At 69.5% G+C, this 56686-nt stretch carries 50 protein-coding genes (1 of these 50 cut by a window edge); 34 read left to right on the top strand and 16 right to left on the bottom strand.

Annotated elements, in window-relative coordinates; all coding sequences use genetic code 11:
• Together CYFUS_RS40315 and CYFUS_RS40310 are read left to right on the top strand one after the other, a co-directional pair.
• Nucleotides 1-260, top strand: the end of a protein-coding gene (locus CYFUS_RS40315) for a phospho-sugar mutase (protein ID WP_095990042.1). 1483 nt of this gene lie to the left of the window's left edge; the window shows 260 of its 1743 coding nt (coding positions 1484-1743); the start codon falls outside the window, past its left edge; it ends in the stop codon at nucleotides 258-260.
• On the top strand, nucleotides 257-925 hold the full coding sequence (locus CYFUS_RS40310; protein ID WP_095990041.1) for a hypothetical protein: 669 nt from the start codon (nucleotides 257-259) through the stop codon (nucleotides 923-925). Before CYFUS_RS40315 ends, CYFUS_RS40310 begins: the two co-directional genes overlap by 4 nt.
• A gap of 63 nt (nucleotides 926-988) precedes the next feature.
• Here CYFUS_RS40310 and CYFUS_RS40305 read toward each other — a convergent pair whose 3' ends face one another.
• From CYFUS_RS40305 to CYFUS_RS40290, 4 genes are all read right to left on the bottom strand, one after another.
• The gene (locus CYFUS_RS40305) at nucleotides 989-1531 is read right to left on the bottom strand and encodes a sensor histidine kinase (protein WP_157758939.1); all 543 of its coding nucleotides are present in this window, start codon (nucleotides 1529-1531) and stop codon (nucleotides 989-991) included.
• A gap of 482 nt (nucleotides 1532-2013) precedes the next feature.
• Nucleotides 2014-2943, bottom strand: a complete 930-nt coding sequence (locus CYFUS_RS40300; protein WP_095990039.1) for an ABC transporter permease — start codon at nucleotides 2941-2943, stop codon at nucleotides 2014-2016.
• Nucleotides 2936-4075 (bottom strand): ABC transporter permease, encoded by a 1140-nt coding sequence (locus CYFUS_RS40295; RefSeq protein ID WP_095990038.1) that lies wholly within the window; start codon nucleotides 4073-4075, stop codon nucleotides 2936-2938. Before CYFUS_RS40295 ends, CYFUS_RS40300 begins: the two co-directional genes overlap by 8 nt.
• Nucleotides 4068-5531, bottom strand: coding sequence for an ABC transporter ATP-binding protein (locus CYFUS_RS40290; protein ID WP_198316985.1), 1464 nt, complete (start codon nucleotides 5529-5531; stop codon nucleotides 4068-4070). The genes CYFUS_RS40295 and CYFUS_RS40290 overlap by 8 nt, the downstream gene beginning before the upstream one ends.
• 169 nt (nucleotides 5532-5700) lie before the next feature.
• Between CYFUS_RS40290 and CYFUS_RS40285 the strand changes: the two genes are divergently transcribed.
• The 14 genes from CYFUS_RS40285 (at nucleotide 5701) to CYFUS_RS40220 (ending at nucleotide 23481) form a co-directional block, all read left to right on the top strand.
• Nucleotides 5701-7005 (top strand): thymidine phosphorylase, encoded by a 1305-nt coding sequence (locus CYFUS_RS40285; RefSeq protein WP_095992513.1) that lies wholly within the window; start codon nucleotides 5701-5703, stop codon nucleotides 7003-7005.
• Nucleotides 7002-7361, top strand: coding sequence for a PilZ domain-containing protein (locus tag CYFUS_RS40280; RefSeq protein ID WP_095990036.1), 360 nt, complete (start codon nucleotides 7002-7004; stop codon nucleotides 7359-7361). Before CYFUS_RS40285 ends, CYFUS_RS40280 begins: the two co-directional genes overlap by 4 nt.
• Nucleotides 7358-7762, top strand: coding sequence for a cytidine deaminase (locus tag CYFUS_RS40275; RefSeq protein ID WP_095990035.1), 405 nt, complete (start codon nucleotides 7358-7360; stop codon nucleotides 7760-7762). Before CYFUS_RS40280 ends, CYFUS_RS40275 begins: the two co-directional genes overlap by 4 nt.
• Complete coding sequence (locus CYFUS_RS40270; protein ID WP_157758938.1) at nucleotides 7762-10164, top strand: YfhO family protein; 2403 nt, start codon at nucleotides 7762-7764, stop codon at nucleotides 10162-10164. Before CYFUS_RS40275 ends, CYFUS_RS40270 begins: the two co-directional genes overlap by 1 nt.
• Nucleotides 10165-10213: 49 nt before the next feature.
• Entirely contained in the window at nucleotides 10214-11605 is a 1392-nt protein-coding gene (locus CYFUS_RS40265) for a 5'-deoxyadenosine deaminase (protein WP_232537086.1), read from the top strand.
• Between the two features lie 188 nt (nucleotides 11606-11793).
• Nucleotides 11794-12528: a PspA/IM30 family protein gene (locus tag CYFUS_RS40260; protein WP_095990032.1), complete on the top strand. Its 735-nt coding sequence runs from the start codon at nucleotides 11794-11796 to the stop codon at nucleotides 12526-12528.
• A gap of 25 nt (nucleotides 12529-12553) precedes the next feature.
• Entirely contained in the window at nucleotides 12554-13741 is a 1188-nt protein-coding gene (locus CYFUS_RS40255; protein WP_095990031.1) for an ABC transporter substrate-binding protein, read from the top strand.
• 39 nt (nucleotides 13742-13780) lie between these two features.
• Nucleotides 13781-14590: a hypothetical protein gene (locus tag CYFUS_RS40250; protein WP_095990030.1), complete on the top strand. Its 810-nt coding sequence runs from the start codon at nucleotides 13781-13783 to the stop codon at nucleotides 14588-14590.
• Nucleotides 14591-14707: 117 nt separating this feature from the next.
• Nucleotides 14708-16315 carry a hypothetical protein gene (locus CYFUS_RS40245; protein WP_095990029.1) on the top strand — a complete coding sequence of 536 codons (1608 nt, stop codon included), beginning with the start codon at nucleotides 14708-14710 and terminating at the stop codon, nucleotides 16313-16315.
• A complete protein-coding gene (locus CYFUS_RS40240) occupies nucleotides 16312-17007 on the top strand; it encodes an ABC transporter ATP-binding protein (protein ID WP_095990028.1) in 696 nt (231 codons plus the stop codon). The genes CYFUS_RS40245 and CYFUS_RS40240 overlap by 4 nt, the downstream gene beginning before the upstream one ends.
• Nucleotides 17004-18287 (top strand): ABC transporter permease, encoded by a 1284-nt coding sequence (locus CYFUS_RS40235; protein WP_095990027.1) that lies wholly within the window; start codon nucleotides 17004-17006, stop codon nucleotides 18285-18287. Before CYFUS_RS40240 ends, CYFUS_RS40235 begins: the two co-directional genes overlap by 4 nt.
• A complete protein-coding gene (locus CYFUS_RS40230) occupies nucleotides 18284-19084 on the top strand; it encodes a hypothetical protein (protein WP_095990026.1) in 801 nt (266 codons plus the stop codon). Before CYFUS_RS40235 ends, CYFUS_RS40230 begins: the two co-directional genes overlap by 4 nt.
• A gap of 99 nt (nucleotides 19085-19183) precedes the next feature.
• A complete protein-coding gene (locus CYFUS_RS40225; RefSeq protein ID WP_095990025.1) occupies nucleotides 19184-21646 on the top strand; it encodes a serine/threonine protein kinase in 2463 nt (820 codons plus the stop codon).
• A gap of 80 nt (nucleotides 21647-21726) precedes the next feature.
• Nucleotides 21727-23481 carry an ATP-binding protein gene (locus CYFUS_RS40220; protein WP_095990024.1) on the top strand — a complete coding sequence of 585 codons (1755 nt, stop codon included), beginning with the start codon at nucleotides 21727-21729 and terminating at the stop codon, nucleotides 23479-23481.
• Between the two features lie 43 nt (nucleotides 23482-23524).
• Here the strand turns inward: CYFUS_RS40220 and CYFUS_RS40215 are convergent, their stop codons facing one another.
• The 3 genes from CYFUS_RS40215 to CYFUS_RS40205 form a co-directional block, all read right to left on the bottom strand.
• Nucleotides 23525-25447 (bottom strand): LysM peptidoglycan-binding domain-containing protein, encoded by a 1923-nt coding sequence (locus CYFUS_RS40215; protein WP_095990023.1) that lies wholly within the window; start codon nucleotides 25445-25447, stop codon nucleotides 23525-23527.
• 157 nt (nucleotides 25448-25604) lie between these two features.
• Nucleotides 25605-27167: a multiheme c-type cytochrome gene (locus CYFUS_RS40210; RefSeq protein WP_095990022.1), complete on the bottom strand. Its 1563-nt coding sequence runs from the start codon at nucleotides 27165-27167 to the stop codon at nucleotides 25605-25607.
• Between the two features lie 4 nt (nucleotides 27168-27171).
• Nucleotides 27172-27555 (bottom strand): response regulator, encoded by a 384-nt coding sequence (locus CYFUS_RS40205; protein WP_002626817.1) that lies wholly within the window; start codon nucleotides 27553-27555, stop codon nucleotides 27172-27174.
• A 177-nt stretch (nucleotides 27556-27732) separates the two neighbouring features.
• Here CYFUS_RS40205 and CYFUS_RS40200 point away from each other — a divergent pair, with 177 nt between their 5' ends.
• The 3 genes from CYFUS_RS40200 (at nucleotide 27733) to CYFUS_RS40190 (ending at nucleotide 31028) form a co-directional block, all read left to right on the top strand.
• Entirely contained in the window at nucleotides 27733-29367 is a 1635-nt protein-coding gene (locus CYFUS_RS40200; RefSeq protein ID WP_232537084.1) for a mechanosensitive ion channel family protein, read from the top strand.
• Between the two features lie 92 nt (nucleotides 29368-29459).
• Nucleotides 29460-30215, top strand: a complete 756-nt coding sequence (locus CYFUS_RS40195; protein WP_095990021.1) for a ZIP family metal transporter — start codon at nucleotides 29460-29462, stop codon at nucleotides 30213-30215.
• A 3-nt stretch (nucleotides 30216-30218) separates the two neighbouring features.
• Nucleotides 30219-31028 carry a class I SAM-dependent methyltransferase gene (locus CYFUS_RS40190; RefSeq protein ID WP_095990020.1) on the top strand — a complete coding sequence of 270 codons (810 nt, stop codon included), beginning with the start codon at nucleotides 30219-30221 and terminating at the stop codon, nucleotides 31026-31028.
• A gap of 1 nt (nucleotide 31029) precedes the next feature.
• On the opposite strand, the gene CYFUS_RS40185 is transcribed toward CYFUS_RS40190, so the two are convergent.
• From CYFUS_RS40185 to CYFUS_RS40160, 6 genes are all read right to left on the bottom strand, one after another.
• Nucleotides 31030-31545, bottom strand: coding sequence for a GDYXXLXY domain-containing protein (locus tag CYFUS_RS40185; protein ID WP_095990019.1), 516 nt, complete (start codon nucleotides 31543-31545; stop codon nucleotides 31030-31032).
• A complete protein-coding gene (locus tag CYFUS_RS40180; RefSeq protein ID WP_095990018.1) occupies nucleotides 31542-32615 on the bottom strand; it encodes a DUF4401 domain-containing protein in 1074 nt (357 codons plus the stop codon). The genes CYFUS_RS40185 and CYFUS_RS40180 overlap by 4 nt, the downstream gene beginning before the upstream one ends.
• 2 nt (nucleotides 32616-32617) lie before the next feature.
• Nucleotides 32618-33643: a DUF2157 domain-containing protein gene (locus CYFUS_RS40175; protein WP_095990017.1), complete on the bottom strand. Its 1026-nt coding sequence runs from the start codon at nucleotides 33641-33643 to the stop codon at nucleotides 32618-32620.
• A gap of 25 nt (nucleotides 33644-33668) precedes the next feature.
• Nucleotides 33669-34451: a DNA polymerase beta superfamily protein gene (locus CYFUS_RS40170; protein WP_095990016.1), complete on the bottom strand. Its 783-nt coding sequence runs from the start codon at nucleotides 34449-34451 to the stop codon at nucleotides 33669-33671.
• A complete protein-coding gene (locus CYFUS_RS40165) occupies nucleotides 34448-35737 on the bottom strand; it encodes a DNA polymerase beta superfamily protein (protein WP_095990015.1) in 1290 nt (429 codons plus the stop codon). The genes CYFUS_RS40170 and CYFUS_RS40165 overlap by 4 nt, the downstream gene beginning before the upstream one ends.
• Before the next feature lie 61 nt (nucleotides 35738-35798).
• Nucleotides 35799-36227 carry a hypothetical protein gene (locus CYFUS_RS40160; RefSeq protein ID WP_095990014.1) on the bottom strand — a complete coding sequence of 143 codons (429 nt, stop codon included), beginning with the start codon at nucleotides 36225-36227 and terminating at the stop codon, nucleotides 35799-35801.
• A gap of 86 nt (nucleotides 36228-36313) precedes the next feature.
• On the opposite strand from CYFUS_RS40160, the gene CYFUS_RS52030 reads away from it, so the two are divergent.
• A complete protein-coding gene (locus tag CYFUS_RS52030; RefSeq protein ID WP_198316308.1) occupies nucleotides 36314-36583 on the top strand; it encodes a hypothetical protein in 270 nt (89 codons plus the stop codon).
• Here the strand turns inward: CYFUS_RS52030 and CYFUS_RS40150 are convergent.
• Nucleotides 36552-38129 (bottom strand): hypothetical protein, encoded by a 1578-nt coding sequence (locus tag CYFUS_RS40150; protein ID WP_095990013.1) that lies wholly within the window; start codon nucleotides 38127-38129, stop codon nucleotides 36552-36554. The two genes, CYFUS_RS52030 and CYFUS_RS40150, sit on opposite strands and share 32 nt — an antisense overlap.
• 303 nt (nucleotides 38130-38432) lie before the next feature.
• Here CYFUS_RS40150 and CYFUS_RS40145 point away from each other — a divergent pair, with 303 nt between their 5' ends.
• The 5 genes from CYFUS_RS40145 to CYFUS_RS40125 all read left to right on the top strand — a co-directional run bounded on the left by CYFUS_RS40145 (nucleotide 38433) and on the right by CYFUS_RS40125 (nucleotide 43609).
• Nucleotides 38433-38969: an RNA polymerase sigma factor gene (locus CYFUS_RS40145; RefSeq protein ID WP_157758937.1), complete on the top strand. Its 537-nt coding sequence runs from the start codon at nucleotides 38433-38435 to the stop codon at nucleotides 38967-38969.
• Complete coding sequence (locus CYFUS_RS40140) at nucleotides 38956-39330, top strand: hypothetical protein (protein ID WP_095990011.1); 375 nt, start codon at nucleotides 38956-38958, stop codon at nucleotides 39328-39330. The genes CYFUS_RS40145 and CYFUS_RS40140 overlap by 14 nt, the downstream gene beginning before the upstream one ends.
• Nucleotides 39327-40058 (top strand): ImmA/IrrE family metallo-endopeptidase, encoded by a 732-nt coding sequence (locus tag CYFUS_RS40135; protein ID WP_095990010.1) that lies wholly within the window; start codon nucleotides 39327-39329, stop codon nucleotides 40056-40058. The genes CYFUS_RS40140 and CYFUS_RS40135 overlap by 4 nt, the downstream gene beginning before the upstream one ends.
• Nucleotides 40055-41239 carry a hypothetical protein gene (locus CYFUS_RS40130; protein ID WP_332468319.1) on the top strand — a complete coding sequence of 395 codons (1185 nt, stop codon included), beginning with the start codon at nucleotides 40055-40057 and terminating at the stop codon, nucleotides 41237-41239. Before CYFUS_RS40135 ends, CYFUS_RS40130 begins: the two co-directional genes overlap by 4 nt.
• A gap of 312 nt (nucleotides 41240-41551) precedes the next feature.
• Entirely contained in the window at nucleotides 41552-43609 is a 2058-nt protein-coding gene (locus tag CYFUS_RS40125; protein WP_095990008.1) for an ATP-binding protein, read from the top strand.
• Here the strand turns inward: CYFUS_RS40125 and CYFUS_RS40120 are convergent.
• A complete protein-coding gene (locus CYFUS_RS40120) occupies nucleotides 43606-44307 on the bottom strand; it encodes a hypothetical protein (RefSeq protein ID WP_095990007.1) in 702 nt (233 codons plus the stop codon). The two genes, CYFUS_RS40125 and CYFUS_RS40120, sit on opposite strands and share 4 nt — an antisense overlap.
• A gap of 414 nt (nucleotides 44308-44721) precedes the next feature.
• On the bottom strand, nucleotides 44722-45072 hold the full coding sequence (locus tag CYFUS_RS40110; RefSeq protein ID WP_095990005.1) for a hypothetical protein: 351 nt from the start codon (nucleotides 45070-45072) through the stop codon (nucleotides 44722-44724).
• Nucleotides 45073-45262: 190 nt separating this feature from the next.
• On the opposite strand from CYFUS_RS40110, the gene CYFUS_RS40105 reads away from it, so the two are divergent.
• The 9 genes from CYFUS_RS40105 (at nucleotide 45263) to CYFUS_RS40065 (ending at nucleotide 56507) form a co-directional block, all read left to right on the top strand.
• Nucleotides 45263-46429 (top strand): FAD-dependent monooxygenase, encoded by a 1167-nt coding sequence (locus tag CYFUS_RS40105; protein ID WP_157758936.1) that lies wholly within the window; start codon nucleotides 45263-45265, stop codon nucleotides 46427-46429.
• Between the two features lie 164 nt (nucleotides 46430-46593).
• On the top strand, nucleotides 46594-49674 hold the full coding sequence (locus tag CYFUS_RS40100; protein ID WP_095990003.1) for an ELWxxDGT repeat protein: 3081 nt from the start codon (nucleotides 46594-46596) through the stop codon (nucleotides 49672-49674).
• A 348-nt stretch (nucleotides 49675-50022) separates the two neighbouring features.
• Nucleotides 50023-51846, top strand: coding sequence for a fatty acyl-AMP ligase (locus CYFUS_RS40095; protein WP_157758935.1), 1824 nt, complete (start codon nucleotides 50023-50025; stop codon nucleotides 51844-51846).
• A 39-nt stretch (nucleotides 51847-51885) separates the two neighbouring features.
• Nucleotides 51886-52158: an acyl carrier protein gene (locus CYFUS_RS40090; RefSeq protein WP_095990001.1), complete on the top strand. Its 273-nt coding sequence runs from the start codon at nucleotides 51886-51888 to the stop codon at nucleotides 52156-52158.
• Complete coding sequence (locus CYFUS_RS40085; protein WP_095990000.1) at nucleotides 52155-53174, top strand: ABC transporter substrate-binding protein; 1020 nt, start codon at nucleotides 52155-52157, stop codon at nucleotides 53172-53174. The genes CYFUS_RS40090 and CYFUS_RS40085 overlap by 4 nt, the downstream gene beginning before the upstream one ends.
• A complete protein-coding gene (locus CYFUS_RS40080; protein ID WP_095989999.1) occupies nucleotides 53171-53680 on the top strand; it encodes an acyl-CoA thioesterase in 510 nt (169 codons plus the stop codon). Before CYFUS_RS40085 ends, CYFUS_RS40080 begins: the two co-directional genes overlap by 4 nt.
• A 19-nt stretch (nucleotides 53681-53699) precedes the next feature.
• Nucleotides 53700-54782 carry a diiron oxygenase gene (locus tag CYFUS_RS40075; RefSeq protein WP_095989998.1) on the top strand — a complete coding sequence of 361 codons (1083 nt, stop codon included), beginning with the start codon at nucleotides 53700-53702 and terminating at the stop codon, nucleotides 54780-54782.
• Nucleotides 54779-55081 carry a 2Fe-2S iron-sulfur cluster-binding protein gene (locus tag CYFUS_RS40070; protein WP_095989997.1) on the top strand — a complete coding sequence of 101 codons (303 nt, stop codon included), beginning with the start codon at nucleotides 54779-54781 and terminating at the stop codon, nucleotides 55079-55081. Before CYFUS_RS40075 ends, CYFUS_RS40070 begins: the two co-directional genes overlap by 4 nt.
• Before the next feature lie 52 nt (nucleotides 55082-55133).
• Entirely contained in the window at nucleotides 55134-56507 is a 1374-nt protein-coding gene (locus tag CYFUS_RS40065) for a cation:proton antiporter (RefSeq protein ID WP_095989996.1), read from the top strand.
• The last annotated feature ends 179 nt before the right edge of the window (nucleotides 56508-56686 follow it).

Below are 56686 nucleotides of genomic sequence, written 5' to 3'. Positions count from 1 at the left end.
CGGTGACGGACTACAAGAAGGGCGAGAAGCTGCCGCCCTCCAACGTGCTCGCCTTCGAGCTGGAGGGTGGGGGACGGGTGACGGCACGGCCCTCGGGGACGGAGCCGAAGATCAAGTACTACTTCGAGCTGAAGGAGACGCCCGGCCCGGGCGAGCCGGTGTCCGCCGCGCGCGTCCGGGCGGAGGCCCAGCTCCAGCAGTTCATCGACGCCTTCCTCGCGCTGGCGCGCGAGCGGGGGCAGCCGGAGGTCACAGCGTGAAACGCGGCATCGTGAGTGGTTTCGTGGTGGGCATGCTCCTCGTGTCGGGAGCCGCCATGGCGCAGGAGGGCTACGGCCGGGGCCAGGGCTGGTCCGTGCTCTCGGGTCAGACGGTGGGGCAGGGCGCCACCGTGTTGAATGGCCAGCTTGGCTGGCCGGGTATCTCGCTGGGCCTGTTGCACGGGGCCACGTCGCGCTTCGACATCGGCGGCAAGTTCAGCTTCAACTACGGCCGCGAGGGCATCGTCACCAGCGTGGTGCCGGGCATCAAGCTCCAGGCCTGGATGCGGTTGATGCTGTTGCAGACGTCGCAGGTGAACGTGGGGCTGAGCTTCTCGCCCGGGCCCCTCTTCTACTTCTACGACGACAACTACACCGACGTGGGCCTGACCCTGCCGTTGTCCCTCACGCTGGGATTGCCGGTGGGCAGCGCGCTGATGGTCAACATCGGCGTGGACGTGCCCTTCTACGTCATCTTCGGCCCGGGCGGCGGCCCCGTCTTCCCGCTGCTGGTGGGCGGCGGGCTGGAGTACTTCGTGGCTCGCAACCTCGCCGTCAACTTCAACGTGCGCATGGGGCCGTCCATCGGCACCTACTACGGCTACTACCGGGGTGGCGCGCGCTTCACGCTGGATGCCACGTTCGGCGTCTCCTTCCACCTGTAGTCCGGCGTCCGGAGTCCGGGGGCTCGCCCCCGGCTCACGGCGGACCCTCGGGGCCCCTCGCGGCTACCAGCTCGCGGTGCCCTGGTCCGGCAGCTCCACGGTGACGGTGACCGTGGTGCCCGTGTTCCCATGGTGCTGCACCGCGAGGTGTCCGCCCTGGGCCTCCACCAGCTCGCGCGCCGCCTCGAGTCCCTCCGGGCCGCTCGCCTCGTGCGAGGGCCGCGCCGGGCCGCCGCGCCCCATGTAGCGCATCTGGATGGTGGGGCCGTAGTCCCCGAAGTCGTCCTGCGGCTCCACGCTCAAGCGCACGGCCCGCGTGGCGCTCTGCGCGCCGCGGCGCGCGCCCACGGCGTCCGCGATGAGGTGGAGCAGCACCTGCGCCATGCGCCACGGGTTCACCCGCGCGAACACCGGCTCGTCCGGCAGCTCCAGCTGCACCTCGGTGGGCTCCACGTGTCCGGCGGTGCGCAGCAGCGAGACCGCCTCGCGTGCCAGCGTGCACAGGTCCAGGTGCTGCTCGTCGCCGTCCTCCCGGGCGTTCATGCTCGCCAGCCGGCCTCGGCCCTCCCCACCCGTCACGAGCATTTGTTGCGGCCAAAAGGCCATCGCCACCGCGCTCATCACGTCACCCCACCCATCATCTTCTTCTGTTCGTCGTTCACGTCGGCCCCCCCTCGAATGCCCCAGGACGCCGGCCCCCTTCCTTTCCCCATCCCGCCCGATACCGCCCCTACGTCTGGCACCTGCCTGCTCACCCTGGCTTTCGCGGCCCCCCCCCATTCCTCCGCGAACATGCCCGAGCGCGAGCGGTGCCTATTAGATGCGATCCCCGTGCCGCCGCCTTTTCGTCTTTTCCACTCTGTCTGGACAGAGACAGCGAATCACCGCATCCTGGAAAAACGGGACTTTGTCGCGTTCTCCAGAGGATGGCGGGTTCCGTTGCTGCCTGCCCTTAGTGTCAGATGGGCGGGTCCGGACTGATTCCTGGTTGGAAATGACCCAGGGTTGCCCGGACCCATATTGTAAAAAACCGCGTCCACGGTCCGGAACGGACTCCGGACCGGACGGGGAGCGCGACCCACCTGGATTCAGCGGGATTCCTGCTCGTAGGGGGTGCCCAGGGCGGCGGGGGCGTGGGTGCGGCGGCCCTGGAAGCCGAGCAGGGCGAGCGTCAGGAAGTAGGGCAGGGCGAGGAGGACGCCCTGGGGGATGACCTGGAGGAGGCCGGGGGCGCTGGAGGCCAGGCCGATGCGCAGCGCGTTGCCGGCGGAGAAGAAGAGCGCGGCGAGCAGGGCGCCCAGGGGGGTCCACCGGCCGAACACCATGGCGGCCAGGGCCATGAAGCCCATGCCCGCGGGGGTGTGCTGCTCGAAGCGGTCGAGCACGGCGGTGGACAGGGTGGCCCCGCCGAGGCCCGCGAGCAGCCCGCCGCCGAGCACGGCGAGCCAGCGCAGGCCGGGCACGGACAGGCCGAGCGTGGCCACGGCGTGGGGCTTGTCGCCCACGGCGCGCAGCCGCAGGCCGAAGGGGGTGCGGTAGAAGAGGGCGTGGAAGGCGAGGGGCAGCACCAGGGCGAGCCAGGTGAGCGCCGAGTGCCCGGAGAAGACGCGCAAGAGCGGCACCGCGTCCAGTCCCGGCACGTGCCAGCGCGAGAGCTGCTGGATGGGGGGCGTGCCATTGGGCCCGTAGAGGGACTCCAGCAGGTAGGTGCCGCCGGCGGTCGCCACGAGGTTGAGGGCCATGCCGGACACCACCTGGTCCGAGCGCCAGTGGATGCACAGGGCGCCGTGCACGGCCGCCATGCCCGCGCCCGCGAGCATGCCCATCATCACCCCCAGGGGGGTGGGCATGGAGATGGAGGCCACCGCGGCGCAGAAGGCCCCCGCGCGCATCATCCCCTCGATGCCCACGTTGACGACGCCCGAGCGCTCGCACAGCGTGGCCCCCAGGGTGGCGAAGACCAGCGCCGGGAAGTACTCCAGCGTGGAGGACAGGAGCGCTTCCAACACCTCAAGCACGTGGCACCTCCGGACCCGGAGCGGGCGCCGCCTGGGCGGACGCCTGGGGCGCGCGCCGCCGGTTGCGCAGCAGGGCGAGCCACACCTGCCGGCCCGCGACGAAGAGCAGGGCCAGGCCCTGGATGAGCTCGGGGTAGCTCTTGTGCACGCCGAGCAGCTGCATGCGCGTGCCGCCCGCGCGCAGCGCTCCGAAGAAGAGCGCCGAGAGCGTCACCCCGAGCGGGTGGCTGTTGCCGATGAGGGAGATGGCGATGCCGTCGAAGCCGTAGGGAGCGCCCAGCGTGCCGGGGTAGCGCAGCTCGGTGCCCAGCACCAGCACCGCGCCCGCCAGCCCCGCGAGCCCTCCGGCCAGCCCCATGGCCTCCGCGGTGCGCCGGGTGACGGGAATGCCCGCCGCCCGGGCCGCCTCGGCGCCCAGTCCCACCGCGCGCGTCTCGAAGCCCGTGCGCAGCCAGGACAGCCACACCCAGAGCGCCAGCGCCACCGCCAGCGCCAGGGGGAAGCCCAGGTTCAGCCGGGAGATGTCCCCGAGCAGCCGCGGCAGGTGTGCGCTGGGGAGGATCTCCGGGGTTCCGGTGGTGGACAGGGAGGTGCCCGCCCCGGCGCGCAACGGACCCACCACGAGCCAGTTGTCCACCAGGCTCACCGCGATCCAGTTGAGCATGATGGTGGAGATGACCTCGTGCACGCCCCGGGCGAGCTTGAGCCAGGCGGCGATGAGCGCCCACGCGCCCCCGGCGAGCCCCGCCATGAGCAGCGCCGCGAGCACGTGCAGCGGCCCGGGCAGCTCCCACCACGCGCCCACCAGCGCCGCCACCAGCGCGCCCATGAGCATCTGCCCCTGGGCACCGATGTTGAACAGGCCCACCTTGAAGGCCACCGCCACCGACAGGCCGGTGAGCAGCAGGATGGACGCCTTGATGGCGGCCTCGCCCAGGGGCCGGGTGAGCAGCGCCACGCGCCCCCCGTCGAGGAAGGCCGGCCAGTCGCCGAGCCCCCCGCGCAGCATCTGGAAGTAGGCCTCGGTGGCGGTCTGCGCGTCGCGCGTGAGGGCGATGAAGCACCAGCACACCGCGAGCGCGAGGAGCACGGAGAAGACCGAGGGCAGCACCGAGCGCAGCTTCTCACCCATGCGCCACCTCCTGTCCGGTGCCGAGCATCCGCCGGCCGATCTCCCGCTCGTCGAACTCGGGCCGGGTGAAGGTGCCGCTCACGCGGCCCTCGAAGAAGACGTAGACGCGATCCGCCAGGGCGAGCACCTCTTCCAGATCCAACGAGACGAGCACCACGCCGGCGCCTCTGTCCCTCGCCTCGCGCAACTTCGCCTGCACCTGCGCCACCGCGCCGATGTCCAGGCCACGCGTGGGCTGCACCACCACGAGCAGCCGGGGCGAGGCATCCAGCTCGCGCGCCACCACCACCTTCTGCTGGTTGCCGCCGGAGAGCACCTGCAGGGGCAGCCGCGGATCCGGCGGCCGCACGTCATAGGCCTTCAGCAGCGTCTGGGTGCGCTCCCGGCGGCCCTCGAAGTCCACCCGGGCCCCCTTCGCGAAGGGCACCTGGGCCTGCCGCCCCAGCGCCACGTTCTCCTCCACGCTCATGGCCTTCACCACCGCGCGCCACAGCCGATCCTCGGGCACGTGGCCCACGCCCCGGCGCCGCGCCTCCGCGGGTGTCAGGCCCTCGAGCGCTCCACCCAGGAGCGTGCCGCTCCCCGAGTCCAGCTTCCGCAGGCCCGTGAGCACCTCGGCGAACTCGCGCTGTCCGTTGCCGTCCACTCCGGCGATGCCGACGATCTCCCCCGCGTGGACCTCCAGCGACACGCCCCGGAGCACGGGCCGGTCGTCCTCGCCTCGGGCCGTCAGCCCGCGCGTCTCCAGCAGCCGCTCGCCCGTGGGCGGGTGGTATGCCTGCGCCTCGGAGGTGGGCATGCGCGCCTCGCCCACCATCAGCGCCGCCAGCTCCTCGGGGCGCGTCTCCGCGGCGCGCACCTCGGCCACGCGCCGGCCGCGCCGCATCACCACCACGCGCTCGGCCACGCTGAGCACCTCGCGCAGCTTGTGGCTGATGAAGACGACCGTGCGCCCTCCCGCCGCCAGCCCCCGCGCCACCCGGAACAGGTCATCCGACTCCTGGGGGGTGAGCACGGCGGTGGGCTCGTCGAGGATGAGCACCTGCGCGCCGCGGTGCAGCGCCTTGACGATCTCCACCTTCTGCTGCGAGCCCACGCTGAGCGTGTCCACGCGGGCGCGGGGATCCAACTTGAAGCCGAAGCGCTCGCACGTGGCGGCCACTTCCTGGCACGCGCGCTCCTGGTCCAGGCGCCCGAAGCGCGTGGGCTCGCGGCCGAGCACCACGTTCTCCGCCACCGTGAGGGTGGGCACGAGCATGAAGTGCTGGTGCACCATGCCGATGCCCCGGGCGATGGCGTCCCGAGGGCTCTTCAGGCGCACGGGCTGGCCCTCCATGAGCACCTCCCCCGCGTCCGCGTGGTAGAGCCCATAGAGGACGTTCATGAGGGTGGACTTGCCCGCGCCGTTCTCGCCCACCAGGGCGAGCACTTCCCCGGTGCCGATGTCCAGGGACACGTCGTCCAGGGCGGTCACGGCGCCAAAGCGCTTGTGGATGTGCCGGAGGGAGATCAAGACCTCCCTCCTTTATCATCAGATGGTGGAGAGGTCCCGGTTGGTGGATGGGGGACTGCGGGCTTTTCTTCCGGGTGCATGCCCGCGCTCCTTCCTGCTATGGCCTTTCCTCGTGAGACCCTACGAGCTCATCAAGGCCAAGCGGGATGGGAAGCGGTTGGAACCCGGCGACATCCGGGCGTTCATCGAGGCGTATACCTCGGGGGACGTCGCGGACTACCAGATGTCCGCCCTGTGCATGGCGGTCTTCTTCCGGGGACTGGACGCGGTGGAACTGGGCGCCTGGACGCGGGCGATGCTCGAGTCCGGTGAGGTGCTGGACCTCGGGGACGTGCCCGGAGTGAAGGTGGACAAGCACTCCACGGGAGGGGTGGGCGACAAGGTGTCGTTGAGCCTGGCGCCGCTGGCGGCCGCCTGCGGGGTGCCCGTGCCGATGATCTCCGGGCGGGGCCTGGGGCATACGGGAGGGACGCTGGACAAGCTGGAGTCCATCCCCGGCTTCAAGGTGGATCTGCCGGTGGGCGACTACCGCCGCCTGGTGCGCGAGGTGGGCTGCTGCCTCATCGGCCAGACGGCCTCGGTGGCCCCCGCGGACAAGAAGCTCTACGCGCTGCGTGATGTGACGGCCACGGTGGACTGCATCCCGCTCATCTGCAGCTCCATCATGAGCAAGAAGCTCGCGGAGGGCATCGACGCGCTGGTGCTGGACGTGAAGGTGGGCAGCGGCGCCTTCATGAAGACGGTGGAGGACGCGCGGCTGCTGGCCCGGACGATGATCGGCGTGGGCGCGGAGATGGGCCGCAAGGTGACGGCGCTGCTCACGGACATGAACCAGCCCCTGGGGCGCGCGGTGGGCAACGCGCTGGAGGTGGTGGAGGCCGTGGAGATGCTGCGCGGCCGCGCCCCGGCCGACTACACCGAGGTGACGCTGGCGCTCACCGCGGAGATGCTGGTGCTGGGCGGCCGGGCGGCCTCGCTCGCCGAGGCGCGTCAGAAGCTGGAGCGGGCGGTGCAGGACGGCAGCGCGGTGCGCAAGTTCCAGGAGATCGTCCAGGCGCAGGGGGGAGACCCGCGCGCCATCGACGATTATTCCCTCCTGCCCCAGGCGCGCTCGCAGGTGGACGTGCTGGCGACCGAGGAGGGCTTCGTCACCGGCATCCAGACGGAGGCGGTGGGCCTGGCGGCGGTGGCGCTGGGGGCCGGACGTCAGCGGGTGGACAGCCGCATCGATCCCGCCGTGGGCTTCACCCTGCTGCGCAAGGTGGGCGAGCCGGTGAAGAAGGGAGACCCGCTGGTGCGCATCCACTATAATGACCCGGCGCCGGTGGAGGATGTGCGGGCGCGACTGTTGGCGGCCTATACCTGTGGACCTCGGGCACCCGAGCCCCAGCCGTTGATCCTGGAGCGATTAGGATGAGTGCATCGTCCGGAGATGAGCGCCGGTCCTCGCTCCGGGTGTCGATGCGCTTTCGGATCCGGAAGGCGGGTAGCTCGGACTCGTTCGACTCCCGGGAGGGTAATATCTCGCTGGGGGGCTTCGCCTGGCACGGCGCGGCCCTGTCGGTGGGGACCGAGGTGGAGGCTCGCTTCAAGTTGCCCGGCACGAGCGAGGAGCTCCAGGTCCGGGGCCAGGTGCTCAACGTGAGCTACGGCGCGCGCGGCACCTCCGCGCACGTGCGCTTCCTGGACCTGTCGGACGAGGTGGAGCGGCGCATCTCCCAGTATCTGGAGGAAGTGGAGCAGGCGGAGTCCAACCAACGAGGTGGCTCATGAGCACGGACATTCCCTGGGACAATCTCTTCGCGGCGGCGGCGAAGGTGCGCGAGCGCGCGCATGCTCCCTATTCACGCTTCCCGGTGGGGGCGGCGGTGCTGTACCCGGATGGTGAGGTGGTGACGGGCTGCAACGTGGAGAACTCCTCCTACGGCCTGTCCGCCTGTGCCGAGCGCAACGCGCTGGCGGCGGGGGTGGCCCAGGGCCGCGGCCGTCCGGTGGCGGTGGCCATCGTGGTGGACACGCCCACGCCGTGTCCGCCGTGCGGCATGTGCCGGCAGGTGATGTTGGAGTTCGCTCCCAGGGAGCTGCCCGTGCGCAGCCGCAACCTCAAGGGAGACGAGGCGCGCTACTCACTCGGGGAACTGCTGCCCCACGCCTTCTCCAGCGACTTCCTCTGATGTCACGGAGTGCGTCCCGGCTGGCGATGGTGGCGGCCACCCTCGCCCTGCCGCTGCTCTACTTCCACCGGGCGACGTTCAGTTCGGACGTCTTCATCGCGCGCGACATCCTGCTCGTCTACTACCCGCTCAAGCAGTACTGGGCCGAGCGCGTGTCCCAGGGGGAGTTTCCGGCCTGGTATCCCTACAACGGGTTGGGTCAGCCCTTCGCGGGCATGCTCATCTCCGGGGTCTTCCACCCCACCAACGTGCTCTACCTGCTGTTGCCGCTCGGGGTGGCGCTCAAGGTCATCGCGCTCGGCTCCTATGTGTCGGCGCTGGGAGGCACCTACCGCTTCGCCCGGCAGTGGGGTCTGGAGCGCGGGTGCGCGTTGCTGTCGGGCATCACCTACGCGCTGGGCGGCTACCTGGTGGGCATCAGCAACAACCTGCTCTACCTCATGGCCGCCGCCACGTTCCCCTGGGCGCTGTGGGGTGCCGAGCGCTTCCTGCGCGAGCCGTCCGCCCGCCGCGCCGCCGCCGCCGCGCTCCCGCTGGGTCTGATCCTCCTGAGCGGCGAGCCTCAGAGCTTCGCGCTGTGCTGTGCCCTGGTGCTGGTGCTCGTGCCGCTGCGTGCGGAGCGTGCCTCCCTGCCGCGCGCGGTGTCCCGGGCCGTGCTGCTCATCGTGCTCGCCGCCCTGTTGGCGGCGGTGCAGATTGCTCCCGTGCTCGGCATCCACGAGGATACGAGGCCCACCGCGACGACGTTGGATCTGGCCACCTACTTCTCGTTCCATCCCCTCCGGATGCTCGAGTTCGTGCTCGGCCCCATCTTCCTCAATCCCGAGACGGACGCGGTGGCCTCGTTCGCGATGGCCGATGAGCTGTTCCAGACGGGGATGCATTCCTTCTGGGTCAACTCGGTGCACGTGGGCGCGCCCGCGCTGCTCCTGGTGGGCGCGGCGCTCTGGGTCCACCGCCGTCGGGCCCTGGCGTGGACGGTGGCGGCCCTGGCGCTGCTCGTGCTGGCGCTGTCGATGGGACGGCACCTGCCCCTGTATGGCTGGCTGTACCGGTGGGTGCCCGTCTGGAACGTCTTCCGCTATCCGGAGAAGTTGCTGCCCTACTTCATGTTCGCCTGTGCCCTGGGGGCGGGCGCGGGGCTGCGGGCCGTGCTGCGCGAGCCCGTCCTGTCGCGCAGGGTGGGCCAGGCCGCGTTCGTGCTCGCGTCGCTCTGTGGCCTGTTCGCGCTGGCCGAGTGGCGCGGGCGGGTGTTCTCCCACGGGGTGATCGGTGCCCTCTGGAAGACGCCGCGGCCCGACATCCAGGACATCCTCCACGACAACGTGCTGCTCGCGTCCGTGGTGGCGGGGGTGACGCTCGGGGTGATGGGGGTCGTGCTGCTCCGGGTGCGAGCGCCCGCCTTCCGGGCCTGGGCCCTCGTCTCGCTCCAGCTCGTCATCCTCTACCTGGCCAACGGGGACGTGTACCAGGTGTCCATCCCGGAGCTGCTGGAGAGTCCCTCCCACGTGGTGGGGACCCTCCTGGAGGCCGAGCAGGACAGCGGCGTCGTCCGGCCCCGCGTCTATGGCGTGGCGCCGGAACTCCAGGATCACGAGGCCATCGAGGGCATCGCCGCCATCGACATCCAGTCCATCAACATGCTCGACTCCCTCTGGCCGGACACCCCCGCGCTCTGGCACCTGGAGAGCGCCAGGCCCTATCTTCCCGTCGTGTCCTGGCGGGCCGTGAGCTTGCTGGGGATACAGCAGGCGCCCCTCGATCTTCCTCCGAGCCGGGTCCTGGACCTCTTCCACGTGAAATACGTCACGGTGATGGCGCGGGAGTACCAGCGGCTCAACGGCAAGCCCGACGTCATCCTCACCGAGATTCCACGCTTCAACGAGCTGCTGTTGCGCAATCCCCTGGCGCTGCCGCGCGCCTATCTGGCCACGCCGGTGTGCGTGCCGGATGAAGACGCGGCCAGGGCCCAGCTCTTCTCCCGCTCCTTCACGCCCGGCCAGCAAGTGGTCCTGGAGTGTCCTCCCGGCACGGAGCATGTCGAGGCCCCCCAGTCCGCGGGAGCGCTCGGCCAGGTGCGCTTCGTGCGCTACGCGCCAGAGGAGGTCGTGCTGGAGGTGGAGGCCACCCAGCCCGCCGCGCTGGTCCTCAACGACGCCTATTACTCGGGCTGGAGCGCGACGGTGGATGGGCAGCCCGCCTCCATCCTGCCGGCCAACGTGGCGGTGCGGGGCGTGCGGCTGACGGCGGGCACCCACCAGGTCACCTTCTCGTTCCGCGCTCCCGGCCAGCGGCTCGGGGCGACCATCACCCTGGTGACGCTGGGTCTGCTCGGACTCGCGATGCTCGTGCAGGCACGCCAGCGGGCCGCGGGGCACGCGTCTCCCGCCGTCCCGCGCTGACGTGTGTGATCAATCCTGCTGAGCACGAGTGTCTATGGCTGGAGCGGGCATGAACCGTGGTAATACCCCTCGGACCGTGGACCTCCTCCTCACCAACGGCACCGTCGTGACGATGAACCGCGAGCGCGAGGTGCTCGTGGAGGCCGACATCCTCATCCAGGAGGGGCGCATCGCCCGCGTGGGCCGCGGCCCGCGCCCGCGGGGCACCGGGCTCCGGGTGCTGGACGTGAAGGGCCAGGTGGTGCTGCCCGGCTTCGTCCACGGCCACCTGCATGCCTGTCAGACGCTTTTCCGCAACCGGGCGGATGGGCTGGAGCTGCTCGACTGGCTGCGCGAGCGCATCTGGCCCTTCGAGGCCGCGCACGATCCGGACTCCATGCGCGCCTCGGCGGATCTCACCTTCGCGGAGCTCATCCGCTCGGGCTCCACGGCCGCGCTCGACATGGGCTCGGTGCGCCACTACGACGCCGTCTTCGAGTCCGCCCGGGACTGCGGCTTCCGGCTCACCGGCGGCAAGGCGATGATGGACGCGCCCGACGTGCCCCCGGGCCTCGCCGAGTCCACCGAGGACTCGCTGGCCGAGAGCCTCGCGCTGCTGGAGCGCTGGCACGGCACCCACGGGGGACGGCTGCGCTATGCCCTCACCCCGCGCTTCGTCCTGTCCTGCACGGAGAAGCTCCTGCGCGAGGTGGGACGGCTGGCGCGCGAGAAGGGCGTGCGCATCCACACCCACGCGAGCGAGAACCGCACCGAGTGCGACGTGGTGCGCCAGCTCACCGGCCGGGACAACGTGGAGTGGTTCCACGAGGTGGGCCTCACCGGGCCCCACCTGACGCTCGCCCACTGTGTGTGGCTCTCCGAGGTCGAGCGCCGTCTGCTCCGGGACACGGGCACGGTGGTGTGCCACTGCCCGGGCTCCAACCTCAAGCTCGCCTCGGGCATCGCCCTGGTGCCGGAGCTGCTCGACGAGGGCGTGTCCGTCTGCCTCGGCGCGGACGGCGCCGCGTGCAACAACAACCTGGACATGTTCGTGGAGATGCGGCTGGCGGCGCTGCTGCACAATCCCCGGGTGGGCCCCCGGGGCATGCCCGCCGAGCGCGTCCTGGAGATGGCCACGCTCGGTGGTGCCCGGGCCCTGGGCCTGGAGGCCGAGCTGGGCTCGCTGGAGGTGGGCAAGCGCGCCGACGTCACCGTGGTGGACCTGTCCGGCCTGCACGCCCTGCCGTCCGACCCGGCCGACGTGCTCTCTCCGCTCGTCTACGCCGCGCGCGCTTCCGACGTGGTGCACGTGGTCATCGATGGGCGGCTCGTTCTCAAGGACCGGGCACTGCTCACCCTGGACGCCGCCGCCGTGGCCGCCAACGCCCGCCGCCACTCCGCCCGTCTCACCGCGCGCGCCCGGCCCCCCTCCCGTGCCCGCCCCGTGGCCCGCGCCCGCTGACGGCGCCTTCCCCGAGGCCGGGTTCGCTCGCACTCCGGGCGGACCCACCAGGGCCCTGAGGGCCCGCTGGCAATGAACCCCGTGCGCGAAGCGTAGAAACGCAGGAGATTGGGCACGCGTGGTAAGCTGGGTGGGCTGGTGTAAGGTAGTCCCCCAAGGACTCGCAGTGGAGGAGGTCGACACCCGCCATGTGGCAACGGTTCAAGAGGGCAATGCGCAGCTTCGCTGGCTTCTTCGTCTCCTCCATCGAGGATCCGGAGCTCATCCTCGAGCAGAACATCCGGGACCTGAACGATCAGGTGCCGAAGATGAACGAGTCCATCGCCATGGTGCGGGCGAACCTGACGCTCCTGGAGAAGGAGAACGCCAAGTACCAGCAGGACATCCGCGATCTGACGGCCAAGGTGAAGGCGGCCATCCAGGCGGGGCGTGATGACCTGGCGGCCCAGTACGCGAGCAAGCTGCAGATCGAGAAGGGCGCCCTGGAGCGCAACGAGCAGCAGCTGGCGACGGCCAAGCAGGCGTACGAGAAGTCGCTCAGCCTGAAGAAGTCCTTCATGCGCGAGAAGGAGCGCAAGACGCAGGAGGCCATGACGGCCATCCGCGACGCGCGCCGCGCCCAGTGGCAGTCCAAGGTGGCCGACGCCATGGAGTCCTTCACCGTCGCGGGCATCGACCAGACGCACGGCGAGATGCTGCGCAAGGTGCAGGAGAAGGCGGCCGTCAACGAGGCGCGCATGCAGATGGCGCTCGACTCGGTGGACCACCAGGCCGTGCAGATCGAGGAGGACGCCGAGGCGCTGCAGGCGATGGACCTCGTGAAGCAGATGAAGATGGAGATGGGCCTGGACAGCCCCGCGCCGGTGTCCGACGTGAGCGCCGGTCCGGAGAAGACCATCGGCAAGAAGGTGGAGATCAAGTAGTGGCCAGGGGGAGGAGGCCGCTCTGATGGCGTTGCGACGCGGACCCGGCCTCATTCCGTTCCTGGTGCTGTGCGCCCTGGGGGCCGCCTGGCTGCTGGCCTCGCCCCTGGGCTACCTGGACAGGCTCCAGGCGCGCTTCTTCCCGGCCGCCAAGGACGCCGTGCGCCTGTCGCCGGGAGACTTCCCCGCGGGGGTGACGGCGCCCATGGCGGATCTGGCCTCGGTGCCGCTGCGGCCCACCCTCATCGGCTTCACCGCGCGCGGCTCGGCGGCGGCGCTGCTGCTGGCCACGGGCGGCGCGTCGACGCTGGACAACCCCGCGCCTCCTCCGGGCGCGGCGCAGGGCGTGCTCAAGACGGCCTATGCCATGGACGCGCGCGCCGTCGTCTTCGCCAACGAGGACGAGCTGCGGCAGGCGCTCTCGGTGGGCGCCGAGCATGGCGGGGTGGATCTGGCGGTGCTCTCGGTGGACCGGCTGGCGGCGTGGCTGCCCGCGCTCCGGGACGCGGCGCCGCGCACGGTGTTGCTCGTGGGGCGCAGCCGGGGGCAGGAGGCCCTGGCGGCGGTGGGCGTGACGGAGCTCGCGCAGCTGCGGGGCAAGCGCCTGGGCGTGTACCCCTCGGGCTCCTCCTCCTATTTCGCGCTGTGGGTGCTCTCGCGCGCGGGCCTGCGCATGTCGGACGTGCGGTGGGTGGACCTGCCCTCCACGCTGGACGCGGGCCGGGCGCTGCGCGAGGGCCGGGCGGACGCGGTGGCGGGTCTGTGGGGGGACGTGGAGCTGGCCGCGAGGGACAGAGGCGGTCAGGTGCTGGCCACCACGGCGGACGCGCCGCACCTGGTGGCCTCGGTGCTGGTGGCCCGGGGAGACTACGCCGCGCGCTACCCGGACGCGCTCCGGCGCATCATCCGGGGCCTGCTGGACGCGGGGCAGAGCGTGGCGAAGGATCCGGCGCCCGCGGCGCGGCTGCTCGGCGAGGTGGCCCCCTACCTGGGAGACCCGTCCGAGGCCATCCGCAGCGCTCCCCCGGCGACACTGGCGGACAATCGCGCCTTCTTCGGGCTTTCCGGCGAGGCGCCCGTCACCTATGACGAGCTCTTCCAGAGCGCCTCGGCGCTCTACCAGAAGATCAGGCGCACGGCGAAGGCACCGCCAGCCGAGGACACTCGCGATCTCGGCGCGCTGAAATACGTGTCGGAGGCGCGAGGGCCATGAGGCCCCTGTCCGCGAGGCGCCTCGCTGGCGAGAACTGACGTGGCCCGCACTCCGAACTTCCTGAAGGCCGCCTTCCTGATGCCCGCCAACCTGGTGGGCTTGTTGACCGCCGGGGCGTCGGCGGCGCTCACCGGCGAGGCACTGCCCGCGCTGGTGGCGCTGGGCGTCGAGGGGGTGTACCTCGTGGGGGCGGTCTCCTCCTCGCGCTTCCGACGGGCGGTGCGCTCGCGCGGGCCCGACGCGCAGGACACGGAGGCCGCGCGGCAGCAGGTGGAGACGCTGCTCAAGGATCTGGCGCCCTCGCAGCGCGAGCACTACCAGCAGCTCGTGGGGCTCAAGGAGAAGATCCTCGCCAACTACGCGCGGCTGCCGGGTGGCCGGGTGCTGGCCACCAGCAGCGAGGAGCGGCTGGATGCGCTGCTCACCTCCTTCCTGCGGCTCATCGTGGCGCTCAACCAGTACCGCGCGTACCTCAACCCGGCGGAGCGGCAGTCGCTGGAGAAGGACGTGCGCGCGCTGGAGGCGGAGCTGGCGCAGGAGACCAACGCGCGCATCAAGGACGTGAAGGAGAAGCGCCTGGAGATCCTCCGGCGCCGGCTCGCGCGCTTCGAGCAGGCGGGAGAGAGCCGCGAGGTGGTGAGCCACCAGCTCGCGAGCATCGAGGACCTGATGCGGCTCACGCACGAGCAGTCCATCGCCATCCGGGATCCGGAGAGCGTGTCGCGGCAGCTCGACGTGCTGAGCGCCGGGGCGAGCGCCACGGACGAGACGGTGCGGGAGATGGAGCGCTTCATGGAGTTCAGCGAGGAGACCTCGGCGCCGCTGCCCCACGGGACGCGCGTCCGCTAGGCCCCCCGGGAGAGGTGTCGGCGTACCCGCCTGACCGGTTGGTTTCTGGGCGGGGGCCCCTGAAGCCCGCACGAAGAATTTGACTCCGGGGCCGAGGCCGTCTGCACTCCCCCTTCTATGCTCCGCCGCGCCTCACCCTGGCTCCTGCTCGTGCTGCTCGTCTTCGCCGGTTGCTCCCGCTGCGGTGACAAGCAGGGCGGCGTGAAGACGTTCAGCCCCGCCCGCTTCCTGCCTCGCAACGCCCAGCTGTCGCTCGTCGTGCCGGACGTCGGTGTGCTCGGCGAGAAGCTCGCGCGCTTGCAGAACCTCAAGCTGGCCAACTTCGCCGCGCAGCTCCAGAACGCCCAGTCCGCCGAGGCGCTCGTCTCCAGCATCATGCGTCAGGTGGGCGTGGACCTGCGCAACCGCCAGGCCATGGAGGCCGCGGGCATCGAACCCTCGCACGGCGTGGGCGTGGCCCTGCTGGGCGGCCAGCAGGCCTTCTCCGTGCTGGGGATGAAGGACGAGAAGCTGTTGACGGAGACCTTCGCCCGGCTGGCGCGGGATCGCCTGGGCGCCTCCGAGCGCGCGGAGCAGAAGGTCCCCGGGGGCACGCTGCTCACCTTCAGCCGTCCCACCGCGAGCGCGCCCTCGCTGGGCCTGCTGCTCACCGACGGCTACGCCCTGGTGGGACCGGGGGAGGTGGTGCCCCGGCTCTCCGGCTTCGCCACGCTCCCCCCCGAGCAGTCGCTGGCCGGGGAGCCGCTCCTGTCCGATTCCCTCAAGCGCCTGCCCACCGAGCGCGACTTCTACGCCTTCCTTCCCGGCGGGGTGGGGTTCCTCGTCCCGGCGGGCACCACCCAGGCGGTGACGCTGGTGGGCTCGTTGAGCGAGCGCGCCATCTCCGTGCGTCTGGACACGCCGTGGCCCGGCGCCCAGGACACGCTCGCCGCGTTCACTCCCCAGAAGGGGGCGGATCTCCTCGGCTACCTGCCCGAGGACAGCTTCCTCGTGTTGCGCTACCAGGGCGACGCCACGCGGCTCAACGATTTCTGGCCCTACCTGACGGGCTCCTTCGTCGCCCGGGCGGTGCAGGACAGCGGCTTCGACGTGAAGGGCGAGCTGTTGGATCGGCTCGAGCCCGGGAGCGTGGCGGGCGTGTCCCTGTCGCCCACGGTGCAACTGGGCGCGGGCCTGCCCTCGCTGGACCCGCGGCGCACCAATCCCTTCCGCTACGTGCAGCTCGTGGCGGTGGGGGATGGCAAGGACGCGGCGGGTGTCGCCTCGCTGCTGGAGAAGCTGCCCCCCGTCGCCAGGCGCTTCGGCGCCGACATCCAACCCTCCGACGTGAATGGCCAGCGCGTCTACCTCACCACGTACGCGCGGGGCGAGGGCGCGCACCTGGCCTCGGTGGGGGACAAGGTGGTGGTCGCGGCGCCGCGGGCCCGGTTGGAGTCGATGCTGCCCCGGCTCGCGGGTGCTCCGGGCGCGGTGCCCGTGGCGGAGGAGCTGCGCGGGGCGCTCCAGGAGCCGGCGTTGGGCGCGGTGGTGGACCTGCGGAAGCTCGCCGAGGCGGTGAAGGCGCTGCCCTCCGAGGCGTGGGGGATTGGCGGCTTCGCCATCAAGGCGACCACGGTGCGCTTCCTGGACGCCACGGATGACCTGCGCGCGGTGACGCTGGGTGTGTCCGGCAAGGACAAGGCCCTGCAGGCGGAACTCACCCTCTGGCTGGCGGCCCGCCCGTGATCCGCGCGCGCGACATCGTCAAACGCTACCAGGACGGCGAGGGCAGCGAGGTGCGCGTGCTCGATGGCCTGTCGCTGGACATGGAGCAGGGGGACTTCGTGGCCGTGGTGGGCCCGTCCGGCAGTGGCAAGTCCACGCTGCTGCACCTGCTCGGCGGCCTGGACGTGCACTACCAGGGCGAGGTGGAGGTGGCGGGCGTGAAGCTGACCGGCTTGAAGGAGCCGGCGCTCGCGCGCTTCCGCAACCAGCACGTGGGCTTCGTCTTCCAGTCCTTCCACCTCATCCCCAACCTGTCCGCGGTGGAGAACGTGCTCATGCCCTCGCACTTCGGCGCCGCGCCCGTCGACGCGCGCAAGCGCGCCGAGGCACTGCTCGACCGGGTGGGCCTCCTGGCGAAGAAGGATCGCACGCCGGTGCGGCTGTCCGGAGGCGAGCGCCAGCGCGTGGCCATCGCCCGGGCGCTCTTCACGGGCCCCAAGCTGCTGCTGTGTGACGAGCCCACCGGCAACCTCGACGCCGCCACGGGCGCGGGCGTCATCTCGCTCTTCCAGGAGCTGCACCGCGAGGGCCTCACGCTGCTGGCCGTCACGCACGAGGATCGCATGAGCTCGGCGGCGCGGCGCGTGCTGCGGCTCAAGGAGGGTCGGCTGGTGGAGGAAGCCCGGCCCCTGCTGGCGGGAGGGCAGTCATGAGGCTCGCGGCGCTGTCGAGACTGGTGCGGCTGAGCCTGGCGCGCGAGCGGCGGGGCGCGTTCTTCTCGGCCTTCGGCGTGGCCATGGGCGTGGGGGCGCTCGTCTTCTTCGTGGGGCTGGGCCTGGGCGTGGGCCGCGTCATCCGCGAGCGCGTCTTCCCCTCCGATGCGCGGCTGGTGGACGTGGTGCCGCCCACGGTGTCGCTCGGCTCGCTCCTGGGAGGGGGCCGGCTGGACACGGTGATGGTGGAGCGGCTCCAGGCGTTGCCCGGCGTGGAGAAGGTGTACCGGAAGATGAACGTGCGCGCCCCCGCGGCGAGCCTCTACAACGGGGACTTCTTCGGCCGCCGGCTGCGCATGGGCATGGATCTGCTCGTGGTGGGGGTGGATCCCGGGCTCGTCGAGGGGGACGTGCCGCGCGAGAAGTTCGTGGACGCGGGGCCGGGCCAGCCGCTGCCGGTGCTCATCTCCTCGCGCCTGCTGGAGATCTACAACAACACCTTCGCCCCGGCCCGCGGACTGCCGAGGCTCTCGCCGCAGATGCTCCAGGGCTTCCTCTTGCCGGTGGACTTCAACCGCTCCTATGTCTCCGCGCCGCTGCCCAACGTGCCCGTCATCTCCGCCCAGGCGCAGGTGGTGGGCACCTCGGACCGGGCGCTGCTCGCGGGCATCACCCTGCCGCTGGAGGTGGCCGTGCGCCTCAACCGTGAGCTGGGCCAGGACACGGAGACGTACTCCGGCGTCACCCTGGTGGCCACGAGCCCCGGCCGGGTGTCGGAGTTGATGGCGGCGGTGCGGGGCATGGGCCTGGAGATCGACGACCAGGAGCGGCGGCTCGCGGAGAACGTGGGCGCGGCGGTGACGCTCGTCACGTCCGCCCTGGCGCTCTTGTCCATCCTCATCTGCGTGCTCGCGGCGGTGAACATCGCCCACGCGCTGAGCGCGTCCGTGCGCGCGCGGGCCCGGGAGATCGGCGTCATGCAGGCCGTGGGCGCCTCGCGCGCGGACGTGCGCAACATCGTCCTGGCCGAGGCGGGCGTGGTGGGCCTCGCCGGCGGCGTGCTGGGCACCCTCGCCGCGCTCCTGCTGGCCCTGCTCATCGATCGGCTCGCCGCCACCTGGCTGCCCGAGTTCCCCTTCAAGCCCGACAGCTTCTTCTCCTTCCCCTGGACGGTGGTGGTGGGAGGGATGGGGCTCGGGTTGCTCGCCGCGGTGGCGGGCGCCTGGTTCCCCAGCCATCGCGCCGCCGCCACGGACCCCGCACGCACGCTCGCCGGATGACGCTCCCCTCGCGCCAGACTCTTCTCACCAACCTCGTGTGTCTGCTCGTCCTCTGCTGGCTCTATGGGGGGGACCTGCTGGACGCCCTGCGCGCCCGGAGCGCCGAGGTGTCCGCCTTCCTCGCGCCGCCTCCCCTCGTCTGGCCCGCGGTGGTGCTCTGCGTGATGCTCGGAGCACTCGGGGTGGGAGTGTGGGGGCTGACGCGGGGCCGGGGCGAGGGCTTCAAGGGCTACCGGCTGCTGCCCATCGTCCTGGTGACCGCGCTCTTCTTCGACCTGGTGCTCTCGGAGAACCAGATGCCCCTGCGCTCCGAGGACGTGGCCTTCCTGTCCCTGGGGCGCTTCCGGGAGCAGGTCGAGCCGCTGGTGCGCGGGAACAAGGTCCCCACCTCGCCCGAGGTGCTGCGTCCGGTGGTCGAGGGCATGGGCCAGCCGCCCTACCTGATACGCGGTGTGCGGGCGTTCGCCTGGTCGCTCCAGGTGCGCCAGGGGTGCCAGGGGCCCGTCGAGCAGGCTCCGGGCCTGGAGGTGGGCACCTTCATCTACTGCGTGGCCCCCGGTGCCGAGCGGGCCTGGGTCTCCCTGGTCGCCCTCCCGGCCGGCAAGCGCTTTGGCCTCCCCGAGGTGCTGTCCTCGGAGGGGAACACGTCCTTCGCGCTCATCCAGCCCCTGCCCCCGGAGGAGGAGCCACCGCCCGGAGCGGAGGCGCCCTTCGGGGAGACGCCCGGGGGTCGGACGCCTCCGGGCGGGTCGGAGACACCCGACGTGGGGGCGCGGGAGCCCGTTCCTCCGCCCTGACGCGTGGTGCCGAGGGGAGGGGGGACGTCACGCGCGGTTGACCCTGTGGATGGGCGGTCGATAGGCTCCGGTCCCGAACCCCCCGAGCCTCGTGCGCCCGTGACGACCACTCAACCGAAGCGGCAACCCATCCCGTTTGGGAAATACCTCCTCCTTGACCGAATCAACATCGGTGGCATGGCGGAGGTGTGGCGCGGGAAGATGTTCGGCGCGGGCGGCTTCGAGCGCCTCGTCGCCATCAAGCGCATCCTCCCCAACATCGCCGAGGATGACGAGTTCATCTCGATGTTCATCGACGAGGCGAAGATCAGCGTGCAGCTGAATCACGCCAACATCGCGAAGATCGAGGAGCTGGGGCAGATCGCGAACAACTACTTCATCGCGATGGAGTACATCCCCGGCAAGGACATGCGGGCCATCTTCGACCGCGGCCGCAAGAAGAGCGAACCGGCGCCGGTGCCGCTGGTGGCCTACGTGGTGTCCAAGATGTGCGAGGGCCTGGACTACGCCCACCGCAAGAAGGACGGGATGGGGCGGGACATGAACATCGTCCACCGCGACATCTCGCCGCAGAACATCCTCATCTCCTTCGAGGGGGAGGTGAAGGTCATCGACTTCGGCATCGCCAAGGCGGCGGGCAAGGCGACCAAGACGCAGGCCGGCATCCTCAAGGGCAAGTTCGGCTACATGAGCCCGGAGCAGATCCGTGGCCTGCCGTTGGACCGGCGCTCGGACATCTTCGCCATCGGCGTGTGCCTCTACGAGATGCTCACCGGCGAGCGGCTCTTCGTGGGCGACAGCGACTTCAGCGTCCTGGAGAAGGTGCGCAAGGCCGAGGTCGTGCCGCCGAGCGCCTACAACCGCCGCATCCCCGAGGCGCTGGAGAAGATCGTCCTCAAGGCGCTCGCGCGCGACGTGGACGAGCGCTACCAGTACGCCAACGAGCTGGGGGATGACCTCCAGCGCTTCCTCATCACCTCCGAGTCCATCTTCAGCCGCAAGGACCTCATGCAGTACATGAAGTCCACCTTCGCGGAGGACGTGGAGCGCGAGAAGCAGCGGCTGCAGGAGTACGCGGAGATCGCCGCCCCCGAGAGCATGTTGAGCGCGATCGAGGGAGGCACGTCGTCGGCGCCCCCCGCGCCGGTGCAGACGAGCCTGCCGCCGGTGCCGCAGGCCGCGCCGCCCTCCGGGGGGCCTCATTCGGGAGCGGTGCGCCGCTCGCCCACGCTGGCCTCCATGCCCAAGCTGACGGCGGCCCCCGTGGCCGTGCCGTTCAATCCGCGCGAGGAGTCCGGGGCGACGCAGGTGATGGGCCCCGAGTCCGAGTACGACGACGACGACGAGCCGAACACGCAGCCCGGGCTGGTGGGGCCGGGCCGCACGGTGACGCCCGTCGAGGTGCCGCGCGCGCCCGTCATCACCGAACAGCCCCTGCAGCGCCCGTCGCTGCCGCGGCTCACGGCGAGTATTCCTCCTCCCGCGCGGCCGTCTCCGTCGCTCGCGCCCTCCGCCGCGGAGAGCACCACCGTGGCCCGCCAGGCGCGCAACACCATGGACGGCATGCCGCGCGTGAGCCGGACGGACGAGCCGGCCGTTCCGCCCCGGGCCTCGCTGAGCTCCATTCCCGCGGTGGCTTCCCGGCCGCCGCCGCCGGTGGCGCCGCCTCCTCCGGAGGACCGGACGGATGAGCTGCTGCTGACCGCTCCCCCGGATGCCGCGCCCACGGCTCCCGCGCGCCCGGCCACCGCGCCGAGATCGGCCACCTCCGCGCGCAACGTGGAGTCGGCGGCTCCTCCCGCCAACCGCCTGCCGCTCCTGGCGGCCCTGGCCGCCGTGGGGCTCGTGGTGCTGCTCGGGGTGGGCTACCTGGTGCTGCGGCCGGCCCCCACGGGCTACCTCCTGATGGAGCTGCCCGCCGGCGTGCAGGCCAATGCGCGCGTGAGCTTCAACGGCACGGACCTGGATGTGCCCAAGAAGGGTGCCCTGTTCCAACAGGTGCCCGCGGGTCCCGCGATGATCATGGTGAGCGCCGAGGGCTATCGGACCTTCACGCGCAGCGTGGAGATCGCCCAGGGCACGGCGGCCACGACGGTTCCGGTGGAGCTGGAGCGCGAGGCGCGCACGGCCCAGATGCTCGTCGTCACCCAGCCTCCGGACGCGGAGCTGAAGGTGGATGGCAAGGTGGTGCGCGCCAAGGGCTCCTCCTCCATCTACGTGGGGGAGGCGCCGGCGGACACGGATGTGCTGGTGGAGGCGAGCGCCCCCGGCTTCAAGCCGGCCCGACAGAACGTCCGCCTGAGCGCGGGCGACAAGCCCACCCAGGTGCAGCTGCGGCTGGAGTCGGACACCTTCGAGGTGGACGTGCAGTCCTCCCCGTCCGGCGCCACCATCGTCGCTGGGGGCAAGGAGTGGGGCCAGACGCCCGCGCTGGTGCGCCTGCCGTCCGGTGTGACGCAGGTGAGCCTCAAGCTGCGCTGCTACGACGACGTGGACGTGCGCGTGGCGCCCAAGAGCAACAGGGTGAACGAGCGGCTGAAGAAGCAGCGCGGTTGTAGGTAGTCCTCGCCACCAGAACACAGGCGCCCTTCCCCTCGTGGGAGGGCGCGAGTGCCCCCACGAGGGGCCGGAGAGGCAAGTCCGTGACCAAGGCACGCAAGGGGGACGCGGCGGATCCGCTCGCGGAGCTGCCCGTTTGGGCGCGCAAGCTCGCCCAGAAGTACTACACGAAAACCGTCAACACCTTCCTGCTCTACGGGGCGGTGAGGGACCTGCAGCCGCTCACCCAGGAGGATGGCAGCCGGGGTTTCGGCACCCTGCGCACGTTCCTCGCCGAGGAGCTCTTCGGCGGGCGCGACCACGTCCTCTTCTATGACCGCTCCTCGGGCATCCGCTCCTCCTCGCCGGACACGCAGAAGGAGCTGCAGCGCACCATGGCCGGCTACGACGCGCTCTATGGCACCGACTACGCCAAGAGCCTGCCGAGGGATCCGGCCCGGGCGCTGCAAATCCTCGAGAACTTCCTGCGCATGCGCCTGAGCGAGGGCCGCTCGCTCGCGCTCATCATCGACTTCGCCGAGACGCTGGCGCCCGGCGGGGAGATGAGCCACCTGTCGGCCGAGGACCGCTTCGTGCTGGCCACGCTGGAGAAGTGGGCGCACGATCCCCAGTTCCTCGCGGGCGACGTGTCGGTGGTGCTGCTGGCGGAGAACCTGGCGGACATCTCCCCGCGCCTGTCGCGCAACCCCTACGTGGCGCCCCTGGAGCTGCCCCTGCCCATGGAGGAGGAGCGCCTGGAGTACGTGCGCTACAAGCTCGAGGGCAAGAAGCTCGCGGCGGTGTCGGACGTGCCGCTGGCCGCCCTGGCGAAGATGACGGCGGGCCTGTCGCGCATCAACCTGGACCGGGTGCTCACCGAGGCGCTCGAGCGCGGGATTCGCATCACCACCGAGCAGCTCAAGGAGAAGAAGAAGGAGCTCATCCAGGCCGAGTGCCACGGACTGCTCGAGTTCATCGAGCCGGTGAACACGCTGGACGCGGTGGCGGGCCACGCCAAGGCCAAGGAGATGCTGCGCGGGGCGGCCAATGCCCTGAAGAAGGGCCGCATGGAGGTGATGCCCATGGGCTACCTCGTGAGCGGCCCGGTGGGCACGGGCAAGACGTTCCTCGTGTCGTGTTTCGCCGGGGAGATTGGCATCCCCGTGGTGAAGTTCCTCAACTTCCGCAGCCAGTGGCAGGGCGTCACCGAGAGCAACCTGGAGAAGATCTTCAACCTGCTCAAGGCGCTCTGGCCGGTGGCGGTGATGGTGGACGAGGCGGACACGTTCCTGGGCAACCGCGACTCGGGCGGGGACTCGGGCACGAGCAGCCGCGTGTTCGGCTCCATCGCCTCGTTCATGGGCAACACGGTGTACCGCGGGAAGATCGTCTGGTTCCTGATGACGGCGCGGCCGGACCTGTTGCCCATCGACTTGAAGCGCCAGGGCCGCGCCGAGGAGCACCTCGCGCTCTTCTATCCGGAGACGGAGGCCGAGCGGGAGGAGCTCTTCAAGGTGATGCAGAAGAAGACGGGCCTGAAGCTCGAGGTGCCCTCCATCTCCGAGCTGATTCCCACGGGCACGCGCCAGCTCAGCGGCGCGGACATGGAGGCGGTGCTCGTGCGCACGCGCTTCCGGGCGCTCGCGCAAGGCCGGGAGCAGGCCACCGTGGAGGACCTGAAGGCCGTCTTCGAGGACTTCGTGCCGCCCAGCTACCCGCTGGAGATCGAGCTGCAGAACCTGGTGGCGGTGCAGGAGTGCACCAGCCGCGAGCTGCTCCCGGAGAGCTTCCGCCGGCTGGACCGCGACCACATCACCCGCCGCGTGCGCGAGCTCAAGAACCTGCTCGAGCAGGGGTGAGTCCCGGGGCGGGGGATGGGCTCCCCCGCCCGCGCCTGGAGGACTACGGCGCGCTCACCGTGAGCTTGAGACCGGTGGGCAGGCGGCTGGTGTCGGTGATGTGGTTCCAGCGCTTGATGTCCTCGACGGTGATGCCGTAGCGCTGGGCCACGCTCCACACGGACTCGCCGGCGGCGAGCGAGTGCACGGTGCCGGTGCGGCCGGTGGGGGCCTTCTGGGCGGCGACGACGGTGCCCGCGCGCTCCACCACCGGGGCGGGGGTGTTGCTCGGCCAGACGTACAGCACCGAGCCCACCTTCAGGGCGCGCTTGCTCGCGCGCACGGTGAGGTTGTTCCACTTGCGCACGTCGTCCACCGCCACCTGGAAGCGCTGGGCGATGGCCCACAGGCTGTCGCCGGACTGCACGCCGTAGGTGATGCGCTTGCGCCCGTTGATGACCTCCGTCTTGATGGGGCCGACGGCCACGGGGCCGCGGGGCGTGCCGGCGGGCACCTCGTCCTCGGGGCGGGGCACCGTCACGCCGCTGCGCCGCGCCTGCGCCACCTTGCGCGCCAGGGCGCTCTCGGTGGTGCTCTCCTTGCTCGGGCGGCCCACGGGCACCGGGATGACCAGCTCGGCGTTCACCCGCAGCGTGCGCAGGCTCTTGAGCTGGTTCATCTGCAGGATGGCCTCGGGCGCGGTGCCGTAGTTGAGGGCGATCTGCGACAGCGTGTCCCCGCGCTTGACCCGGTGGACCCGGAAGGCCAGCCGATCCTTGGTCGCGAGCTGGGCGAAGTTCTCCGTGAAGCGCTGCCGCGTGCCCTGGGGCAGGCGCAGGGTGTAGGGGTTCTTCGCGCTCGCGGGCGGGGTGCACCAGCGCCGCAGCTCGGGGTTGAGCTCCTGCACCTCCAGCACGCTCGCGCCCGCCGCGCGCGCCACCACGTCCAGGTCCACCGCCTCCGTGAGCTTCACCTCGTCGAAGGCCAGCGGCGACTCGTAGACGAACTCGTCCTCGGCGAAGCCGAAGGCGTTGGGGTGCTTGGCGATGAGCGCCGCGGCGATGAGCTTGGGCACGTAGTGCTTGGTCTCCGTCGCCAGGCCCTTCTCCGCGGAGATGGTCCAGAAGTCGGACGTGCCGTGGCGCTCCATGAGCCGGCGCACCCGGCCGCTGCCCGTGTTGTAGCCCGCCCACGCGAGGTACCAGTGGCCCAGCTCCGAGTACAGGTCCTTGAGGTAGCGCGCCGCGGCGTAAGTGGCCTTGATGGGATCCTTGCGCTCGTCCACCCAGAAGTCCTGGTGCAGGCCGTACTGGCGGCCGGTGCTGGCGATGAACTGCCAGGGGCCCGCGGCATGCGCCCACGAGTAGGCGCTGGGCGAGAAGCCGCTCTCGATCATCGCCAGGTACACCGTGTCACGTGGCAGCCCCAGGGACTCGAGGATGGGCTGCATCGTGGGCAGGTAGCGCGTGGAGCGGCTCACCCACTTGCGGAACCACTTGCGGCCCGGCCCCTGGAAGAACTGGATGTACTGGGCCACCAGCGGCTGCATCTCCACCGGGATGTCGTAGCGCGCCTGCACGAGCGCGACGTCGAAGGTGGACAGGTCGGTGATGCGCGGCAGCTCCGCGCTCGCCTCGTCCTCGCGGAAGGTGGGCTCCTCCAGGGCATCCAGCATGCGCAGGCGCAGCGGGTTGGCCACCCCCAGGCGGCGCAGCGACTGGAGCACCTCGGCGTCGGGCCGGGCCCCGGGATCCAACGTGGCGCCTTCCAGGGCCCTCATCTCCTCGAGCTCCAGCGATTCGTCCTCCAGCTCCTCGGCGTCCTCGGCCGGGGAGGGGTCGGCGTCCTGGGCGGAGCCCGCGAGCACCGGCTTGTCGTCGGGGTCGGCCGGCCGGGCCTCCGCGGCGGGAGGCGTCTGCGGCGGGGAATCACCCGGCGGCTGCGACGCCGCGGAAAGGACCAGGAGGAGCAGGCTGAAGGACTGCATGGGCACCAGGATGCCGGCTACCGGGAGGGCCGGTTGATTGGGGTCTCAAGACTTCGATGCTTCTCGCGTTGCTCCAACAAGCATCCAGACAGGCCATTGTCGCCCTGGATGCCGTGGACGGGAAGAAACGCACCGCCCGGATGTGTGTTGGCGGCCATTACTTCACTTCCCGTGAGGCCTCATGTCCGGGGCCGAGCACGCGGGGCAGGTAGGTGGCGAAGTCGAAGTGGGGTGAGTTCTCGCGGTTGTGGCAGGTGACGCACACCGCCTCGCCCGGCCGGGCGACGATGTTGTCGGGGGAGGGGTCCTCGGCGTGGCGAGAGCCCGGGCCGTGGCAGCTCTCGCAGCCCACGTTCTCGCGGCCGGCCACCTTGTCCAGGCGGCACACGCCGCCGGGGCGCTCCCAGCCGGTGACGTGACAGCCGGTGCAGTTGAGGTGGTACTGCTTGCCCACCTCCTCCAGCGTCTTCCAGGCCTGGTGGTGCTTGGAGGCGTTCCACACCGGGAAGGACTCCTCGTGGCAGCTCTCGCAGGAGGCGTTGCCCACGAAGGCGGCCTCCCCCTTGGCGGGCGCCGGGCAGTCCTGGCCGTGCACGCGCGCCCACTCCAGGTTCATCTTTCCCACGTCCGCGTCGTAGGCCTTCACCACCGCCTCGGCGGAGGGGTCCGAGGGCAGGGTGGACTCCAGGGGGACGAAGCGCACGGTGAAGGTGTCGGTGTCTCCCCCGGTGGCCACGGGCGCGGTGAGCAGGGCCTGGCGGCGCTCCACCAGCTCCGCGCGCTTCTGCTGCTTGAGCGCCTTGAGCTGGGGGTCCACGCCGGGCAGGTTGATCTCCGAGTCCAGCAGCGCCATGCGCCGCTCGAGGGAGGCCACCTCCTTCTCGGCCTCCTGCGCGGAGCGCTGCGGGGTGAAGCGGCCCGGCGTCGCGCCGTAGGCCAGGTCCACGCGCAAGAGCGAGCGGCCCTTGCTCTGCAGGCCCACCACCGGCACCGCGTCCCGGGTGAGGGTGTTCTGCTCGCCGTCGAACTCGGAGGCGGTGTGGGTGGCCACCACCAGGTCCACGCCGGGCTCGGCGGAGGCCACGGCGCTCTGGGCCTCGGGCAGGGTGCCCTGGAAGAGGCCCACCACGAACGCGGCGCCCTGGGCTCGCGCCTGGGCGTCACCGCGCTGGAGCCCGGCCGCGTCCGTGGCGCTCACCACGCCCACCTTGCGCGCTCCGGCGGCCAGCACCTTCACGCCCCCGGTGGGCAGCTCCGGCAGGCCGAGCCCCTGACGGAAGGCCGCGCCGCGCACGTCGTCCAGCTCGCTCACCGCGCGCACCGCCAGGCCCATGTCCTTGAAGACCTCGGCGAGCGCGCGCGCCTTGCGCTCCTCCTGGGGCACCTGTTCCGGCTTGAGCGTGGTGGCGCCGAAGAGGCCCTCGCCTCCGTCCACGTACAGCACCGGCAGGGGGCCCTTGCCGGCCTCGCGCACCTGGAAGGCCGCGCGCGCGATGCCGCCGCGCATGTTCTCGCTGCAGCCGCAGGGGCCGAGGTAGCCGCGCAGGTCCGCGGAGATGAAGAGCACGGCGCCGGGGGCGTTGGTGTCCTGGGGGCGCTCGTTGGCGCTCTGCCCGGGGGCCTCCATCGGGGTGCTCGCGGGGGGCTCGGTGGACTGCGCCTTGCGCCAGCACGCGCCGAGCACCACCAACACCAGGAGCGCGGGGACGAGCCGTCTCACCGCGTCACCAGATGATGCTCTGCACCAGCTCGTCGATCTTCTCACCCATCGCCTCCAGGCCGTTGCCCTTGGACAGGCTGCCATCGGCGCCGACCTGCTCGGCCAGGTTGGCCAGCTCGTCATCCGGCAGACTGGAGAAGAGGATGATGGGGATGTCCTGCGTCCCGTACTCGTTCTTCAACGTGCGGCAGATGTCGGTGCCCTTGGCCTCGGGCATGTGGATGTCCGTGAGGATGAGGTCCGGCTTCCACGTCTGGAGCGTCTTCTCGAACTCCATCAGCGTGGACGTGGCGATGACTTCGTAGCCGCGCGCCTCCAGCACGGCCTTCTCCATGGCGAGCGTGATCTCGCTGTCGTCGATGAGGAGGATCTTTCGCTTCTCTTGCACGGCGGCCTCTTCCTGGGGGGCCCTTCTATCCTACCCCTTCCGAGGGCTCCAAGGTTTTCCCACTGGTAGGGAGAAGCACGAGAACCATGGGGGTGCTTCGTCCAGTAGCCCGGACGGCGAGCAACCCGCCAGCACATTGAGGTTGCCGGTCAACGAGGGGTGTCGCAAACAGTCGCCATGTCTCGCGCCTTGACTGCTCTGAGCCTGTGCTTGTCCGTGCTTCTGTCGTGGAATGCTTGGGCGCTCAACAACACGGGCCTGGGGGATCCGCCCTCCACGGTGAACCGGCAGACGCCCTATGCCGCCGCCAACGGCTTCTCCGACGCGGTCCACCGGGGCGACTATGCCCTGGCCTCGCACTACCTGGACCTCGACTTCATCCCCCCCGCCGAGCAGAAGGAGAAGGGGGCCCGCCTGGCGCGCCAGCTCAAGTTCGTCCTGGACCACAAGCTCGCGCCCACCGCCCTGGCCAGCCTCAGCAAGGAGCCCGAGGGCGACCCGGAGAGCGCCCGCTTCGATCAGCTCGACGCCATCCCCGTGGGGGAGATTCTCTACCCCATCCGACTCATCCGCCTGCCTGTCCCCGAAGGTGGTCGGGTGTGGGTGTTCAGCGAGGCGACGGTGAAGGCCATCGAGCCGCTCTACGGGGAGTACGGTCCGACGTTGCTGGGCGAGGAGTTGCCGGAGGGGCTCTTCGCGCGGTCGGTGCTGGGGTTGGAGCCCTGGCAGTGGCTGGGGGTGCTCGTGACGCTGGTGGGGGCGGCACTGCTCGGGGTGGTGATCGAGCGGGTGTCGATCAAGGTGATGGGACGGCTGGCGAAGTGGACGCGCATCACCTGGGATGACGCGCTGGTGCCGGCGGCCCGGGGGCCGTTGAAGCTCCTGAGCTTCGCGGTGCTCGGGGCGCTGGGCATGCCGGCGCTGTTGTTGCCGCCCACGGCGCTGAACATCACCGGCCACCTGTTCATCACCCTGAGCATCATCGCGGTGGCGTGGTACCTGCTGCGCTTCCTCCGGGTGACGGCGCAGTACATCCAGGAGAGGGTGGCCACCGGCACCAAGGACGTCGGGCGGGCGCGGGGGCTGCACACCCAGCTGGTGGTGCTGCGCTCCGTGTTCGAGGTGGCCACCTACGTCATCGCCGCCGCGCTCCTGCTCATGCAGTTCGAGATGGTGCGCAACGTGGGCGTGTCGCTGCTCGCCTCGGCGGGAATCGCCGGTATCGTCATCGGTCTGGCGGCGCAGAAGTCCATCTCCTCGCTGCTCGCCGGCATCCAGATGTCCATCACCCAGCCCATCCGCATCGGCGACCAGGTGGTGGTGGAGAACGAGTTCGGCACGGTGGAGGAGATCACCCTCACCTACGTGGTGGTGAAGGTGTGGGACGAGCGGCGGATGGTGATTCCCATCTCCCAGTTCCTCGACAAGCCCTTCCAGAACTGGAGCAAGGGGGGCTCGAGCATGCTGGGCGTGGTGCGGCTGATGGTGGACTTCGCCACGGACATGGAAGCGGTGCGCGCCGAGCTCCAGCGCATCCTGGCGAACGAGGCCAAGGAGCTGTGGGATGGCAGGGTGGCCACCGTGGTGGTGGAGGATGTGTTGGACCGCACGATGCAGGTGCGCGTGCTGGTGAGCGCCAACCCGAGCGTCCTCTTCGACGTGCGCGCCCTGGTGCGCGAGAAGTTGATTCTGTTCCTGCGTGGGCGGCCCGAGTGGCTGCCCTTCACCCGCACCGAGGCGCGCGCCCTGTCCGCGCCGAAGCCGCCCGAGGAGCCGGCACGGCCCGCCTCACCCGAGCCGTCTCGTTCCTGAACTCGCGGTGAGGGGGCGGGGCGAGGGGGCCTTGCAATCCGGATGCACATGACTTCCGGTGGCGCGGATCTGTGCTAGGTGTCGGCCCCCCCATGCCTCTCGCGGTATCCCTCACGCTCTATTCGCTGATCATCCTGGTGGGTGCCCTCGTGGGGGCGCTGGCGGTGGTGCTCACCCGGACGCCCACGCGGCTGGTGACGTTCCTGGCGTTCGCCGCGGGGGTGATGTTCGGGGCGGCGTTCTTCCACATGCTCCCCGAGGCCTATGTCGGCGGAGGCTTCTGGGCGTTCGCGCTGGTGCCCGCGGGCTTCGTCTTCCTGATGGTGCTGGAGCGCTACGTGCTGACGCACGCGTGCGAGGAGCCGGCCGATTGCAAGGAGCACGTGCACGGGCACACGCTGGGCCTGACGGCCTTCCTCGGCCTGTCCACGCACACGCTGTTCGATGGGATTGCCTTGGGCTCGGCGGTGAAGGAGGGGGTGGGACTGATGGCGCTGATGGCCATCACCTCGCACAAGGTGCCCTCGTCCCTGTCGCTCGCCTCCATCCTCAAGGCCGAGGGCAAGAGCACCTCGCGCATCCTCACCTTCGCGATGCTCTACGGGCTGATGGTGCCGCTGGGCGCGGTGCTCTACTTCGCCTTCGACGCGGTGCTGCGCTTCGAGTCGCTCGCCCCCCGGGCGCTGGCCTTCTCGGCGGGCACCTTCCTCTACGTGGCGGTGACGGATCTGCTGCCGCACGTGAACCGGCACGGCAAGGACAACAAGGCGCGCAACCTGGTGGCGCTGATGACGGGCCTGCTCTTGATGCTCGCGCTGGCGCGGGTGGCGGAGTTCCCGGGGCACTGAGCCATGCAACGACTGTCCGATTGGTATGACCATCCCGAGTACTACGAGGCCATCTTCGGCACGGACACCGCGCGCGAGGTGGACTTCCTCGCCGAGGTGAGCCGCCGCTACGGCACGGGAGGCAAGCGCTGGCTCGAGCCCGCGTGCGGCGCGGGCCGCCTGGTGGCCGAGGCCGCGGGCCGGGGCTTCCAGGTGGTGGGCTACGACATCTCCGAGAAGATGCTGGCCCATGCGCGCGCCCGCCTGTCCCCGGCCCTGCGTCGGCGCGTGCGGCTGCACCGCTCGCGCATGGAGGAGTTCTTCCAGCCGGAGCTGGAGGGGCAGGTGGACCTGGCGTTCAACCTCGTGTCCACGTTCCGCTACCTCGACAGCGAGAAGGCGGCGCTCGCGCACCTGAAGGGCACGCGGCGGCTGCTCAAGCCCGGGGGGCTGTACGTGCTGGGCTTCCACCTCACCGACTACGAGCGCGACAAGGCCGAGCGCGAGCGCTGGGTGGAGCCGCTCGGCGAGGACACGGTGGTGTGCAACACCCACGAGGGGCTGCCGGACCGGAAGCTGCGGCGCTCGGCCATGCGCAACCGGCTGCGCATCACCGGGCCCGGCAAGGATCTGCTCATCGAGACGCACTGGCACTTCCGCACGTATGACCTCGCGCAGGCGCGGCGGCTGTTCCGGGCGGCGGGGCTCCAGGTGCGGGCGGTGTTCGACTTCGACTACCAGGTGGACGCGCCGCGCGCCCCGAGGGAGATCCGGCTCGACAGCATCTTCGTCCTGGCTCCCGGCGAGGCGGCGGGCCCCTCACCGGGGAAGTGAGTCACGGGGCGTCCGGGTCCGTGGAAAGGGGACCGCCTCCCAGGGGGTGGAGGTCGGCGTCCCTCAGGCCCACGAGGACGCTGGAGCCGTCCTCGGCCACCCGCAGCTCGCCATACTTCGCCCGGGCGTAGTGCTCGGCGTGCCCTTCCTGGAAGAAGAAGGACTCCGCGCCCAGACGGACGCGGCCCCGGCGCACCTTGTAGCGCAGCCACGACTCCCCGGGAGCCAGGGGCTGTGACTCCTCGCTCCGGACGTAGTGGCCCACGCCCCGCTCGTCCCTGCGGATCACCAATCGCCCGTCCGCTACCGGACCGCCCTCGGGGATGCCGGCTTCGCGGCTGACGGCGTAGTCGAGCACCATGTAATCGCCCTGGATGAGCGAGCGGGGATCCACCGGGGCGAGCTCCAGGAACAGGGGCGTGCCCCGTGCGAGCAGCCGCTCCTTGCTGGCGACGAGTGCCACCAGGGCCACCACCACCAGGACGAGTCCACCGAAGATGACGTGGGTGCGCTTCATGGGGCCTCCCCGGCCACGGGAAAGCGGCGGGCGATGAAGAGCCGCAGGCCGAGCATGAGCAGGCCACTGCCCAGCAGCGCGAGCGACTTGGCGAGCAGCGTCATCTTCAGGTCGTAGTAGTAGCTCACGCCGAACACGAGGATGAAGAGCACGGCCAGGCCGAGCAGCACGGTGTTGCGCCGGTGGAAGCCGAGCATCAGCACGCCCAGCGCGGCGATGACGCCGGGGGTGTTCAACGTGAGCAGGGCCGTGAGGGCCAGCGCGGCGAAGGCCGTCACACCCGCGGCGCCTCCCGGCCCGGCCTGGGTCTCCTCCATCACCCGCCAGGCCGAGTACAGCGTCACCGCGGCGAGTCCCAGTGTCAGCACGCCCGCGGGGACTCCACCCTCGCGGTCGAAGAGGTACCGGTAGAAGTCCTGGAACCAGGTGCGCATGAGCAGCACCCAGAAGAGGGTGGTGATGAGCCCGAAGGCCGTGGGTGTCACCAACGGCGCGATCCTGGCGCGGCTCTGGAATCTTCCCTGTTGGAGCAGGAGCACGTGGGCGAGCGCGGTGAGCCCCACCAGGGCCACGTCCGCCACCACCGCGGGTGCCAGGGTTCGCAGCAGGTACAGCAGCGAGAGGCCAGCGAACAGCGTGGACAGGAAGCGCTGGAGGGTGTCCGGGTAGACGACGAGGAGCACGAGCTGGAGGACGAGCGCGGCGAGGGCGAGGACCGCCTCACTCCTCGAGAGGCGATCCACGCCCATGAGGAAGAACCCCTGGCCGGCAAGCCCCGCGGACAGGGCGAGCTGGGTGACGAAGACATGGGCACTCGCGCGGCGCAGCACCACCGCGCCCGCGGTGATGAGGAGCCCCACGACGATCGCTCCTGTCTTGTTGCCGTCCAGGAGGAACAGCGCGAGGAAGATCACCAGGAACAGGGAGGCGACCCACGCACCCAGCCCGCTCAGGACGTTGACGAACCAGGGCGTGCTGAGCCGGGTCTCGGGGAGCGACAGGAGCATGTCGCGGGCTGGTTGCTGGGCCTCGGGGGGAAGGACGGCTCGAAGCGAGGGTTTGAAGGCCATGGCTATGCCTCCTCCACGTCACGTGCCTCGGCACGCAGCCACCAGACCGCGAGCCCCACCTGCGCGATGACGAGCAGGCCGAGCCCGAAGAAGGCGCCCAGGGAATCGAGACCGATGTCCCTGGCCTGCTTGAACAGCAGGTATCCCCCGAAGGTGGAGAGCAGGGTCACCCCGCTCAGGGCGCACAAGGTGAGCAGGAAGAGCTCCTGACGGACCCGGCGGTGGAAGAGGTACACCGCGCCCATGAGCCCGGCGAGCAGGCAGAGTGCCACGACGTTCTCGGGGTCCGCGTTCTTGGGCGAGGCCGCCAGCATCACCGCCGGGCCGAGCAGGGGCAGCACCGTCATCATCGCGAGCACTCGTGGCAACCAGCGTCCCTGGAGCCAGGCGACGCCGCGTCTCGCGAGCACCTCGTGCGCGACCCAGGCCACGCCATTGATTCCCGCGAGCGTGAGCAGGAGCAGGGTGCCCTCCCAGTCGGCGACCTGCTCCCAGTAGAGGACGAGCGCCGTGTCCACGAGCAGCAACAGCCACAGCCACAAGGGGCTGAAGCGCGCGAGCACCACCCAGGGCAGGATGAGCACTCCCCACCCGAGGAACAGGCCGTAGGGGTCCGCGCCCGTCTGGTACGCCTGCCCATACACGGCGAGGAGGGGGCCCACGAGCACCGCGGCGAAGAGCAGGGCGAACTGTCCCGCGAGCCCCTCGCCCAGCCGCCACGCGGCGATGCAGGCCCCGGTGATGGCGGCCAGCACCAGCCCCAGCTTCCCGAAGCGGTGGAGGGCCTGCCAGTTGAAGGCGAAGAAGTAGATGACGCCGGAGAGCACCAGCAGCGAGCCGAAGCCGAGCAGCACGGTGGACAGGAAGCGCCGCCAGGCGGCCGGGCCTGGAGTGGCCACGGCGAGTCGAGAGGCCTGCTCCAGGGCGGAGGGAGACAGGACGCTGGCCCTCGCGAGCGCGTGGAGGCGCTCGGGGGTAGCGGCGAGATCGAGGGGATCGAGGGGCACGGCGCGCGAGCCTAGTGCCATGCCCCTCTTCACTGCCAGTAAGGGCCTACCACCGCGAGCGCCGCAGTTCGAGCAACCACGCCTCCAGCGCGCCGCCCTCCCGGGGCTCCTCTGGAAGAACGGAGCGCTCACGCGCCGCGTCGAGCTGCTCGAGGGCCCGGCCGACCTTGTCGCGCCAGCTTAGGGAGAGCGCCTCGGACAGCTCGCTGCGCTCGCCGCGCCGTTTCCAGCGGATGAGCTCTCCCGCTTCGGCGAAGCCATAGCGGTCCATCAGCACGGTGAGGTCCGCTTCCACCTCGCCGGTGAGCAGCGCATGGGTGCCGGTGAGCGCCGTGCGCAGCACATAGAGGAGCTTCTTGGCGGAGCGAAAGCCTGTCTTCTCCCACTCGCGCGCCTGGCTCTGGGCGAAGCCGCGGTAGTGCCGGTGGAGGCGCCGCGACAGGACGCCCCGCACCAGGGGCCGCAGGGCCTCCAGCTCACTGGAGCCCCGGAGGGGGTGGGCGCCGAGCAGCCGCTCCAGGTAGTTGCCATTGCCCTGGAGCACGCCGGTGAGCACGGCACCCAGCTCGTTGGAGGAGTAATCCACCTCGACGCCCTCCACGATCTCCAGGCGCTCGGTGGGTGCGGAAGGGCGCGGCTCCAGCTGGAACAGGTGCGAGGTGGGCGTGACGTGGACGCACTTGAGGTCCAGGTCGCTGTCGGGCGAGGGGAAGCCATACGCATGGGCCCCCGTGAGGCTCACGACGAGGTGCCACCGGTGCGCGGCTTCCTCGTCGAGCACGCGCTGGGCCACGCGCGTCTGGTGTTCCGTCAGCAGGTCCTGCGTCATGGGGCGTCCTCCTTGTCCTCGACGGCCGGAGGCGCGGGGGCATCGCGGCCGAGCGGCCCGGGCTCCTTCAGCACCCAGCGCCGCGCCAACTCCTCACCCACGCGCCGCAGCAGCCGGTCCGCGCGCCCGTAATCGGGGAACGCGGGCAGGGTGCTGGTGCGGTGGGCCTCCTCCAACTCCGGCGCGAGCGCCTCGGCGTCTCGCAGCACGTCTTCCAGGGGAACCTGTCCCGACTTGATCTCCAGCAGGCGTGCCTTCATGGCGCCGGACACCTCGAACGTGGGCACGCCGTCCTTCAGCCATCCGGTGGCGAGCACCACCAGCCGCAGCAGGTTGTAGGCGTTCTTCGGCCGCAGCTCGCGAGCGCTGGGGGGCCGCTGTCCGCCTCCGCGCGCATAGCGGGTGAGGGCGGCGAAGTCGTTGGACTCGATGAGGCCCTGATCCCACAGCGAGCGGTAGAGCTGCTTGAGGTACGTCTTGGCCGCGAGCAGCGCGTCCTCGGGCGAGGGCGCGGTGCGCGGAGAGATGGCGGCGAGCCGCTGGGACACCTCGTCGAGCGAGGGCGCGGGCTCCTCGCACAGCCACGCGAGGACGAGATCCCGGTGCTCGGCGAGCCGCTGGCTGCGCGTGAGCTTGTCGAGCTGGCTCATGGCATACCGGCCGAAGCTGCCGAAGATCGCCTTGGACACGAAGGCCTCGCGCTCGGCGAGCAGCCACTCGCCCAGGGCGTCCGTGGCGCGGGCGCTGGGGACGAAGAGCGTCTCCAGGGTGTTGGGATCGGCCCGGAGCGCCTGCTCCACCGCCTTGGAGACTTCCCAGAAGGTGTGGCTGCCATCCGCGCTGACGAGATCCTTCGCCTTGTCGGCGAGTCCGAAGTGCCAGGGCAGGGGGAGGGCGAAGACGCCGCGCATGTCGACGTCGGAGGCTTCGTTGGCGAGGCCCCAGGCCTGCGAGCCCACCACGGTCTCCAGCACCACGCAGGGGCGCAGGGCGTCCCAGGTGGCGGCGCGGCGCAGGGCGAACTGGAGCTGGCCCGGCTTGCGCGGCACCAGCTCGTCCCGGGCGTACCAGAGCTCGCCCACGCCGACGATCTGGATGTCGAAGCCGCCGTCCCGGGCGCGGGCCACGCGGCCCACCACTCCCTGGGGGATGCGGCGCTCTCCGGCCAGCCGCTCCACGCGGGTGGTGACCTCGGTGCCGTGGGGGAGGGGGATGGAGAGCCGGTCCACCTGCTCATAGCCCCGGGGACGGCTCGGGGCGTCGGAATGCTTCGGGTCGCGGGTCATGGGTGCGCCTCCAAAAAAAGAGGGAGGGGGACAGACGCCGCCGGGGTGGCTTCCTGACGGTTCAGAACGTCACGAGCGACAGGACCGGGCTCTTGCGGGCAATGGCCTGCCGCGCGAAGCCCGCCAGTTGCGAGAGGTGCTCGCGGAGTTGCTCGGGCTCGTGGTGGTCGCGGTCCATCTTCTCGACCCAGACATCGGCGAGGGCGGACTCGCTCCCGGTGGCCACCCGGGCCAGCGCCTGGATGAAGGAGTCCACCACGCGCGCGACGATCAACCCCTCCTCATCGAAGACGAGGGGCTCTTCCATGGTGGACTCGCCCGAGACGCTCTCCGTGCCCCGGAGGGCGGCGGAGAGTGCCATCAGCTCCATCTCGATGAGCGGGAACTCGATGAAGGTCCACTCCTCGGGAGCGTGCTCCTCGGTGGTGACGATCGACGCGATCGCTTCCGCCTCGTCTTCCTTCGCGATGAACCAGGTCGTGATCTGCATGGGCGTGTGCTCCGGCGCTCGTCGTGCGGCGGGAGCTATACCGGCTTTGTGACCTGGATGGGCGGGTTGTTTGGATTTTGGAGGCCGTGCCGCCCGGTTGCATCCTGGTGAACGACATCCACATTGCCCGGGTGCCGCTCGCCAGCGGCCTGCTGACGGGAAAGCTGCGCCGGGACACCCGCTTCGCCGCCGACGACCATCGCCAGTACAACCGCCAGGGCGAGGCCTTCGACGTGGGCGAGACCTTCTCCGGCGTGCCCTACGAGACGGGCGTGGAGGCCCTGGCGATTCGTCAGTACTGCCGGATGAAACTCCGCGGCGAACTCAAGCTGCTGGCCGCGCGCGGGCGGGCGTAGCTCGACCACTTGCCCGGCGCGGCGGAAGGGTTATCCGCGCCAGGAGCAGGGCCACGAGCGCGTTGCCCGCGTACCAATACAGCGTGTAGGCCGGAGGAATCAGTGGCACGGCCGGGTGGGCGAGCGCCTTCACCGCGAGCCAGGCGCTGAAGCCCACCCCCAGTCCCGCCGCGAACCGCCGCAGCCACTTCACCGGGGCCGAGAGCAGGGCGAAGACCAGGGGCACCGCGGCGCTCAGCGCCAGGGTCTGGGCGATGGGGAAGGAGAGGAAGCGGTGCCACTCGGGCATGGGCAGGGCGAGCACGTCGAACGCGCCGCCCGCGTGGCCCGTCCACCGGAACACGAAGACACCCATCGTCGTGACGAGGAAGGGCAGCAGGAAGAGCGGGTGGAACAGGACGTTGAACATGCCCGGGCGCGTCTTGGCGCTCATCGTCACCAGCGCGACCACCAGCAGGAGCAACCCGAGCACCGGAGGCTTCCAGTCCAGGGTGACGGGCGCCGCGACGGTGGCCACGGGCGTGGGCGCGGGTGTGGACGGGGGCGGTTGGGCGGCGGCGGGCTGCCCAGAGGCGGTGGGGTCCTGGTTCTTGAAGGGCTGGCCCAGGTTCTGGAGCGCCGCGGGGAACTGGGCGCGGGAGAGGTTCGCGGAGGCATTCTCCGCCAGCGTGGTGGGGAGGCGCAGGGTGCCGCGCACACGTCCCTGGTCATCGCTCTCCAGCGTGGCCGCCTCGAGGGTGTCGCGCAGGACGCGGGTCTCGGGACTCGAGTCCAGGGCGACTCCGAGCAGGAGGGTCTTGCGCATCACCTCGAGGGTCGCCCGCAGCACGTCCGCCTTGAGCTTGCTTCCGGCGTCGGCGGTGCCGCGCAGCTCGATTCCCTCCGGGGTGGGATCGATCGTGGTGAGGAGGGACTGCACCTGCGGGCCCACGGCACCCGTCAGGGCCAACACCGGCGAGCCGGACACCATGCCGCCCACCAGCGCGTGCTTCCAGCCGATCTCATCCAGGGCCCGTACGAGGGGACTGTCGTTGTCGAGCCCCTGGTCCCGCTGCTTGCGGGAGAGGGCCCGCTCCAGCTCACCTCGGGGGCCGATCAGCAGGTAGCGCCCATCGAGCACCAGGTCCGCCGCCTGCGGCTTCATCGCCGCGGGCACTCCTCCCAGCTCGGTGAGCGTGTAGCCCTCGGACTGGAGGTAGACCGAGAGCCGGCTCCAGTCGAAATACCCCCGGACGACGCCGAGCCCCAGGGTCGTGGCGATCGCGTCCACGTCCCGGCGCGTGTCGATCCCGGTCTTCGTCTGGAAGTCCTTCACCTCCCGCTCGAACTTCTCCCGGGACTCGCCCGAGAGGCGGAAGTCCAGCTCGGTGGCCTGCACGAGCATCAGCTCGCGGGTGTCCGGTGCGAAGTAGGCGAGCAGCGCGGGATCCTTGGGGATGAGCCGTGTTCGAGGCCACCAGGCTCCCAGGCGCTCCAGATAGCCGAAGTGATACGCGGCCCCGGCTCCGACGGCCAGCAGCACGACGAACACCAGCAGCTTCTTCATGGTCAACGGCTCCTTGGGTGGTGACGCTCGGGCCCCTTCCGCAGCTTACGCGCGAGGGGCGGGGTGATTGCCATGGAGGACTACTCCTTGAGGGGTATGGACTCCTGCCCGGGGCTTCGATCAACCTCTCACGTCAGGTCGGGTGACGTGCCCGTCGAACTCCCTGGTGTGGTTCCGAAGGGAAGGACAACACACACGGAGAGCGCGGGTCCGAACATGGCCCGCCGAGGAGAGGGGATGAGTCGAGTTCCTCCGATAATAGATGAGCGGGAGCTGCACGCTCGGGCACTTCAAAAGGATCCCTTGATCCTGATCGATCTGTTGAAGGCCTTCGCCAGGCAGATCGAGGGGTTCGTGCGGCATGACCTGAAGTGCGACGAGGACATCGCCTACGACGCCGTCATCGACGTGCTCTACGCCTATGTGGCGACGCCAGGCCGGTATGACCCCGACAGGAAGGTCCGTCTGGTGACCTACCTCACGAAGGCGGCGAAATATCGGGTGCGGGATCGGCTCAAGTCGGGGGTTTCGCGGGCCCTGCGCGAGGAGAATTTCGCGAGCGTTGTCGAACTCGAGCAGCCGGCTCCGAAGGATATTTTAGAGAATTTCGTGGAGGCATCCCGTGCGGTGGACCGACTGGAGAAGCGCCTGAGTGAAACGGACCTGGCCGCTCTCCGCTTGATCGTGAGTGGGGAGGGCTCCACCGAGGTCCTGGCGCGGGCGCTGGGACTGGACCCCTCGTCGCAGGAGGAGATGCGCCGGGAAGTGAAGCGGCATCGGGATCGGCTCATGAAGACACTGGAACGTTTAGGAAAGGAGGACCCCGATGACCCTGCCTGACTGGCTGAAGCCCGCGGTCCGCAAGAGCCAGGAGCACACGTGGACGCTCGGCTACATCTTCGAGATGGCTCACAGGCTCGAGGGCAAGTCGCCCGAGGACCTCGCGGCGGAGTTGGGCTGCTCGCTCGAGACGCTCGACTGGCTCGCGCTCTGCCGCCGGCCGGAAGAGGACCGGTTCGCCGAGCATCTGCGCCTCATCACGGACCGCTTCGAGCTGGCGCCGCTTCCTCTGGTGCGGCTCATCCGGCGCGTGGAGTCCCTGGACACCTTCTCGAAACATGAGGGCCAGGGGCCCTCGAGCGGGTCCACGTTGCTCGCGGCGCGGGACCGGGACGACGATGACGGCGAGATGGACGAATGAGGAGCGGATGGCTGGATGACGCGGTGAAGGCCAGCAGGCTTCCCCCCGCCACGGTGTTCCCCCGCGAGCTGGCGGACGAGGTGGAAATCTACCTTCCTGTCTCCCTCGTTCCGCTTCCAGGGCTCACCTGCCACCAGGCTCGCGATTGGTTGGCCCAGAGGAACAACATCCGGGTCGAAGTCCCGGACCAGGACCGTCCGATCCACGGGCTCATGGTGGCGGATCAAGGGCGGGGATTCATCTTCTATGAGGAGCGGGACTCCGTGGAGGTGCGACGCTTCACCCTGGCGCACGAGGTGGCCCATTTCGTCCTCGATCATCTCCTGCCGCGAATGAAGGCCCTGGCGGCTTTCGGAGAGGACATCCGTCCGGTGCTGGATGGCAAGCGCCAGCTCGGGGCTTTGACGGGCCTGTCCGCCATGCTCAAGCGGATTCCCCTGGGTGTTCAGGTCCGACTCATGGACCGGGATTCCTCGGGCGCCATCTGCTCGGGGAAGGTGGACGCCGTGGAGCATCGCGCGGACCGTCTGGCCTTCGAGTTGTTGGCACCGGCCGATCAGGCCCTGCGGATGCTTGAGGGCCTTCCCCGGACGCGGGCCGCGGACGAACTGGCTTCCCGTTTCGGTCTTCGCCGGATGGAAGCCGCAGCGTACGCCCGCATCCTGCTCGGGCCAGAACATCGGCCCTTTTCCATCCAGAAGTACTTCCCCGAGGGGGAGGAGGAATGAGCATGTCGGAGGGGATTCCCCCGGATGGGGGTGATGGTTTCATCGGGGACGATGACTACCGTTCGGCGTTTGGCGAGGAACTCGCCGCCACACTGGACCTCAGGACCTGGGAGCTGGGGCTTGATCCCCGGCACATCCTGAAGCGCTTCAAGGAGCAGGTGGACACGGCGGTGAGCCAGGAGGACGTCGTCCGGGAGGCCATCCGGAAGGAGTTCTTCCCCCGCCTCAAGCTGCTGCGGGACGCGCCCCAGAGCGCGGGGGTCTACAAGGCCAGCCCCGAGCGCCTGGCCATCATTCACGAGAGCCTGCTCTTCCCGGGGCGGGTCGAGGCCGTGAACAGCGTGGCCGTCTCCCATGACAGCCTTCCCATCGCCATCACGCAGATTGGCATCGCCATCGTGAGCTACGGGGGCAACACGGGGGTGTTCTCCCAACGCCTCTTCCGCAAGGAGATGTCGACCCAGACGGATGGGCGCAAGCTGCTGCGGGACATCTTCGAGCAGCGCCAGGCACGGAGCATCGAGGAGGAGGATCCCCTGTCCAAGCTGGCGCGCCGGAACATCCGGGCCCACGCGGAGCTGGCGCTCCTGCTGGACAGGTCGAACGCCGACTGGCGCATGGGCTATGGAAACCCCTGCTCGCGTGAGCTGCTGTCGGGCTCCGGGTATTCGAGCCTGCTGACCGCATCGCTCGAGCTGCTCAAGCGCCTCATCCAGGAGCACCGCAAGTTCGTCTTCATTCCCAACTCGTTGGAGGACCGGGGCTTCCTGACCTTTGGCAACGCGTTGTTCGGGGGCGAGTACGCCATCATCGACACGCTCGAGGCGGACAGCGCGTACATCGTCGACCGGTGGAACTACGACAAGAAGGACCGGGAGCAGGCGTTCCGGTTCGTGAAGGAGTTCTGCCCGCACGTCGTGCGAGGCATCTTCCGCGCGTCGGACCAGTCGCCTCCGTACCTCTTCTACGCGCACCGGGAACACGCCCATATCGCCGCCCACGTGGCGATGGCCGACAGCATCATCCGCTCCGAGCGGGGCTTCCCCATGCTCCTGGATGTCGCGGATGTGGCCTGCCGGGGAGCCTTCGGAACGGAAGGCTTCATGGGCATGGTGAATGACGCCTACGCCCAGGCGGGCGCGAAGTTCCATTACGTCAGCGAGCGCAAGCGGCGCCCCTAGGAGACATGACCCATGGCCGATGATGGCAAGACCCCTCCCGTCCCTCCGGATCCGGCGTCCCCTCAGCCCGGGCCCGATCGCAAGCCCAACCCCGCGGCGGCCCGAGGTCCTTCCTCACCGGGGGGCGCGGCGCCTCCTCCTGGGGGGCCCGTCCGTCCCCCGGGGAGCGTGCAGGGCGCTCCGCCCCCAGGCACGGGTGGGCCCCGAGTGGATGCTCCGAGAGGGACACCGCCGGCCGTGGCCCGGCCGTCCACGAGCACCCCCGTCCCCGGCGCTCTGAGGCCGGATCCCACGCGTCCACAACCGGGTCCGGTGGGCGGACCCGCGGCGACTCCTGTCCCCTCCACCCCTCGGGGCGATCCTTCCCGGCCCGCTGCTCCGTCGCAGCCCAAGGCTTCGTCGCAGCCCAGCGGTGCGCCGCAGGCCAGGTCGCCCACTGCTCCAACCTCGCCCCGCAACGAGGTCCTCAGCCCCCTGCCCGGGGAGACGCTGAAGGAGTTCGAGAATCTCCAGGAGCTGGCCAAGGCCTCGTCCCTGGACCTGGATCCCGAGCTCGAGAAGGCCGTGGGCTTCACCCACTTCGACACCTCGTCGAGCGAGGACAACCTCATCACCGTCCTGACGACCCGGGGGGACCTGCACAAGCTGGCCTCCCAGACGCTCGTGCGGGTGAAGTCCCGCGAGGACAACCGCACCTATCTGGGCGTGGTGGTGCGGGGCCCCTTCTCCGAACCGGATGCCATCGCCGCCAACTCCACCATGGCCGTGGGAGTGGTCGTGCAGGGCAAGAAGCTGACCTATACCTTCGACTACCACGGACGCGCCGACATCGAGCTACTGGGGGAGGAGGTGGGTGACAAACTCGAGCCCCCCGTCCTCCGGCCCCGCCCCAAGAGCCCCGTCTTCCTGCTGGATGATAAGGAGAGCTCACGCGTGCTGGGACTCGGGGGGAACATGTGCCTCGGGTTGGTGGCGGGCTACGCGCGAATGGAGGCCCGCCTGGATCCCCAGGACAAGTCCATCCTCCCTCGTCACACCGGCATCATCGGGACGACGGGCGGCGGCAAGTCCACCACCGTGGCCACCCTCATCCACCACGCGCAGGCGGAGGGCATCGCGACCGTCGTCTTCGATGTGGAAGGGGAGTACACGCACGTGGATCAACCCACGAACCATGCGGCCATGCTCGCGGCCCTGAAGCGCCGGGGCCGCAATCCCGAGGGCGTGAAGGACCTGCACATCCACCATCTCGCGGGCAGGGACAGCCGCAACCCGGGGCACGAAAACCTGCACCGCTTCTCGCTGAGCTTCTCGAGCCTGTCGCCCTACGCCATCTCGGAGATCCTCGGCATGACGGAGGCGCAGGAGGAGCGCTTCCACAAGGCTTACGACGTCACGAAGCTGCTCCTGGAGGACTTCAAGATCTTCCCTCGCAACGAGCAGGAGCGGGAGCAGGTGCTGGAAGTGGATGAGCACTCGACGGGCTTTCCACGGATGACGCTCCTGCACCTGCTGGACGTCGTGGAGGCGTACATCTACAGCCTTGGCAGTGAGGGCAAGGAGGAGGGCCGGAGCAAATCCAGGTCCGCCCGCGGCCGGAGCACCTCCAGTGAGGACTCCGAGAAGGAAGAGGAATCGGAGGACGCGGAGTCCACTCGGCGGGGTCCCAGGTTGCAAAGCGAGTTTCGGCACAAGCCCTATCTCGTGATGAGCAGGGTGCGCGAGCAGAGCAGCAAGAGCGAGGTCAGTTGGAAGGCGCTGATGGGCAGGCTCCAGAACCTGCGGCGTCTCAAGGTCTTCGATGTCGAGGATGCGCCAGGTGTGGACTACCGCGAGCTGCTCACGCCCGGGCGGGTGTCGGTGATCGACCTGTCGGACACGGACTCGCCCCAGCACAGCAATCTCGTCATCGCCGACATCCTCCGGGGTCTTCAGGAGACGCAGGAGGCGCGCTACCAGGCGGCGCACGAGCAGAAACAGTCCATCACCCCGGTGCTCATCATCATCGAGGAGGCGCACGAGTTCCTGTCCGCCAGCCGCTTCTCCAAGATGCGGGTATTGTTCGAGCAGGTGGCGAGGATCGCCAAGCGGGGGCGCAAGCGTTGGTTGGGGCTCGTCTTCGTCACGCAACTGCCGCAGCACCTGCCCGACGAGGTGCTGGGGCTGCTCAACAACTTCATCATCCACAAGATCACGGACAGCTCGGTCATCTCCCGGATGAGGAAGACGGTGGGCGGCATCGACGAGAGCTTGTGGAACCGGGTGCCACGGCTCGCGCCCGGCCAGGCGCTCATGTCGTTCAGCAACTTCGCCCGGCCGTTGATGGTCGCGGTGGATCCCGCCCCCGTGAAGCGGCTGCTCGTGGATTAGAACGAGACGTGCAGTTGCACGCCGATGCGAGAGGGCGCCACCGCCACCTGGAGGTTCCACGCGGGTGATGGCGCACCCCTCGAGGCGCGCCACGCTCCCTCGCGGTAGCGCCGGAGCGTCTCCTCGGCTCCGAAGGGCTGGGTGAGGATCATCGCCTCGCCGATCAGGATGCCGGTGACGGCGGTGACGGCGCCCGAGACCCACCGGTCGAAGGCGAGGCCCAGCACCAGTCCGGAGAGGAGGCCGTAGAGGACGTTCGCGCCGTGCATCAGCCAGCTTCGGCCCAGCGCTTCGCTCTCGGCGCTGCGCACGAGCAGCCGTTCGGCCTCGGCGAGCACGTCGCAGTCCACCTCGCTGGGGTGTTCGCGCGCCAGCGTGTCGAGCGTGAGGGAGTCGGTCATCACGTCCAGCGGTAGAGCGAGAAGCGCCGCGAGCCCGCCGGCGGAGGAGAGTGCTCCCACGTAGAGGTCCACCTGCTCACCCGAGGGGACGGCCGGGACCGCGGCCAGTTGGCCCAGGGTCAACACCCCGTAGCCCGCGCCCCACGCGCCCATCCAGATCCGCGCCCGGTGTGCGTCCTCGCTCAGGTGGGATTGGATGAAGGCGAGTCGCTGGTGGTTCTCGGTTGGTGTGGCGCAGGTCTGCTCCGCGCGAGCGAGTCCCGAGACGAGAAGCAACAAGAGCAGCGGCAATCTCATGGATGGATGACCCCCAGGTCGAGGAGCATGCACCGAAGGGGCGCCCATGTCGCTGTTCACCTGCTCAAGGACCCCCCGCGTCCACGCTCACGGGAACCGGTTGGGGCCTGGCCACGCGCAGCAGACAGCGCCCTTCGTAGGTCACGGTCTGTGGTGGGCAGTTCGGTGCCGTGCGCTCGATTGCCAGCCAACAGCCGCCATTGACTTCAAGCTCGAGACCCGCCGTGCATGGAGGGCGTTTCTGGTTGGGGGTGAGGGGTGGGGGCGCTGTGGGTCCCGTTACCGCCTCGGTGTTCTGGTCGGTCCAGACGGTCTCCGGCATGGGACCCGCCTCCAGGTCTTTTCCACACTCCATCCGCCGCACCCCGAGCGCGATGACCAATCCCAGGACGAGCAGGACGGGGAGGGCATGGCTCATCTGGGGGGCCGTGGGGTCCGGGGAACGTGCTCCTCCCCCGGTAGGACTTTCTCGGTGGTGTGTTCGTCCTTGCCCCATCCGTGGCGGAGGGGGAGTTCCCAACGCGGCTCACCCTGGTTTTCGCGCAGGCGCGCGACATGAGGCAACTTCTGGGGGAGCAGGACGAACAGCTCGCGCCAGCCCCACGGTCCCACGCTGCCCAGGTGGAGGAACTTGAGGGCGGACGGACGGCCCTTGCGCCAGGCGAGGTACACCCCGCCAAAGCCTCCCTCGCCCAGCATCCGGTCGAGGCGGTAGCCGCCCACCTCCCGTCCGGGTCTCAGCGCCGTGTCTCGCTCGGACTTCATGTCGCCCCTCTCGATGATGGACCGACCTGGTGACTCCAGGGGTCTGGTGCTCGGACTCCATCTCCGAAGTGGGAAGCTACTACACCCGCCGTGGTCCGTGGGTAGCACCACTTGCCGTCATGGGCCTCGCGGTGCTTTCCCGTTGAAAATCCGGGAGCGTCGGGCATCACTGTCGGCCGGGGGACGAGACATGCACACGGCGAAGCGGAAGGCATTGATCATCGGCGGGGGCCTGGGCGGTCTGACGGCGGCGCTCTCCCTGCACCAGCGGGGCTGGCAGGTGGAGGTCTTCGAGCAGGCGCCCCAGCTCCGGGAGGTGGGCTCGGGGTTGATGCTCTCACCCAACGCCATGAGTGTGCTGTTCGGGCTGGGGTTGCGGCACGCGGTGGAGCGGGGGGTGGTGGTGACTCAGGCGGAGATGTGCTCGTGGCGGGGGACGGCGCTGATGAAGGTGCGAACGGAGGAGTTGCCCTGCGAGGGGGCTCCGCCCGTGCTCTTCCACCGCGCGGCCGTGCACGGCGTCTTGAGCGAGGCGCTGGGGGATGGGATTCCGGTGCACCTGGGAGCGCGGCTGGCCCGCTTCGAGGAGGATGGGGCTGGGGTGGTGGCGCACTTCGAGGATGGACGGGAGGCGAGGGGGGATGTGCTGGTGGGGGCGGATGGGTTGCGCTCGGTGGTGCGTGCGCAGCTGCACCCTGGGGAGCGCCTGCGCTATGCGGGCCAACCCTGCTGGCGCGGACTGGCGCGAGGCTTCGCGCACCCGGGACTGCCGCGGGGGATGCTGCGTGAGACGCAGGGCAGTGGGGCGCGCTTCGGCATGGGCCATGTGCGCGAGGACGTCGTGTACTGGTTCGCTGTCGCCGACTGGCCCGAGGGGCAGCCCGTCCCGGGGGGCGACAAGGCCTTTCTCCAGGAGGTTTTCCGGACGGCCCATGCGCCCATCCCGCAGCTCATCGCGGCCACGGACGAGGCGGATCTGCTGCGCAACGATCTGCTCGATCGGCTGCCGATCGAGCAGTGGGGGCGGGGGCGGGTGACGCTGCTGGGGGACGCGGCGCACCCCATGATGCCGAACCTGGGGCAGGGGGCGTGTTCGGCCATCGAGGACGGCGGAGTGCTGGCCCAGGTGTTGAGCGGGACGGAAGACGTCGAGCGAGGCCTGCGGGATTACGAGGCCCGGCGCCGGGAGCGCACCGCGTGGTTGCAGCAGACCTCGTGGCGCTTCGGCGTCATTGCCCAGTGGAAGCACCCGCTCGCTGTCTGGATGCGTGAGCAGTCCATCCGGCTGGCTCCGGCGAGCGTCATGCGGCGGCAGTACGAACAGCTCTGGGGCTGGCGGCTGGACGCGAACCGGTAGCGCCGCGGTAACCCCGGAGCCAGGCTCCTTCATGCTAAAGGGGAATGGCCATGCTCTTCCCCGCCCGCCGGGAGCGCCGCGAACTGGAGGAGTGGGGCCTGGTGGCACGCGCACGGGGGATGCTCGTTCCACCTCTGTCTTCATTCCCCCGGTAGGGAAATCGAATGAAAGTGACAGAGGTGGTTCGGCTGCTCCTCGCCGGAATGCTCGCCGTGCTCGGTGGCTGCATGCAGACGCAGGGGATGGATGATGCCCGCGCGCTGGAGCCGGGCACCGTGACCCAGGCCTTGCCCCTGGGGACCGTGCAGGTGCGGGACATCAACACCCGCCCGGTCCGCTTTCCCCAGCGCCCCTCCGAGTCCGTGGCCCTGGGGGGAGGCGTGGCGCTCTTCGTGGCGAGTGACGAGTTGCATGGCACGGAGCTGTGGCGCGGGGACGGGACCGAGGCTGGCACCTCGCTCGTGAAGGATCTCGCGCCTGGACTGGCGAGTTCGGGGCCCCGGTTGCTGACCCTCGCGCAGGGAAAGGTCTTCTTCACGGCCCAGAGTGGGGGCGTGGACGAGTTCGGGGCGGAGGAACTCTGGAAGACGGACGGCACCCCGGCGGGAACCGTCCTGGTGAAGCGCCTGTTCAAGGCCAGTGACCTGGCGCGGATCAGTGCCATGGCACAGGTGGGTGGAACGGTGTTCTTCGTCTACGGGGGCTCTTCGCGGCAGCTCTGGAAGAGCGATGGCACCGAGGCGGGCACCGTGCTCCTCCAGCAACTGGCTTCCCAGGACTGCGCCTGCTCTTTCGAACTGCTCTCCACGGGCACCACCTTGTTCTTCACCGGGCGGGATGCCGCGAACAACCTGGAGCTGTGGAAGAGGGACGGGGCCGCGGGCGCCGTGCTCCTCAAGACGATCTCCGTGAATGCCAACTCCTATCTGCCCAGTCACCTCCTCACCCAGGTGGGCAGTTCACTCTTCTTCACCGTGGACAAGGCCCTGTGGCGGAGCGACGGGACGCCAGCGGGGACCGTCCTCGTGTCCACCCAGACTTCCAGGATCTCCGACCTGGAAGCCGTCAACGGCACCCTCTTCCTCACGAGTTCCACGTCGCTCTGGAAGAGCAATGGCGCCGCGCCGGTCCTGCTCCGCGGTTTCGATGACGCGCCAGGCTCGCTCACCGCGCTCGGCAACGCGCTCTATTTCGTTGGCGCCGATGCCCTGGGCGGGCGTGAGTTGTGGACGAGCGATGGCACGGCGGCGGGCACGCGCCAGGTGAAGGATCTGGTCCCGGGCGTTGATGGCTCGGCGCCCCAGGAACTTCTCGCCTGGAACGGTGGCCTCTACTTCACGGCCTCGACCACGGTGGGGACGCGCGGGCTGTGGCGCAGCGACGGCACCACTGCCGGGACCCTTGCCCTCAAGACGTGGGCCGAGGAGACGAGCCCCTGGGACGAGAAGTCCCACGACCTCACCCCGGTGGGCAGCGCGCTGTTGTTCTCCGTGCCGGAGGACGCGCCAGGAGTCCCGCTGAACGACATCCCGGAGCTCACGTGGAGGACGAACGGGACCGTGAAGGGGACCCGGGAACTGGCGGGCCTCTGGGCAGGCACCCGGAGCTCCCAGTCCCGCTACCACCCCCTCGGGGTCGTGGGGGGGTCGGTCTTCTTCGTCGCCTCGGATGGCAGCCCTGGCGAGGCACTCTGGAAGAGCGATGGGACGGCGGCCGGTACGGTCCATCTCAGGACCCTGCCGCGAGTGGCACCGGAGACGGATACGTGGTTGCACAAGCCCGCGGCGGCGCACGTGGGTGGGACGCTCTTCTTCACGGCGGATGACGGGGTGCATGGCCTCGAGCTGTGGAAGAGCGATGGCACCGCCGTCGGGACGGTCCTGGTCAAGGACCTCCGCGCGGGTCCTGACTCCTCTTCCCTGGAGGACCTCACCGTGCTGAACGGCACGCTGTTCTTCAGTGCGTATGACGACGTCAACGGCTGGTCCCTCTGGCGCAGCGACGGAAGCGAGGTCGGCACCGTTCCCATCAAGTCCATGGGCCTGGAGGATTCCTCGGGTGACGTCGACGGGCTCACGGTGATGGACGGCCTTCTCTACTTCGAGGCGGATGACAGCCTCCACGATTCGGGATTGTGGAAGAGCGATGGCACCCCGGAGGGGACGAGCCTGGTCAAGGTTCCCTTCGCTGACAGGTACGCCTCGCTCGACCTGTTCACGGGGGTGAACGGCACCTTGTTCTTCGCCGCTCGCGATGGATATGGCGCGACGCAGCTCTGGAAGAGTGACGGCACGGAGACCGGCACGGTCCTCGTCAAGGATGGGTTCTCCTCCCTGGAGATGTCCCATCCGGTGCCCTCGCGGGGCGAGTTGTACTTCACCGCGGACGATGACGTTCACGGCTACGAGCTGTGGCGCAGTGATGGCACGGCGGCCGGGACATACATGCTCGCGGACATCCATCCCGGTCCGAGGAACTCCGCGCCGCATTCGCTCACGCCCGTGGGCTCGGGACTGGTGTTCGTGGCCTACGAGGACACCCATGGCTGGGAGCTCTGGAGGACCGACGGTACGCAGGCCGGGACGCACCTGCTCGTGGATCTGCTTCCGGGTCCGCCGGGAGGCCTGCGCCCCAGGAATGCGGACTCCCTTGTCGACATCTTCGGGTTGGAAGATCAGGGACTGGCGCTCTTCACCGGTGTGGACATGGCCGGTGGCGCGGAACTGTGGCGGACCGATGGGACGGTGGCGGGCACGTTCCGGATGCTGGACCTCGTGCCCGGCCCCGACTCCTCCGAACCCCATTCGTTCGCCCGCCTGGGGGATCGGCTCTTCTTCATGGCCGGAGACAAGGCCCATGGCCGCGAGCCACGCTTCCTCGGCATCCCCAGGGACCTGGGGTCCGCCATCGGTACCGCCGTGTTCCAGGGCTCCACGTGCACCGGGCAGAGCCAGGTCACTCCCAGCTGCACCTATAACGCCCTGGCTCCGGACTCCACGTTCGCCTGGACGGCTCCTTCGGCGGGTGTCTTCACCTTCACCACGGAGGGGTCCGGCTACGACACGAGCCTCGAGGTGTCGGACCCGGCCGCTGGTACGTCGCTCGGGTGCAACGACGACGCGGAGGGGACGCTCCAGTCGTCCGTGGGAGTGCGTTTGTCGGCCGGGCAGACCGTGCTCATCACCGTCGATGGTTACGATACGGAGTGTGGTCCCTTCCTCCTCCACATCCATCCCAGTCCGTAGAGGAGGGGGGGGGCGGCTCACCGGCTCACGGATGCGCCGCTCACGCCACTGCGAAACGGAGTGACGCGCTCGAAGTGGCGTGCGTACCAGCGGATGTGGAAGGAGGGGGAGTCGAAGGGCTCATGCGGGGTGGATGCATAGGCCCCAAGGGGAACCATTTCATTCCTGGTTCAGTGATTAACAGAAAAAGGCTTCCAACTCGGAAGACAGGGGACTGCGTTGCTTCACTGGGAGTTTGGTGCTAGTTGTCTCCTGGTTGTCATGGGGTTGGTGGGGCTCGTTGACGAGCTTTCATTCCCGGCATCTGGTTCGCCGAAGCCTCGCGTACACCTCTTTGATTGCAGTTTCATGCTCGGGCTGTCGTTCGCGTTGTCGGGGGCATTCTGGATGGCCAAGGAAGTGACTGTCGCGGAGGCGGTGGAGCGATTGACGGGCGCCGATGGGCGCATTGGCTTCTCGTTCTTGAGCCGGAACGGCAACACGGAGCAGACCCGGCTCATCACGTTCCCGGATCTGGCCGGGCAGACTGCGGCTCGTGCTGGCGCGCTGCAGGCGATGGGTCTGAAGCAGGGTGAACGGATTGCCATCATCCTCCCGGAGAATGACGAGTTCGTCCTCACGTTCCTGGGAGCCATCCGCGCGGGAATCATCCCCGTACCCATCTACCCGATGCACGGTCTTGGCCAGTTGGACGGCTATCTCGAGAACGTGCGGCACATCGTCAGGCGGAGCGGCGCGGCGGCGGTGGTGACGAACGCGAAGATCAAGCTCCTGCTCGGCACGGTGCAGAGCCAGTGCGAGAGCGTGCGCAACGTCATCTCCACCGAAGCGCTCGCGGACGCCGCCGCACCCCTGCAACCCCGGCAGGTGAAGCTGGACGACGTGGCCTTCCTCCAGTTCACCAGCGGCTCCACCTCCAGCCCCAAGGGGGTCGTCGTCACCCACCGGAACCTGGCGGCCAATATCCGCTGCATCATGGAGGAGGGCTTTCGGGTGACGCCCGAGGACGTGGGAGTCTCCTGGCTTCCCCTGTTCCATGACATGGGGCTCATTGGTTTCTTGCTGGCCCCGCTCTTCTACCAACGGCCCGTTACGTTCATCCCACCGCTGACCTTCCTGCAGCGGCCGGTGACGTGGCTGGAGTCTCTCAGCAAATACCGCGCGACCATCTCCTGTGCGCCCAACTTCGCCTTCGCCCTGGCCGTCAAGCGCATCCCGGAGGCGCAACGGCAAGGGTTGGATCTCTCCGCCTGGCGCATCGCCGGGTGTGGCGGCGAGCCCATCCGCCCGGAGGTCCTGCGGCGCTTCGCCACGGCCTTCGCACCCCAGGGCTTTCGCGCCGCGGCCCTGATGCCCATGTATGGCATGGCCGAGTCCTCGCTGGCCATCGCGCTGGGAAAGCCAGGCGCGGGGCTGCTCTCGACGCCCGTGGACCATGCCCGCATGAGCGAGGAGCGCATCGCCCTCCCGTCCGGTCAGCCGGAGAGTGCGTTGGACATCGTCGCGTGTGGCAAGCCCTTCCCTGGCCACGAGCTGGCCATCTTCGACGTGGCGGACGAGACCAGCGCGTTCCCCCTCCCCGATGGGCACATCGGGGAGATCCGCATCGCCGGCCCCAGCGTCATGAAGGAGTATTGGGGTGACCCGGAGGCGACGGCCCAGGTGTTCGCCGGCAAGTATCTGCGCACGGGCGATCTCGGCTTCGTCCTCGACGGTGACCTCCACGTCTGCGGCCGGCTCAAGGAGATGATCATCCTCAACGGCCGCAACTACTTCCCGCAGGACATCGAGCACGTGGCCACCACGGTGCCGGGCGTGCGCAAGGGCAACCTCATCGCCTTCGGCACGCACGAGGCCTCTGGCACGGGCGAGGGAGCGGAGCGGATCGTCCTGGCGGTGGAGATCGCCGACCCGGCCTCGTTCGACCCCCTGGCGGTCATCCGGACGGTACAGACCGCGCTGGGCATCGCGCTCCACGAAGTGGTGGTGCTCCAGCCCGGGCAGCTCCCCAAGACGTCCAGCGGCAAGTTGCAGCGCACCAAGACGCGTGCGCTGTACGAGAGCGGCGAGTTGCATGACCGGCGGAGCGCGCGAGAGACGAGCGTGACCGACACCCTCAAGCAGGTCGTCATCAGCCAGACCAGCTATCTGAAGGCTGTCCTCTTCAAATAACCCAGCCACCACCTAGAGCCCGTCGGAGTGCATGACACCATGAGCCGTCCGGAAATCCGTGCCCTCATCCACCGCTGCCTTTCCGAGGTAGAGCCCCAACTGAAGAACCTGGACCTCACCGAGGAGACGGCTCTGCCCGAGCTGGGGCTCGACTCGCTCAAGCTCATCGAGGTGGGCGTCCGGCTCGAGGACGCCTTCGGCGACTCCGTGCGCTTCGACAACTGGCTGGAGCAGGAGCGCACCAAACAGGGCAACAGCGCCTTCAAGCTGGCCTCGCTCATTTCCTTCATCGAAGAGCGGAGGGCCGCGTGACGGCGAGTTCCTTGCCCTACCGCGTCCGTGTCGTCAGCTCGTATATCTATGAGAAGGAGGACAGCGCCCCCTACTCCACCATGGGCCGGCAGAACCGCTGGGTGGTGGGGTTCGTCTCGGCCATCACCCGGTTGAAATCGGGTCTGCGCGACTTCGATCTCCAGTTCCAGCGGATTCCCCCCACCCGTGAAGAGCTCATCCAACTGCTCTCCCGCTACCGGGAGGAAGGCGTTCGCCTTCTCATCATTCCGGGCACGGACTCGGTGGTGCGCGTCGCGGAGGTGAACCGGGACATCCCCGTGGTGTATTTCGGGGCCCATCCGGAGAACAACGGGATGGAGCTGCTCGACCATCCGAACATCACCGGGGTGCGGCTCAACCTGCCGCTCATCTGGAGCTATGAGAACTTCTCTCTGCTCAAGGGCGTGGTGCCGGAGCTGGAGCGGGTCTACTTCCCGCTCAACCTGAGTTCCGAGTTCGCGTTCCCCAACGTGAAGAGGAACTACGCGCTCTCCCGGGCCAAGAAGGAGGGATTCTGGATCACTCCTCCCTCCAGCCACGTCGGCTACCGGAGCGTGGCCTTCCTGGCGGAGCGGCTGGGGGTGAGCTTCCACGAGGGTCCGTACGCCACGCTCGAGGAATTGCAGGCCGGGCTGGACACGATGAACGCGGAGCGCAGTGCCCTGATCGGCTTCAACGACACGGTGCTCAGTGGCAAGGCGGTGGAGGCGCTCCTCGCGTACTCCCGCGCCCGGCGCGTCCCGCTCTTCTGGGTCAACAACGCGGCCATCATCAAGCAGGCGGGCGTGGCGGACTTCTCCAGCGACTTCGAGGCCGTGGGACGCCTGGTGGGCCGGATGTGCCTGTCCATCCTGCGCGACGGCAAGCCCGTGAGCGAGGTGCCGTTCGAGAATGATCCGGGGCAGAAGCTCACCCTCAACCTCCCGGGCTGCCGCGAACTCGGCCTCACGGTGCCGCCCGAGGTGCGGGCTCGCTTCGACGAGGTCGCTTCATGAGCAAGCCGGTGCAGGTGCTCGGCTATCACGAGACACCCGGCCGCGTCCGCTTCGGTGAGGTGGACCGGTACGGGTATCTCTGGCATGGCCACGCGCTCGCCTACTTCGAGGCGGCGAGGGCCGACCTGGCGCGCCGTACCCGGCTGAGCGTGTCGGAGCTGCTGGAGTTCAACCTGGCGGTCCCCATGGTGGATCTGTGGATCGAGTACAAGAAGCCGGCGCACGAGGATGAGGAGCTCGTCACCCAGATTTCCCTGCTGCGCCAACCGCTGCGCACCCCCTTCATCCAGTTCGCCTACCGCATCGTGAAGGTGCATGACGGCCTGGAGGTCCTCCGCGGGCGGACGCGGCAGCTCATCATGCCCCAGAATGGGACGCTCCGGACGCGTTTGCCAGACGAGATCCAGAGCCGGTTGGAGTCGGTCTGGAGCTACCTCGAGACATGCCCCCGGTGGCAGGAGGAGCAGATCCTCGGCCTCTTGGGCGGTCCCCCCCCGTGTTCGTGAAGAGAAAGGATCCGTCCTCGTGGATCAGGTCGACCCGGTAGACAAGTTGTTGAGGAGGCAGATCAAGCTTTTCGAGCACGCCCATCGCACGCCCATCGAACTCAAGGGGTTCGGTCTGGCGATGAAGCAGGAGGGCATCGACAAGAGCAAGCTGTACTGCAACCCGGACTTCCTGCTCCTGCCGTTGCGCGAGTGCCCCCATCTCTCCAAGCTCCGGCCCGAGCAGCTCTCCGTGTTGACCGCGTACTACTTCGCGCGGGCGTACTCGGAAATCGCCACCTCGGAGTCGGTGGCGCTGCGCTACAACATGGAGGCGTCCGCGGCGGTCTTCCCCCTGTACTCGGACAATTACATGGTCCTCTTCCACGAGACGGCGGAGGAGTTCGACCACATCATCACCTTCCGCAACGTATGCCAGGCGCTCCTCGGACGAGGGGATGTCATTGGCGGAGACTTCTTCCCCCATCTCAAGGCCGTCCCGGCCATGCTCGAGCGGTACCGGGGGAAGCTGTGCGCCAACGGCTTTGGCGCCATGTATCTGCTGATGCGCTACATCCTCAACCTGGCGCTCAAGCAGCTCGAGGGCTTCATGACGGCCGGCCTCGACGAGAAGGTCGCCTCGCCGCTGGCGCTGCAGATCGTCGCGGGCCACGCGGAGGACGAGGCCCGGCACCTCACCACGTCGCTCGAGCTGGGGCTCGGCCTCTTCCGGCGCGCCACGCCCAGGTCGCGCGAGCTCATTTCCGGGGCGATGCGCATCACGATGTACTCGATGATTGACAAGCGCTTCTCCGGAGATGCGGCGGCCACCTGGAACTTCGAGACGGGCCTGGGCGTGCTCCAGCGGGCGTTGCAGCATCCCGAATTCGCCGACTTCCCACTCCGCGCCGAGGAACTGCGCGGCTTGTGGGCGTCCGAGGGTATCGCGATCCCCGCCAGCGCCGAGTTCGAGCGCTCGCGGCGGTGGATCGCGGGGCAGTTGCACCGCCTGGCCGAGAGCATGGAGTTGGCACTGACGCCTCAGGGCGAGGCTTTCGAGCGGTATCTGGCCTGTGCGCGAGGCACCTCCTCATCCTCCGAGGACACGGCGAGGAGAGCATGAGTTCCGAGCGCGGCGGACGGGAGATCGAGCTTCAGGTCGGGGACGAGGTCCTGAAGGTCAGGTCTGGGGAGAGGCTCATCGACATCTGCGAGCATCACCAGACGTGCATCATGTTCAGCTGCCGCGCGGCTTCTTGTGGCACGTGCGCCATCGTTGTCGAGCAGGGCATGGAGAACCTGTCTCCCGTGGAGGGGTTGGAGGCCATTGTCGTCGAGGAGGTGTCCGAGGGACGTCCGAACGTGCGCCTGGCGTGCCAGGTGCGGATCCTCGGCTCCGCGAGCATACGGCCCCTGACGTAGCGTTTGTGACCCGAGTCCGACCCATCCCTCACGAGCGGGAGATCCAGCAGTCATGCCCAAGCCAGAATCGCTGGTGCTCTTCCTCTTCGTCCTGTTGCTCATCGCCCACCTGCTCGGTGCTCTCTGCGTACGGTTGAGGCAGCCGCGAGTGGTGGGAGAAATCCTGGCGGGCGTGCTCGCGGGACCCGCGCTCCTGGGGCGCCTGGAAGTCTTTCCAAGGCCTGGAACCCACCACCTGCCGGTCCTGGATTTCCTTTATTCCTTCGGGCTGTTGATGTTGATGTTCCTCTCGGGGGCGGGCATCCACTCGCTGTTCCACCCGGATGATCGGCGGCAGATTGCCTGGCTGACCTCGTTCGGAACGGTGCTCCCCTTCCTCATCGCCACCGCGCTGGGCATGAGCCTGTCCCTGGAGCCGTTCCAGGGCCCGGCGGGCCATCCCGTGGCGCTCCTGCTCATCATCGGCATTTCCGTCTCCATCACCTCCATCCCCGTCATCTCGCGCATCTTCCAGGATCTCCAGGTGATGCATACGCGCTTCGCGCGGCTCGTGTTGGGAGTGGCGGTGGTGGAGGACATCGCGCTGTGGGGGGGGCTGGCCGGTGCCCTGTCCCTGGCACGCGCGAGCACGTTGCCCTGGAGCGACATCGTCCGGCACATCACCACGACCTTGATCTACATGGCCGTGGGCCTGTTGCTGGTGCCCCAGGTTCTTCGAGGGTTGCGAGCGGCGCGCTGGAAGACGCTCGCGCGCATGTCGCCCGTGGTGCAGGTGGTCCTGCTGCTCCTGGCCCATGCCGCGGTGGCGGACCTCCTCGACATCAACCAGGTGTTCGCCGGTTTCCTCGCCGGCCTGGCTGCCTCGAGGAGCTCCTCGTTCACCCCGGAGACGCTGGACTCCATCGCGGGGCTCTCCAACGCGCTCTTCATCCCGCTCTACTTCGCGCTGGTCGGCTACAAGCTGGCGCTCATCGATGCGTTCTCGCCTGGAATGCTCTGCGCCTTCCTCGTTGTCGCCTGCGTCATCAAACTGGCCTCGGTGGGACTGGGCGCCCGGCTCGCTGGATTCCCTCGCTCGGATGCCCTCAACCTCGCCGTGGCGACGAACGCGCGCGGAGGGCCGGGCATCGCGGTGGCCAGCGTGGCGTTCGATGCCGGCATCATCAGCCCCGCCTTCTACACCACGCTGGTCGCGGTGGCGGTGTTGACCTCTCAGGCGGCGGGCGCATGGCTGGATGCCGTGCTGCGGCGCGGGCAATCCCTGCTCAGTGGAATGCCCGAGTCCGAGGCCGCGCGTGCTCCCTCCGCCGCTCGGACGAATGTTCCTTCCGGACAGGAGGGAGCCACGGCTCGAATCCCAGGGGCCGATCGGAATTTCGTCGCGCCCGACCTCATGCATGAAGGCAACAACGGGCGTCAGGGCTAGCGAGGAGCGACAGAACCTCCTCGTGCCCGGCGCCTCGACTCATCGGCTTGCACGCCGCCAAAAGTGCGAAACTCAAATCTGGAGTGCCTGACAAAACATTGCGGGCGGTTTTGGTGTAGACTGAGCGCATGCTCATTGATTACCGGCGCATTCAATCGGGTGGGGCGCTCAGGAAGCTG

It is taken from the genome of Cystobacter fuscus (genome assembly GCF_002305875.1).
GTDB lineage: Bacteria > Myxococcota > Myxococcia > Myxococcales > Myxococcaceae > Cystobacter > Cystobacter fuscus_A.
Note: the sequence above shows the minus strand (reverse complement) of the source record. Positions and strands in the feature narration are given on the sequence as shown.

Excerpts from the sequence above, each read along its gene's own strand:
- CYFUS_RS40305 (WP_157758939.1), bottom strand. The coding sequence starts at position 1,531 with ATGGCCTTTTGGCCGCAACAAATGCTCGTGACGGGTGGGGAGGGCCGA.
- CYFUS_RS40295 (WP_095990038.1), bottom strand. The coding sequence starts at position 4,075 with ATGGGTGAGAAGCTGCGCTCGGTGCTGCCCTCGGTCTTCTCCGTGCTC.
- CYFUS_RS40280 (WP_095990036.1), top strand. The coding sequence starts at position 7,002 with ATGAGTGCATCGTCCGGAGATGAGCGCCGGTCCTCGCTCCGGGTGTCG.
- CYFUS_RS40275 (WP_095990035.1), top strand. The coding sequence starts at position 7,358 with ATGAGCACGGACATTCCCTGGGACAATCTCTTCGCGGCGGCGGCGAAG.
- CYFUS_RS40270 (WP_157758938.1), top strand. The coding sequence starts at position 7,762 with ATGTCACGGAGTGCGTCCCGGCTGGCGATGGTGGCGGCCACCCTCGCC.
- CYFUS_RS40265 (WP_232537086.1), top strand. The coding sequence starts at position 10,214 with ATGAACCGTGGTAATACCCCTCGGACCGTGGACCTCCTCCTCACCAAC.
- CYFUS_RS40260 (WP_095990032.1), top strand. The coding sequence starts at position 11,794 with ATGTGGCAACGGTTCAAGAGGGCAATGCGCAGCTTCGCTGGCTTCTTC.
- CYFUS_RS40255 (WP_095990031.1), top strand. The coding sequence starts at position 12,554 with ATGGCGTTGCGACGCGGACCCGGCCTCATTCCGTTCCTGGTGCTGTGC.
- CYFUS_RS40245 (WP_095990029.1), top strand. The coding sequence starts at position 14,708 with ATGCTCCGCCGCGCCTCACCCTGGCTCCTGCTCGTGCTGCTCGTCTTC.
- CYFUS_RS40235 (WP_095990027.1), top strand. The coding sequence starts at position 17,004 with ATGAGGCTCGCGGCGCTGTCGAGACTGGTGCGGCTGAGCCTGGCGCGC.
- CYFUS_RS40230 (WP_095990026.1), top strand. The coding sequence starts at position 18,284 with ATGACGCTCCCCTCGCGCCAGACTCTTCTCACCAACCTCGTGTGTCTG.
- CYFUS_RS40215 (WP_095990023.1), bottom strand. The coding sequence starts at position 25,447 with ATGCAGTCCTTCAGCCTGCTCCTCCTGGTCCTTTCCGCGGCGTCGCAG.
- CYFUS_RS40200 (WP_232537084.1), top strand. The coding sequence starts at position 27,733 with ATGTCTCGCGCCTTGACTGCTCTGAGCCTGTGCTTGTCCGTGCTTCTG.
- CYFUS_RS40195 (WP_095990021.1), top strand. The coding sequence starts at position 29,460 with ATGCCTCTCGCGGTATCCCTCACGCTCTATTCGCTGATCATCCTGGTG.
- CYFUS_RS40190 (WP_095990020.1), top strand. The coding sequence starts at position 30,219 with ATGCAACGACTGTCCGATTGGTATGACCATCCCGAGTACTACGAGGCC.
- CYFUS_RS40185 (WP_095990019.1), bottom strand. The coding sequence starts at position 31,545 with ATGAAGCGCACCCACGTCATCTTCGGTGGACTCGTCCTGGTGGTGGTG.
- CYFUS_RS40180 (WP_095990018.1), bottom strand. The coding sequence starts at position 32,615 with ATGGCCTTCAAACCCTCGCTTCGAGCCGTCCTTCCCCCCGAGGCCCAG.
- CYFUS_RS40175 (WP_095990017.1), bottom strand. The coding sequence starts at position 33,643 with ATGGCACTAGGCTCGCGCGCCGTGCCCCTCGATCCCCTCGATCTCGCC.
- CYFUS_RS40170 (WP_095990016.1), bottom strand. The coding sequence starts at position 34,451 with ATGACGCAGGACCTGCTGACGGAACACCAGACGCGCGTGGCCCAGCGC.
- CYFUS_RS40165 (WP_095990015.1), bottom strand. The coding sequence starts at position 35,737 with ATGACCCGCGACCCGAAGCATTCCGACGCCCCGAGCCGTCCCCGGGGC.
- CYFUS_RS40160 (WP_095990014.1), bottom strand. The coding sequence starts at position 36,227 with ATGCAGATCACGACCTGGTTCATCGCGAAGGAAGACGAGGCGGAAGCG.
- CYFUS_RS40150 (WP_095990013.1), bottom strand. The coding sequence starts at position 38,129 with ATGAAGAAGCTGCTGGTGTTCGTCGTGCTGCTGGCCGTCGGAGCCGGG.
- CYFUS_RS40140 (WP_095990011.1), top strand. The coding sequence starts at position 38,956 with ATGACCCTGCCTGACTGGCTGAAGCCCGCGGTCCGCAAGAGCCAGGAG.
- CYFUS_RS40135 (WP_095990010.1), top strand. The coding sequence starts at position 39,327 with ATGAGGAGCGGATGGCTGGATGACGCGGTGAAGGCCAGCAGGCTTCCC.
- CYFUS_RS40130 (WP_332468319.1), top strand. The coding sequence starts at position 40,055 with ATGAGCATGTCGGAGGGGATTCCCCCGGATGGGGGTGATGGTTTCATC.
- CYFUS_RS40120 (WP_095990007.1), bottom strand. The coding sequence starts at position 44,307 with ATGAGATTGCCGCTGCTCTTGTTGCTTCTCGTCTCGGGACTCGCTCGC.
- CYFUS_RS40110 (WP_095990005.1), bottom strand. The coding sequence starts at position 45,072 with ATGAAGTCCGAGCGAGACACGGCGCTGAGACCCGGACGGGAGGTGGGC.
- CYFUS_RS40105 (WP_157758936.1), top strand. The coding sequence starts at position 45,263 with ATGCACACGGCGAAGCGGAAGGCATTGATCATCGGCGGGGGCCTGGGC.
- CYFUS_RS40100 (WP_095990003.1), top strand. The coding sequence starts at position 46,594 with ATGAAAGTGACAGAGGTGGTTCGGCTGCTCCTCGCCGGAATGCTCGCC.
- CYFUS_RS40095 (WP_157758935.1), top strand. The coding sequence starts at position 50,023 with ATGCTCGGGCTGTCGTTCGCGTTGTCGGGGGCATTCTGGATGGCCAAG.
- CYFUS_RS40090 (WP_095990001.1), top strand. The coding sequence starts at position 51,886 with ATGAGCCGTCCGGAAATCCGTGCCCTCATCCACCGCTGCCTTTCCGAG.
- CYFUS_RS40080 (WP_095989999.1), top strand. The coding sequence starts at position 53,171 with ATGAGCAAGCCGGTGCAGGTGCTCGGCTATCACGAGACACCCGGCCGC.
- CYFUS_RS40070 (WP_095989997.1), top strand. The coding sequence starts at position 54,779 with ATGAGTTCCGAGCGCGGCGGACGGGAGATCGAGCTTCAGGTCGGGGAC.
- CYFUS_RS40065 (WP_095989996.1), top strand. The coding sequence starts at position 55,134 with ATGCCCAAGCCAGAATCGCTGGTGCTCTTCCTCTTCGTCCTGTTGCTC.